We start from the raw sequence: 57,671 nt of genomic DNA, 5'->3' as shown, positions 1-57,671 counted from the left end.
AAGGTGTTCCGGAGGATCTCGAAACGATTGTGATGAAAGCGATCGAGCGGGAGCCATCGCGCCGCTACGATTCGGCCCGAGCGCTCGCGGAGGATTTGCAGCGGTATTTGGATGGCGAGCCCATTTGGGCGAGGCGTTCTTCATGGGCGTACATCCTTTGGAAAAAGGCCAAAAAGAACAAGCTCCTCACGGCCATTGCGATGACGGTTTTCGTGAGCGCCGTGGTGCTTGCAATCGTCTGGGGTCGAGCACGCAAGCAAGCGGTAGAGCAGGCGCGGCTGGCCCAGCAGCTCGGTGAGGGCATCAAAGAAATGGAGCTCTTTTTGCGGGCCGCGTATGAATTGCCCGTGCACGATGTCGAACGCGAGCGAGACGTCGTGCGAGATCGATTGAAAGACATCGAAGAGCGCATGGCCAAGGCGGGCAAAGCCGGTGAAGGGTCAGGCAATTACGCCATTGGTCGTGGTCATTTGGCGCTGGGAAACCCGGAGAAGGCACGAGTGCATTTGGAAATGGCTTCCAAATCCGGGTACGCCTCCGCGGACCTCGAATACGCGCTCGGCTTGTCGTATGGCGAGCTTTTTCGCAGGGCGGTCGATGAGACGAAACGGATTACGAACGAAGAAGAGCGGAAAAAGAAATCGGCCGAATTGGAAACGTCGCTTCGGGATCCGGCGCTCTTGCATTTGCGCGCCGCACTTTCGGCCAGAATTGAAGTGCCCGTGTATGCCGAGGGGTTGATTGCGCTGTACGAGGGCAAAAATGACGAAGCGCTCACGAAAGCGAAAGCCGCCTTCGAGAAAGCGCCGTGGATGTACGAAGCCAAGAAGCTCGAAGGGGACGCGCTTTATGCCGAAGGCAGCAAATACCGACACGATGCAGCCTTCGATTACGACAAGATGAAGTCGTATTTCGATCCGGCGGCCGAAGCATATCGCGTTGCGGCGGACATGGCACGGAGCGATCCGGAGACGCATCGAGCTGAGTGTGAATTGTGGGAGAAAATGGGCGCCGCGGCGGGAATGAAAGGAGCGCCGTCGAGAGATGCCTTCGATAGGGCGAATGTCGCGTGCTTGCGCGCCGTGCAGTCCAGCTCGAGGGACGGAAAGTTGCGAGTGCAGCGGGCGATTGTGCTTCAATCGGCTTTGATGCGTCAAGTGGACGAGGCTGGTTCGCCAGATGAGAAAATTCGGTTGGCGGATGAAGCCGTTCGAGTTGCGCGTGAAGCCGTGGAAGCATTACCCAATGACGCCATGGCCCATTATGCCATGGCCGGAGCGCAACAGATGCGCTCGTACGCCCTGCAGAGCGTGGGAAAGGACGCGTCCATGCAGGAAGCAATAGCCGCTTTCGAGCGCGCTCTTTCGATGGATCCGCGATTTACGTGGGCCATCAGCGAGCTCGGCGATGCTTATGGCTTCGATGCCGAGAAAGAACGATTGCGAGGACGCGACCCCACGCCACTCTTGCGCAAGGCAATTCGCCAATACGAACATGCATTGGAAACGGATCCAAAATTCGCACTTGCGGCAGGCAGGCGCCTCGTTGCATACAGAAACTTCTTGGAATACGACATGCAGCGAGGCCGTGACTCGCAGGAAACGTTACGGGCGCTGCTCGATGCCGTGGCACAATATGAAAAATTGAGCCCCGGACCATGGCTCGTGGCTTATTGGAACGTGCGTGTCAATGTACTTCATGCCCAATACGAAAACACGTTTGGACGATCGCCTATGGCTGCACTCGAAGCAGCAACCAATGTCATCACCAAGTTTGCCGGCCCGTTGCCAGACGATTACTGGTTTCTCCTTGCGCTCGTCGATTGTCGCCTCGTTGAAGCCACGTACGGCCTGCGCGCCGGCAATGACATTTCCGCAATGATCGAAGATGCTCGACGCGCGGTCAAAAAAGGCGCGGAAATCAAGTCCACCATGCCGCTCGATCTGCGACACCGCGCCGCCGCAATCGAAGTTTTGGCGATGACGTATGCAAAACAGCGCGGACAGCTCGATAAGGAACATTTCGACCGAGCTCTCGGATACGTGCAAAATGTGAGTAAAATCGCTGGCGCAGATGCATTGTTGTATGCGCTCCACGCCGAAGTCCTCGCGCTGCGCGCAGCGTGGACCCACGAACGTCGCGACGATCCGACGGACGACATCCAAGCGGGACTCGCGTCCGTTGACGCTGCCGTCGCCATGTATCCGCGCATGACGCGAGCCGTCATTGCGAAGGGCAATCTCTTGCTCGTGCGTAGCCATCGCGCTCACACGGAAACCGAGCGTCGTGAGGCAGCTTCCCGGGCCAAGAGTGCCTTCGAGGAGGCGTTTCGAGAAAATCCCCTACTTGCACGTGAGCATGCCACTTCCTACAAAGATGCCCAAAATCTGATTCAGTAACGTAACGTGAGCGTGTTGTTCTGTGATATGGTTGTCAGATGTTCCGACAATCCGTAGGAGGAGACATGAGGTTCTCTGGCCACTTTCTTGCGTCGTTTTTCGCAGCCATCGTGGTTGCCAGCGGGTGTGCGCCCGCAGATGACGAGCTTGCTCTTGCCGAAGCCATCGAAGCTCCGCTCGAACCGGCGGCGGGTGGTATGTTTTACGAGCCCCCCTCAGGGAAAAACGGACTGCGTCCAGACGAGTTTTGGAGCGCCGTCGCGCAGGAATCGATGCGTGAAGTGCAACACCATCCGCTCGGCGGTGGTGGTTCGTTCGTCAACGCGGACGGCACCACCGTGCATCAACTACCGTCGCTGCCCCACACGGACGATCTTCTTGCGACGTACCCGGACGTCGTCAAATACCTCGTTCAATGCGCGCTGCCAGATACCGTTTACGTGTACGACCACGTGAACGACGCGACTTATCAAGGTTGGTGGGGTTTGGCGCCGGGCTGGCTTTCGGCGAACATTTCAACCGCCACGGATGCGCAAGAATGGGTATCGGGTTGCATGATCGCTCGGCTCAATGCGACCGGCAAACACGTCGACATTCTTCTCGAGGGCGCACATCCGGCCATCGGGGTGAATACGGTCTACAATCTGCTTTATCCATTCCAAGAATCGACCGTGTTCGCGAACATGTTCGCTTCGACCCTCCCCATTACCAACAATTCACCGGCATTTCACGCCTACCTCTGCCGTGAAAACAATCTGCTGAATGTTTGTCTCGGCGATGGAGGTCTCGGGTGGCTCGATCGTCGCGTCTGCGACAACTCGCCATCGACCTGCGGCCTCGTCGATCTCGGCAGGTGCGCTGCCAAAAGTGGCGCGTGCATTGCGAACGGCCAGCACTGGGAGTGCCGTACGTCCGTCGATAGCCCGTACCGTGTTCCGACGGTCGGCGTTCAGCTCACCAATTTGCTGACGATCCTGGACTGCAACAACTAGCGCAGCTTCACTTCCAATCCACGTCGAAAAAGCCCCCATCGAGCACTTCGCGTCGATCCAAAAGGTGCCCTCCGCGCTGCGCCGTCATTCGAGCGTCGTACACCAGAAAGTCCGGCGAAAACCGCGGCAAGTGACGGCTCGCGAGCGTGCCTGTAATACCTACGCCCGCATGCACGACCACGTATTCGTTCGCATTCCGAGGATGCGGATGAATGAACGATATCCCCACGTCATCCCCTTCGTGACGTTTTCCACGCAGCGTTATCGCGTGGGGCTCGAAACGTGCCGGCAGCGACGCTTCGAATAATGCCGTCACTCGATTCGATTTAGGATTTCCGATGAGCACCAAACTCCGCGACTCGATCTCCGCGTCCGAGATCTCCGTGTCGCTCTTGATTGGAAATCGCGCTGCAAACGTGTCGAACGACGCGAAGTGCTCGGCCACCATCCGGTTTTCCTCGATTTGCGCCGGATCCTGCGTGCCGTATACGATGAGTCGCCCATGCCGATCGATGTCGTCGATCGGTCCCGAAACGCCCGCTCGCTTTCGCCCCGCCCGCGATGGCTCGGATGCTACTTGGACAAACTCGCTGCCCTGCATTACGAAATACGCCGCATCCGAATTGAATGGCCCCGCCATGCTCTTACCATTCACCGTCACGCGCGGCTCCTGCTTCAATGCAAGCTGTTTCAAATCGAGCGCAAACGATTCCACGTGTCGCGCTTTTATCGTGATCGTTGCGTCTTTTTTTGAATACCGCGCATCGATGTCGGCAAACTTGTCCTCGGCGCCAAGACCCAGCACGCGTACCCAATATGCCTTGTCGTATCGCCATTCCCCCGTGACCAGCCGCACGTGCTCGGGTACCTCGGGCCTTTGCCGCCCGATGAGCCGCCGAATCATGTCCCCGTCTTCGTAGCCGTAATCCCAAACGTTGTGGTCGAGGTCCTCCTGCACATCGAGCTCGTGGGCATATCCCAGCGCTCGATAACGCTTTGCCATGACCTCGGAGCGACGAGGTTCGTCTTTGCCGCCATGCACCATGAACATGGGCACGTGCCGCCCATTTTCCGCCCAGTTCACGATGTACCGTTTGGAAATGAGAACATCCTCCCAAGGCTTGTGCGGCGGCGTGCGAATGCTGCTCCAATCGAGCAAATTGGGATAACCACACAGCGGCGCCGACGATGAAAATACGTCTGGATAATGTAATGGAAGGACAAACGATACCGTGCCTCCGAGCGAATACCCCGTCATCGAAATGCGCCGATCGTTGATGGGATAATGCGCTCGCACTTCGTCGATCACGTGGAGCAGATCCGCTTCACCCAAGTGCCTTTGGCCCGAATTGCCAAACTGCCAAGGCGCTACGATGAACGCACCCAAGTCTGGCAAACCCGGCAAATGCCTCGCCTCGTGCGTCCCCTGAAACCCGCCTTCGGGCGCTTCGCCAAGGACCACGCGAAGCGCTACCTCCGGACGATTGCCCAAGCCATGCGACGCCACCACGAGCGGCAGCGCTTTGCCTTTGCGAGCGGCTCGCGGCACGAAGAGCACATAAGGCTGCAAATTCCCATCGAGCGGCGATCGATAGGCGCGACGAACGACCCCCGTACGACCCGCATAAGGCGATTTGCCTTGCTCCAGCGATTCGACGAGCTTCTCCGCTTCCTCCGTCCGCCGCTTGATCCACGACACGTCTGGATCACCCCCAGCGATGTCGTTCATCAAATCTTCAATGTGATAAATCAAGCTGTCTTTGTCGCCACGCGAAGCTTTCGACCCTTCGATCATCGACCGTTTCGCAGCCAACGCAACGATTCGCCGATGCAGGTTTTGACGAACCACGATGGGCACCGTGATTTCATACCCCGGCGGATCGCCCAGCCGAATGCGCGCTTCATGAGCTCCCGCGCTCTCGAGCGGCGCCGTAAAGGAAAACGTTCCTTCGGACGAACCTACCTTTTCCTTGGGCAATGCTCCTTCGGCGAGCAGCCGATTTTCGCCCTTCTTGACGTCCATTTCCACGCGATAGGGCAGGTCGGTCGGTTGCCGAGGCCCGAGTCCCAGCCACGCCGGGCGCACTTCGATGGAAAAACCATTGGCATCGGGCTTCTTCGAAACGTTTGCACTCAAAAGGTCCGTAACGCCACACTGCGCTTTGGGATCAGGCGCAAAAAGCAAATCCGGTGCGGGTCCTCCTGCGGGAGATCGCGCCCTTAGCCAAAACGACGTTGGAGCATTCGTAGATTGTTCGACGTGCACCACGATCCGATGCACCCCGCGCTCCACGTCCACCGCTATGCGCATTTCGTCTTTGAATGGCGGCGGATCGGCATCCCGGGCTCCTTCCAGAATCGTTTTCCCGTCGAGCGATATCCGTACCGTGCCCGCAAACCCAGCAGTGAATGCGACCTTCGCCGTACGCCCCGCGAGGACGAATCCCGAAAGCTCGTAATGCGTCGTTCCTCGTGAGCCCTTTTTGCCATCCGTCTTGTCGTGAACGTCAACGCGACCGTCTCTGGCGCACAGCGACTTTGCCGCGACCTCGGGCCCTGCGTCCGCATTCGCCGTCGTTTGTCCGTCCAGTATGGGACCAGGAATGGGACCGACCGCCGTCCATGCATTGAACCAACCTTCGCCGTGCGGAGCCAAGAGCGTTTTTGCATCGAGCGATTGGTCGTCCTTGGTGCGTAAGGACAAACAGCCTGTGCCAAGACAAACCGATCCCGCCCCGCACGTCTCTGGATTGAGCTGTCCGCCGTCCGCACAGACGAGCGCTACGTCGTCCGAAGCACATCGGTTGTCGTTCGCACTACAGCGTTGCGCCGCTTCCGCCGTCGCGTCTCCGTCGGAACCATCCGGCGCGGCCGCATCGCCCGGACCTCGGCCATACGGCTGACGATCGACCCCATGTTCCGCCGGCGGACGACACGACAGGCCCCCGCAAAGCGCAAAATGGACGAGCAAAAGTGCAGAAAGACGACGCATCGAGCTCCGAGGCGCGCAAAACGCCCAGCACGCTCGGTAGCACGACCGACCCGCCGGACCAAGCCCGTCGCAATCGAGATATTTGGTAAGAGTAGAAATTTATTCTTTCGTCAAAAGCTCGAGTGGGGTTGCGGGTCACATTGATGCGGAGAGGTACTTCATGAAGAGCGATCGACTTGACCAGCCATCGTCGTCGATGGGAGGTTTGTCCGGACGGAACGATGATCATGCAGGAATGCTTTCGTTGAAGACGCTTGCTGCGAAGGTGGAGCCGGCTGCGTCGACGCGAGAGACGACGCTCGAGGACTCGGGCGTCATTGATTTGAAAAAGCTCATGGCGAATGCCGAGCCGGTGGATTTGTTTCCGCCGGTATTGAATCCGGCGGATGCAGGCTTGTTTGCCGTACCTGAAATCACGTTGGTGCCGCAGGTGGTGGGGACGCAAAATCAAGCGAATGACGCGCAGGCGAAGGCAACTGGAGGACGTGGAAAGTGGGTTGCAGCCGCGTCGTTGATGGCCGTGGCGGCGGTGGGGACGCTGATCGGCCTGCATGCTCGGGGGCTCGAGGCGCAGTCGAAATCCGTTCCTCAGCTTCAGAATGGCGTGGCGGCGGCGGCGCGAACGGTGTCGCCGGAGCCGCGTGAGCGTGCCGAAGCGCCACGACCGCAACCGACGCCGCAATCGGTTGCGACTGCGCTTCCAAGTCCCGCACAACCGAAGGCGGTGCAAGCACGAGCTCCGGCACCGCAAAAGATTCGACGTGCCGTGACGAACCCGCCGCTGCGCGATCGAGCACGCAAGGCCGAGCCGGCCGCCGAGCCGAAGCCCGAGGTGAAGCAACCTCCGCCCGAGCCGTGCGATCTCATGTGTGAGATTCGGCGAAGAGCCACCAAGAAGAAGTAACGAGCTGGAAGCCGAGCGGAGGTTCGTCCAAGGCATTTACGACGGCCCGATAGGCCTCACGTTCCGTGCATGAAAGCTCGACTCTGGAAGCGTCGCGGTTCGCGTGGGTTCGCTCGAACGCTCGGATATTTGGCAGGCATTTTCGTCACGGCGCTCTTCGTATCGTGGCTCGATTCACGTCGGCGCCGAGTGGTTGCGCGAGCGCGAGTTCCCAAAACGGCGGACGAGCGCACGATGCGTCGCATTGCCGAAGCGCAAGCGGGCGGCATGAGCAGCGAAGAAGGCCGAGCTCGGTGGGAGCGTGGTGAACATCCTGGGGGACTTCACGGCAAAGCCGAGCGATTGCCTCCTGATGCAGAATCGTTGGAGATCCAAGAGCCGCACGATCGCAAGGAGATCCACCGCGGCGCTAGGCGCACTGCAATGCCAGCGATGCGGCGCTGACACGATACGTCCGTTCACCAGCCAAGTTCAGGGCGCATGACGGCGCGCGTCTGGATACGATGGGCCAAAAGATGCCTGCCGTGCCCGAACGTGAAGCCGTGCATCGTGCCGAACCCCCGGCAAATGCAGCCACTGCTGCGACGCTTCGTCACGGAAGTGTGCGACCGTCGGAAGCGGCTCGGAGTGCTGCTGCGACGCCTCGAGTCACCGACATCCCGCCGCCCCCGGACGAACCGCAATCGTCTCGGCTGAAGCTACCGGGAGCCCTTTTGGCGACGACCGTCGTGCTCTTGGCGTACGTCGGCGCCATCGGTTTTTTCCAGTTTGTAATTCCAAACGCTCCGTCGCTCATCGCGCAAGTCGGCGGCGGCGTTGCCGTGGCGATCGTCGTGTTCTTCTTTCACGCGTTCTTGGGCGGCTCTTTCGTCGAGCACACGCTCCGTGCGGAAGAAGCGTACCGCGCGGGCCTCCGATTCATCGCGCTCGTCGCGCCGTCGATCGTGCGGTGGATCATTTACGCCTGCCTTTTCGGCATGTTCATCGTGGCGTTCTACGACCTTGCGGGGTGGAACGCGGAGCCCGTCGCGCGTTTGCGTGTGCTCGGCGCCGTCGCGATGCCCGCGATCTTGGCCACTTGTGCGGCGCTGCTCGTCGAGCGACGTTTTGCGCGCGGCGAGTTTTCCCTGGAGATCACGTATCCCCCAACCATGCCGCTGCGCGATCGCACCGATTGGAAGTTCAAACTCGATCGCACGTGGTCCTACGAAGCGGGACTCATGCGTGAATCGGTGCAGCGCATGGGGCGTCACGCGGCCATCTTTGGTTTTCTCGGTTCGGCCATTTTGATCGCGTGTGCAGTGATCTTGCTGCGTTACGCCAAGGACGAGGACGAACTGCGGCATCTCGTCGCGCTCAGTGTCGGTGCTGCGACGACCGTGTCGTTCACCTTGAACCTCGGCCAGGTCCTCTTTCGTTCGGCCAGCAACGATTCCACCGCGCGCATGATGGCGTGGTCCGCTCGCACGCTGCTCATCGTCAGCGTGGCGACGGCGTTTTTCTCCGTCGCGTTCTTGTCGGGGTCGGGCGACAGCTCCGACGGCAAGGGCTACCTCTTTCAGGGCTACAAGGGTGCGCTCATCGTAGGCGTGGCCGTAGCGCTCTTGGGCGAACGCATTCTTCGAGCCGTCAAGGATCGCGCCGCAACGCTTCTCGGTGTTGGCAATGCCGCGGTTGCGCGAACGGGTGACATGACGCTCATCGACGGACTGAGCGACGAGGACATCGCGCGGCTTGCCGAAGAGGGGATCGATTCGACGCACGCGCTCGCGTATTGCCCTACGCCGCGTTTGTTCTTCAATACGCCGTACGGCTTGCAACGGCTCTGCGACTGGCAGGACCAAGCGCTGCTCATCGCGAGGGTTGGCCGGACAAACGCTCAGCTCCTGCGCGAGCAATACATGATCCGTGGTGCTGTTGCGGCGCGGCAACTCGCGCGTGAAATCTGCACACGCGAAGGAGGTGGGACGCAGCGTACGCCGGATCCGCCCAGCGAAAAGCTTGCCGCGATGCCTTCGGAGGAAGGTGAAGACGAAGTGGCAAAGCTGCGTGCGCTCGCGAAGGCGATGGGTTTTATCGGAGTGAACCAAGCCGTGCTCGGCTTGCGATCACTCGTAGATGACGAAGCCATCGAACGGCTCGAGCTCTTCTCGCGCGCCGTGCCCATCTGGCATCGAGGCGGCGTGATGGAAGTACCGCCCCGCGGGACGAACGTCGCAGGCGCGTGATTCCAAGCGTTACTTCTCGCGACGCCTGCGCGGCTTGTACTTGACCCGCACGGGAACTCCTTCGAAACCAAACGTTTTTCTGAGCTGGTTCTGCACGTACCGCTGATAGCTGAAGTGGAGTTTTTCCGGGTCACTCGCCATGACCACGAAGAGCGGCGGCGAAGTTTCAGCCTGCGTGATGTAGTACAGCCGCGGTGCGCGACCGCCTTGTGTGGGCGGTGGACGATTCGCAAGGACTTGCTCGAAAAACCGATTGAGCGCGCCGGTGGACACGCGTCCGCGATAAGCATCGGCAACTTTGGTCACCGTTTCCGTGAGCTTTCCAAGACCACGTCCGGTCTTCGCGCTGATGTGCACGACGGGAGCCCAAGGCGCGAACGTGATCTTGTCCCGAGCGAGCTCTTCGGCTTTCTTCGCCCCGCCCTTGTCGAGCAGGTCGCTCTTGTTGAGCGCGATGACGACACCTCGTCCGCGATCCACCGCCAAACCGAGGATTTTCGCGTCTTGTTCCGCAACGCCTTCGGCTGCATCGCATAGAAGCACCACGACTTCGGCGCGTTCCATCGCCTGGATCGCATGCAAGACGCTCGTCGCTTCGACGACGCTGTCTTCCTTCGTCACCTTGGCCTTGCGACGAATCCCAGCCGTATCGATGAACATGAACGATCGACCATTACGCTCGACCCGCGTATCGATGGCATCGCGTGTCGTGCCTGGGCGCGCATCGACGATGACGCGTTCTTCTCCGAGCAACCGATTCACGAGCGACGACTTGCCGGCATTGGGTTTCCCAATGAGCGCCACGCGAATCGGGTGATCGGATGTTTCGACTTCGGATGATTCCGGCGGCAGCGGCGGAAGCGCTTTGAAAATGGCGTCTTCGAGCTCGTCGATGCGGCGTCCGTGCAGCGCCGATATCGGGATGATGTCGGGTGCTCCAAGGCGATACAGGTCGTTGCTTTCGATTTCGGTGCGTGTCGAATCGGCCTTGTTGGCGCAATAAATCACGGGTTTTCCCGAGCGCCGCAAGAGCGCGAGCTCGGCGCGATCAGCCGCCGTTGGAGGCGCGGCCGCGTCGAGCACGCAGACCACGACGTCCGCTTCGCCGATGGCGATGTCGATTTGCTTCTTGATGCTTTGCCGCATCGGATCGTCGCTTTCGGGGTCGAAGCCCCCGGTGTCGACGAGCATGTAACGTCGCGTTCGCGAAGTAACGGTGCCGTAGTGGCGATCGCGCGTCACGCCGGGTTCGTCATGGACGATGGCGGTTCGCCTGCCGACGAACCGGTTGAAGAGCGTGCTTTTGCCGACGTTGGGCCGGCCTACGATCGCCACGATGGGCAAAGGCGCGGCCATTTTGGAAGGCTCGGACGCCTCGAATTCGTTACGATCGACTTCTTCTTCGGACATTAGGTCGCCTCTTCTTCATCCGCTTCGTCGAGGTCGTCGTCTTCGTCATCGACGTCCTCCTCGTCATCGCCCTCGTCATCGTCGAGGTCTTCATCGACGTTCTCGTCGTCTTCGGGCTCTTCGTCACTGTCCGTAGCATCGCCTTCGTCGGGCGCTGTCGCGACAATCATGGTCGTGCTCGCTCCAGCGTCGGTTTTGCCGTAACCAAGCTCGTCGAGACGAGCGACGGATTCGCGCCAATCGGGCGTAACGCGCACCCACAAGCGGAGCACGACCTTTTCTCCGACGAGCTCTTCGATGCGTTTGCGGGCCGCAATGCCGATGCTTTTCAACATGGAGCCGCCGGCACCGATGAGGATCTTCTTTTGTCCCAGCCTTTCGACGTGAATCGTCGCATCGATTTGCACGGCCAATCCCGGCGCGCGCGGCTCCACGTACCGATCGACCGACACCGTCGTCGCATGCGGAACTTCGTTGGCCGTTGCTCGCAGAATCTGTTCTCGGACGTATTCGGCAGCGAAATACCGCGAAGGTTTGTCCGTCACGTCGTCCGCTTCGTATCGCCACGGGGCTTCGGGAAGAAGGTTTGCGACTTCGTCGAGCACGCGCGCCACGCCGTCTTCGCGCAGCGCTGAAATGGGCACGATCGACGCAAATTCGTGGGCTTTGCCGTAGGCTTCGAGCAGCGGAAGCAGGCGCTGTTTGTCTCGGACGAGGTCCACTTTGTTCACGACGAGCAGCGCCGGTCGGTTCTCCGCGAGGTCCTTGAAAAGCACCAGATCGCCTGGGTGCGTGAGCAGCGGCGGAGGTTCACGGTCGCCCTCGTCTTTGGACGACCGAGCCGCCGGGCGCGGCGCGATATCCGTGACGAACACGACGACATCTGCGCGACGTGCGGCTTCGCGGGCCGATTCGTTCATGACGCGTCCGAGCTGCGTACGCGGGCGATGAAGACCGGGCGTGTCGAGCAATGCGATTTCGGCCGACCCGTGATGCACGACGCCGAGCAGTGCATCACGCGTGGTTTGCGGGGTTGGCGAGACTATCGCGAGCGGCTGTTCGAGCGCGGTGTTGAGCAGCGTCGACTTGCCGACGTTGGGACGACCGATGATGGCGACCGTTCCACTGCGCTGTGGACCCGCGGGCAGGGGAGCGCGGCGTTTGTCGCGAGCGGGACGAGGCGGCGGCGGTGCTTTGCGCGCGTCTTGGCCCTTTCCTCGCGCTTCACCTTCGCTGCGCTGCGTTTTCCGTTCATCTCGCGGACCGCTACTGCGCACGCGCTGGCGTTCGTCTTGACGCACCGGCCGCTCGTCTCGTTCGGGCCTGCGTTCGTCACGACGCACCGGGCGGTCGTCGCGTCGAGCTTTGCCTCGAGCTTGCTCGCCTTGTTGTTTTTCCGGACGATCGACGCGCCGCGGCGCTCGTTCGTCGGAGTGCTTGCCTTTCGTTCCGGAAGGAGTCGCGGTGCGAGGGCCTGTGCGACCGGACTGAGCCGTATCCGAGCGGCCTGGGCGATTGGGCTTGGATCGGCGCTCGGTAGGGCCTCCGCGCTGTTCGGACGGCTCGTCTCGATTGGTTCGAGCTGTGCTGGGACGTGCCGCCCGTGATTCGTGTCTGCGACTCTTCACGCAGCGCGCGATAGCAGACGCGCGCGTGGGCCTCAAACGCTCCGTCACCATGCACGCCCCTTTGTCTACGGTCGGACTTGCCGCGGCCGTTGGCGATCCGGGCCGTACGGCGGTACAAGCGAGCCATGGAAGCCGTGGCCGAGCGTGCCGAAGAAGAACAATCACGCCCATCTCGCGAGAAATCGGGCCCGGCGAGCACGCTCGGCGGGGCAACGGGTGGTTGGTCGTCGCGGATCGTCGCGTACGCCGTCGCAGCCGTGATGTTTTTCGGGACGCTGGCCAAGAGCGGCATCTGGGACCCGTACGAGCTCGATGCAGCCGAGTACTCGCGTCGTATTGCCATCCACGTGTTCGGCGCGAAAAACCTCGAGCTGCCCGATGCAATGAACGCAATGCCGACGCTCGGCGATCTGCGCATGGGCGAGCTTCCGTTCACGTCGATGGCGCTTGGTTTCAAGCTCTTCGGCTTGCGCGACTGGACGGGTAGGCTGCCGCTCGCGATCTGGGCCTTCCTGGGCGTCGTCGTTCTGCACGAGCTCCTTTCGCGTTTGTCGGGACGCAAGACAGCGCTTTACGGAGCGGTGGCTCTCGCGACGATGCCGCTCTACTTCATGCAAGCTCGCACGATGCTCGGCGACATCGTGACGATGTCAGCGCTCACGATGGCCTTTTCGGGCCTCGTGGGCATGCTGCTCGATCGCGCTCACCCGCGCGTGGGCGACACTCCGGCCGCAGAGACGCGAACGCTCTTGGTCAAACTCGTATGGTTTGTCGTGGCGGCAGTTGGTCTCGTCAGCGGATACATGTCGCGGGGACTTTTGATCGGCGTTGCCATTCCGACCGTCACGGCTGGTTTGACGTGGCTCGCGCTTTGCCAAGGATCTCCGCGATCGCGCCTGGAAAATGCGCTTGGAGCGCTCTCGCTCGTGGGGGGCCTCGTTGCGACATATTTTGCAGTCAAACTTTATTTGGGAGCCTCTGCAACGGCACCGATACCGCGATCGCTCGGCGTGATGCCGATTGCGAAAGCTGGCGTGGAAGTCACGTTCGACCGAACGATTCGACACTTGGGGCACGCGATTTTCCCCTGGAGTGCGTTTGTCCCGTTCGCCGTGGGCCGGCTTTTTCGTGCGCCGGAGGGCCTTGATGACGAACGAATGCGGCGTGAAACGGGCCTGCGCGTCGCGCTGCTCGTGGGCGTGGCGGTTGCCTTCGCCGCGTACGCGTTTGCCGCGCCGCTCACGGCGTTCGTTCCGTTCAGTGCCGTCGCGCTTCTTGCCGCGATTGCTGCGGTCGCCGTTGCGGATTTCGATCGCGGCGCGCCGCCCTCTCGCAGCATCGCCTTGGCGACGGTCCTGCTCGCCGTCGTGCTCTACCGCGACATGACCCTCGAGCCGAGCCGCGTGTTTAGCGTGTTCGAGGTGGACAAACCTTCGTTTCCGAAGAGCTTCGAGGAGACTGCGAAGACGCTCATGCGCCTTTCGATGGTGGGGTTTGCCGGACTCGTTGGGATCGCGTGGTTCGAGTCGAAAGAGGAGCGCGCTCCATCGTCGTTACGGCGCTGGTACGACGATCTCGTCAAAAATTCGCGCGAGGCCGTCGACACGCTGGCCACGATTTGGAACGGCAACCTCCTGTTCGCCATGACCGTCTTGGAAGCGGCGCTCGTGGGACTTGGCGCGATGCTTTTCGTAGGCACGCGCCTTGGTTGGGGCTCCACACAGAGGCTGTCCAAGAACTTCATCGAAGTTGGGCTCAACTTGTGGTGGGCCGTTCCGCTGCTCGCGGTGCTGGGGGTTTTCGCGCTGATTGTCGTGCGCGATGTGTTTCGGTGGTTCATCGAGCGGACGCGTTTGCCACGAGGCGCGGGCGTGTTGCTCGGTGCGGTCGTCGTCGGAGCGGTGCTTTCGTTTGGCTACTTCCCGGCACTTGCGGCGCAGGTTTCACCGAAGGAAGTGCTCGATGCTTACGGTCGCTTGCAGCGGACGGGTGAACCGCTCGGACTGCTCGGCGTACGTGCTCGCTCCATCGCGTACTACCAGCGCGGAGGCGAAGTGCTTTCGTTCGCGGACGCGAAGCAGGCCTTCGAATGGATGATGGCGAGCGATGCTCGGCGCTGGCTCATCGTGAAGGCGGACGATCTTCCGAAGCTCAACTCGATGCACCGCGCCGCGAAGGGAAAGAACCTTCCGGTGCTCGATGCGCGGTCGAGTCAAATTCTTCTCGTATCGAACGATCTCGGCGGCATGCCGAACGAAAATCCTCTGCGCGGGACGGTCCTCGATGATGCGCCGACGCCTGCGAACAAGACCGACGTGATGTTCGAGGATCAGCTCGAGATGTTGGGGTGGGAAGTGCGTGACTCGGCGGGTGCGGTCGTGGATTCGGTGGTGCCGCAGCGCAAGTACCACATGCGCTTTTATTACCGCGTTGCGAAACTCGTTCCGGGCAACTGGAAGGCGTTCCTGCACATCGATGGCTTTCAGCGTCGGTACAACGGCGATCACACCGCGTTCGAAGGCAAGTACGCATCGAATCTTTGGCAGCCAAACGATGTGCTCGTGGACGACTACGTCTTCGAGCTCGAGCCGAACTTCACACCAGGCGACTACACGGTCTTCACCGGCTTTTTCTCGGGAGATACGCGGTTTCGCGTAGCGCGTGGGAATCACCACGACAACCGGGTCGTTGCTGGTGCACTGCGTGTGCGCTGATCAAGCTGGCGCGGACGGTTTCCGGATTTGCCCTACTCCGTCCAGATCGGTGATTTCAGTCGAGTATCCGAGCCCTTGGCGCGCGCGTGGAAAGCGGCTACGCGAAGAAAGTCATGGGAAATCGAGACGGCGATGATCGGAAGCGTGACGCAGCAAAAAATGCGTTCGATCTCGACTCGTCCGATCTGAACAGTCGACTCGAACGACGGTCGTCCACGAGGTTCGATGTGACCTGGTCGGTGGATTGCGAAACCGAAGAAACGTTTCTTTACGCGGCTATCACGAACATTTCCGAACTTGGGATCTTCGTGCGTACGACGGAACCACTCGGCACGGGCACGCAACTCACGTTGCGGTTTGTCCCACCCGATGCATCGGAACCGTTTGTCCTCATAGGAACCGTGCAGTGGGTGAACATGGTGCGTCCGATGCACGACAACCCGAATCCGGGCATGGGGATCAAGTTCGTCAACTTGACGCTCGACGATCGCGAGAGGTTGGTCGCGACAATCCGCACCATCGCGTACTTGCGCGAAAGCGTCGCGTGCCCTTCGGGGGTGAACTAATCCTCAAAGGCCCGCGGGCAGCGGGAATCGGCGCACGAAGACGCCGGGATGATTCATGCTCTTGTCCGTCCAGCCAAACGCGACGAACCCTCCGCCGCCGATGGCGACTGCGGGACCAAAGCGTTCGCCGAACGTGCCTTCGGGGTCGGGCGTGGACACGACGAACGCGTCGTTTTGTCCCGTGACGCTGTTGTAGCCGAACCCCGACGTTCCTCCGATGAATCGAGCCGAGATCTTGCCAGGCACGTCTTCCCAGGCGACGGCGAAAAACCCGAGGCCCGCGGCGACGACGGGCCGTTGCTGGAGGTTTTCCGTGACGGTGTTCGCGAGGCCTTGTTCGTCGCTCCCTGCGACACGTGCGCGATTCGCGTCGTAGCGTTGGAAGTGGATGTCGTCGCCGTTGGCCGAGTGCCAAGCGATGAGTGATCGGCCGTCTTCGAGCATCGCGATGTCGGGTTGGTCCTGGACACCCATGGTGTCGTCGTTGACGAGCGTCGCTGCACCAACGGTTCCAGTTGGTGAAACCGTGACCATGAAAACGCCGTCACCATCGCCCGGCCCGGAGCCCTCGTAGACGACGACCCAGCCGTCTTTGTTGCCGGCGACGCGCGGAAACTTCGCGCTCGTGGCGATCGAAAGCTCGTCGGCATCCAGGCCCCCGCTCTTGCGCCAAATGCGGCCAAACGTCGACGTACCGCGATGCCAAACGATGAGCGCTGCGTCGTTCGGACCGCCTGCGACATGCGGACGGAGCTCGCCATCGCCAACTTGCGTCGTGACCTTGACGGGAGGCGCATCGGCACATCCCCACTCGTTTTGAACGTTCACGTAGACGTCGTAGTTGTTCGCCCCGTTCTGATCGGTTGCGTACGCGATGAGCACGCGATCGGGGCCCACTGGCGCCACCGAAGGAGCCCGTTGCGTGAGCGCGGGGGCAGGGCCACCGACGTTGCCGCAAAGCGCGGGCAACTTGATTTGCTGCGACAGCGGGAAGGGTTCGTCGATCTTGTACAGATCGCCCCGCAAAAAGCGCATGTGAATGTCGCCGCCGCCCACTTCGGCCGTGTTCGTGTACGCCGTACGCAGTGCGTTTTTCGTCGAGTCGGCGCCCGGGCAAAATGCCATCGCAAGCTCGATCTTCGTGCCTGGGGCACCGTTTGTCAGGGCCGGAGGTACCGAATTGTCGACCGATAGGAGGATCTCCTCGGCCGTGCAATCGCACCGACAAACCGGGTCCGCGACGATGCCGGCGCATTTGCCTCCTTCGTCGTTCAAACAGTTGCCGGCAGGCCCGAAATCACACTGCTCGCCCGTTTGCAGCATGCCGTCGTTGCAACATGCAGGCGGGTTGTATCGCTGCACCTTGATGGCAACTTCGAGCGGGTCTTGATCGATCTTCGCGACCGTGCAGCCTTCCGCAAGAATTCCTGCGGCGCCCTTCGCGACCACCGAAAAAATTTTCTCGGAACCGTCCTGATCGAGCTCGATTTCTTTGCACCAAGCAGCACCGCCGCTGCATCCGCTCTTCTGTAGCTCGAACGTCTGAACGCCTTCGCCAGTAGGTGCGTTGTTCACGTGTCCCGCGCTCGTGCATTCGGCACCGCTCGAGTTGAACACGCTGAGCGTCACGCTCGTGGCTTGGTCGAGCAAACCGAGCGGAGCTTTCATGACGAGTCCAACTTGCACGGGAGCATTGGTGCAAGCACCGATGGCGATGGCAGCGGGAAGCGCGGGGACGAGAGCAAGCAAGAGGCGACGTCGACGCATGAAGCGAGTCTAATACAGCTCGACTGCGCGTAGTGGATGCGCGAACAGACAGCGAAGCTGCTCGGTCAGGAGTCAGTAGCCGTATGCGGAATTGAGGTCGGCGTTGCGTTTCGGAGAAGCCGGAACGCTGCGCGTGGGGCCTCCGCCGGGGGCCGATGCTTTGCTTTTCGCGGTCGCACCAACGGGTGGATCGGCAGGTTTTGCTGCGGGAGCGGGGGCTGCGGCGGCACGGCTCGCGACGGCACCTCCCGCAACGCCGCCTCCCGGAGCTGCTGCAGCAGCACCAGTGCTCGTGCCCGTCTCCGTCTCTCGTAAGGCGTCTTCAGCGCGCTGTCTGTAACCTTCGGACGACTTGAGCGACGACAAGAGCTCGCGCGCTTTCTCGTTGTTACCAAGGCTCTTTTGGCATTGCGCGGCTTCCCACGCTGCATCGGCCGCGGCGGACGTTCCGGAAAAACGCGTGCCGATGTCTTCGTACAAAGGCACGGCTGCTCCGCAGCCCGATTGATCACGCGTGGAACGCGCTTGCGACAGCGCCTTTGCAGCTTCGCCATCGCTCGACTGAGCCTGTTTTTCCTGACCATCTTTGCCGCGTTTGTCGGAATCGACCTCGGCCGCTTCTGCTGCTGCCGCAGGAGGTGCCGGAGCCGCGGCGATCGCTTGCGGCGTCGGTGCTTCGGGTTCGTCCGGCGTGGGTACGCCGCGTTCGGTCACGCTGACGGGCGATGTGCCGACGGTCCCGGGTTTGGCGCGCAAAAGCAAAAGACTCGAACCGATGACCAGGAAAAACAGCGCGGCCATGGCGAGCTGCGGACGCATCGCGTGGCTACCCGCCCACGCGAGCACGCGGAGGACTTGGCGGTGCCATGGGGTTTTACGTTGCGCAGCGAGCGCCGCGGCCATGATCCGAGATTCCAAGTCCGGGCTCGGTTCATCGAGGGGTAAACTCGCACCTTCGCGCGTGCTGCGTAGTCCGTTCCAGGCCTCGGAGCATCGAACGCAGGAGTCTACATGTCGGCGGAGCGCGGCCGCGGTGAGCTCATCGAGCTCCCCATACAGCGCGTCCATCACGACCTGGTCGAACTTCTCGCAATCCATGAGCCACCTTGCCCAGCGTTACCGCAGGGCTCGAGCATAATCCTCGTATTCGGCGAGCGCTTGTTGCAAGCGCTCGAGGGCGTACCGCATTCTGCTCTTGGTCGTATTTTCCGGGACTCCGACAATCTCGGCGATCTCCTTGAACGGCACGTTCGCCACTTCCCGCAGCAAGAAAACTTCACGTTGCTCGGGCGGCAATTCCTCGACGGCGCGTGTGATTCGTTGCCCGAGCTCGGCGCCGATCGCGACGCGATCGACCGCGGATGCAAAATGCGCATCGGCAATGCGCTCGCCAAGGGTCGGGCCGTCTTCGCCGCTGTTCGTGTTCGCCGCTTGATCGAGCGACGGGTGCCTACGCAGAGCAGCTTTTCGCAGATGGTCGATGCAGACGTTTCGAGCGATGGTGTAAGCCCACGTGGAGAAACGAGCCTCGTGTTTGAAGTCGGCCGCATTTTGTACGACCTTGACGAACACGTCCTGCACGAGATCCTCGGCCACTTCACGCGAACGCACCGTGCGCAAGATGAAGTTGTAAACGGAGGTCTTGTGCCGGCGCACGAGTCCAGCGAAGGCGGATTGATCTCCACCCTGAAACCGCATCATCAAGACTTCGTCACTCACCTCCTCGCGCGAAATGGTCGGCATCGATCACCTCCCGAATCCTCGATCGACCATCGAGAGGCCGAGCGGGGTGGGAAGGTGAAGGTGCTTGTGGCGACACATATGACGCGCGAGGGAGCTCGAAGTTCTGACGCTGGCTAGTCGTCCCTGCACGACGCAACCTTAGCGGATCGCGGCGCCGAGCACGCCTCCAAATCTTGGCCCGGCTTCGATCGGACACGGAAATCCGCGGTTGCACGCATCCAGATCCGAAACGTAGACTAGGACAATCCAGAAGGGCATCCATTGGGTGCCCGCCATCGGGCGAATTGCTTTCACCACGGGACCGTCCTTACATGCGACTTGCACGGAACACATTTGCTGCGATCGTCGCGGCATCGTGGTTTGTCGTTGCCCACGCCGAAGCGCAAGCTCCGCCGGCGCCAGGGCCTGCGACTTCGCCCCCTCCAGCACCCGCGGCGACCGCGCCAGCACCCGCGCCGGGACAGCCCGCACCTGCTGCCGGACAACCCGCGACAGTGCCAGGACAAACTCCTCAGGTTCCCGGACAACCGGGCGTAGCGCCGGGACAAACTGCGCCGGGTCAAGCGCCCGCCATGGATGGCCCGACCTACTCCATTCGATTGCGCGACCTCGAACAACGCATCGATGACCTCAAAGAGCAGATTCGCCGCAGCCATACGCGTTTGTCGCTCCTCAGCGACACAATCCTCGCCGGCGGCGGTGGTGGCGGTTCGCGCGCCATCATCAAGTTCAACAACGACATCTCCACGGCCTGGCGCGTCTCGAAACTGCTCATCGTGCTCGATGGAACCGTGCAGTACAGCAAGACCGATCAGCAGGGCGTCATCGCGGATGCAGGCGAAATACCCGTGTTCACTGGGACGATTCCCCCGGGCGCTCACACGGTTCAAGTGCTCGTCAACCTGACCGGCACGGGCTTCGGAGTCTTTTCGTATTTGAAGGGATACAAGTACGAAATCCGGTCGGATTACTCGTTCACGTCACTCGAAGGGAAAACGACGAACATACAAGTCGTTTCGTTTGAAAAGGGTGGAGCAACGGCGCGCTTCGAAGAGCGGCCGGCTGTTCGGTATTCCGAAAAAGTCACGCAAGGACTCGGGGACCTGCCCGCGGCGGCCGCGCCGGGGGCAGCTCGGTGATGGGCGCGTGAGGGGACGCATGATTCGTCGCCGATCTTCTCCACTTCGTTCGGCGATGTGCAGCCTGATGCTCTTCGTCGGCGTGGCGATCACTGCCGAACCGACGTTTGCCGCCGACAAGGATCAAGCTCTCACGAGCGCTACGCAGCAGATCCGAACGGCCGTGAACGACATGAACGGCATCGACGAAACCATCAAGCGATCACGCATCGGGCAGCGCACCGCGTCGCAGATGGTCGGTGACGCCGTGCTGCTCATGGCATCGCGCGATTGGGATCGCGCGGCCGTGGTGCTGAACAAGGTCGTCGAGAAATATCCAGATCATCCAACGGCTTTCCCCGAAGCGATGTCGCTGCTCGGCGAAGCGTACTTCTCGTCGCAACAGCACCTCGCAGCGCGGCGCGTATACCGCAAAATTCTCGATCGCTCGCAAGAACCGCGCTTTGGCCAGTACCAAGTTCCCGCGATCGAAAGGCTCGTCGACATCGCCATGCGCACGCGTGACGACCGAGGGCTCGATGAAGTGTTTGTCGCGATGAACCGCTTGCCGCCTGCTGCCGTCACGAGCGGCATCATGTACGCGCGTGGCAAGGCGTTCATGCTCAAGAAGGATTGGGCTTCTGCGAGACAAGCGCTGATGATGGTCGATCCGCAGAGCAAGTACCTGCATCAGGCCGGCTATCTGTTGGGTCTCGTGGCGATGAAGGAAGCGACGCCGAAGCCCGCGCCTATAGCTGCCGGCGCATCACCCGCGCGAGTGCCCAGGCAAAGGTACGTCCCGGCCATCGATCAGTTTTACCGCGTCACGAAGTTGCCGATCGATTCAGCCGAGCATGCGCACGTGATCGATTTGGCCTGGCTCGCGATTGGCCGGCTATTTCACGAAACCGAAGATCTTTTGCAGGCCGTCGACGCGTACAATCACATCGACCGTTCGTCGCCGGAGTTTGGCACGGCGCTTTACGAGCTTGGTTGGGTGTACGTTCGTCTGGGCGACATGGAACGAGCTCAGCGGGCGCTCGAAATCCTCGCAGTGGCCGATCCGAAGAGCAAAGACATTGCCGACGGATTGCTCTTGCGCGCGGATCTCATGCTACGTGCAGGGCAATTCGAAAAAGCGCTTCGCGTGTACGAAGGCGTGCGCGCCGAATATGATCCCGTCACCACCAATATCGATAACTTCCTCCGATCGACGAGTGATCCGTCGGTCTATTTCGACAAATTGAGTCGTGGGGAAACGGGGGCTTTCGACAGTTCTGCTTCGGCGCTTCCCACATCGGTTGTGCAATGGGCGCGTGAAGAAGATGATGGGGATTCTGCGGCGGCCGTTGTCGAAGCGTTGGGCGAATGTCGTAAGCTCATCAAACAATCGAATGAAATGATCCGCAAGCTCAGCGTGGTCATGTCGTCTTCCAATCGCGTACGGGCATTTCCGGATTTGAAGGCAGGCGAAGAACGCGCGCTGGGACTCGTGAATCGGATTGCAGTGGCGCGTTTGTCGATTGGTCAGGGGCTCGATGTGGTCGAAGAGTCGGCGCTATCGGGTGAAATCGGGCAGGTGCGCGCCAGGCGGCGATCGCTCGAGAAACGATTGCGAATGCTCCCCGTCAACGACGCCGATTTTTTGGATCGCGAAGCGCAGGCGATGAAGCAATGGAACATGCCGTCGCAAGCCGTTCAGCGAATGTCGCTCGAGCTCGACGTCATGGAGACGCAAATCAAGGCGCTTCGGCGAGTGCTCCGCGATTCGTCGAAAGGAACCGTGCGAGATCCCGCGGTCGTGCAGCGTTTCGAGCTCGAATTGCAGCAACACGAAAAAGACATCGAATATTATCGCAATCAAATCCAGGTCGTCGACCGCGTCGTCGGAGCAGGGCGAATGCAGGTGGGCTTCGGCGACCAACGGTTTGTCGAAGATGCCCAAGTGCGGATTGCTTATCGCGATGCGATCATTCGCGAAGTGCAGCTCGCCATGGGCGGGGCAGGAGGCGCGGCGCTTGCCGATTATGCCCGGCGAGCGGCGCCGATTTTGCGCGAGGCCGAGGATGGCGATACGCGGGTTCTTTCGGCGCTCACGGCACTCGAGCAGGAGGTTGCTCGGCGCACGGACGAAGTTCGCGTGATTATGGAGCGCGAAACGGTGGCGATGGTGGGCTACGAAGTCGAGCTCGAAAAACTCGATAGGGAATCGCGGGCGGTCGTGGGAGAAGTCGCGCGTAGAAATTTTGGAATCGTGCGTGATCGATTGCGAAATATCGTTTTGCGTGCCGACGTTGGAATCACGGAGCAAGCTTGGGAGGTGCGCGAAGAGCAATTGACGCGTGTTCGGAGCTTGCGCGTGGAGCGTTCGCGGGAAGAAAAATTGCTCAAAGAAGAGCTCGACGAAGTGCTCGAGGACAGTGCCACGCCGGAGGAAAAACCGAAGTGAGCAAGGAGCGCCTTCGAAGGAGTCAATCGCATCGAGTGGCTGCGTCGGTGTTGGGGCTGCTCGTGGTGACGTGTGTCGCTTCGGGCGCCGCGTCGCAAACGCAGCCTGCACCGCCGCCTTCGTCGTCGGCGACGCCTGTCAATCCGTATCTTGCGCCGCCGCCTTCTGCGTCCGCTGCGCCTCCAGCGGTTACTGCTGTTCCGCCGCCCATTGCATCTGCGGCTGTTCCGCCTCCCGTGGCATCGTCTGCGCCGCCGATACCGCTGCCCGTTCCGTCATATACCGTTCGTCGCAAAGTGCATGCGCCTCCGCCGCCGCCTCCGACGCCGGCGCAAGTGGCAGCACTCGCCGAGCTCGAAAAAGAGGCCGAGGCATTTCGGCAATACGCGACCGATTATCGCGGCGCAATGACGCGCATCATTCAGAATCATTATGAAGAGCGCCGCCGGCGCGTCATCGATGCGCTCGATCGTGAAATCAACATCGAGCTGATGGGATTGAAAGATGCCCGTGCCGAGGCCATTCGGCGGCTCGAACAATTCGTTGCGCGATATTCAGGGGCGGCGGCGCATCCGGAGAGCACACCGACGGCGATGTTTCGTCTTGCCGCGCTGTATGAAGAACGCGCGCGTGACGACGGTGATCTTTCGGAGGATCTGGCCGTTACGCTATTGCCGGCGATTGCGCTGTACAAGCGGATCATTCGCGAGTTCCCTCAATACAAGGAACTTTCCGGCGTTTATTATTATCTCGGCCATGCCTTGAACGATTCGGGGCGTTTTCCCGAGGCGCAGCAGGTATTTCGGTCGATGGTTTGTCATAACCTATATCCGTATCCCGTCGAGCCGGATCCCCAAAATCCTGCCAAAGATACGATTGGAAAACTTCCGCAGGACCACGATCGTCAGTATTGGAATGCGTGGGAAGGCCGCCATCCCGAGCCGATTGCGCAGATGAAGGCACGGCTCGGTGCGAATTTCGATCCCGAAGAAACGGTGTTCGTCAATCCGTATCCGGATTCTTGTCAGCCACTCCAAAAGAGTCCCGTCTTGGCTCGAGGTGCCGAGCCGAGGTACCTTGCCGAGGTTTGGTGGATCATCGGCGATTATCATTTCAATGAGCTCGACCAGGGAGCCGGGCCTTATACGTTCAATCGGGCCGAATCCGCGTACAAGCGCTCGCTTCAATTCAAGAATCCGCCGGTGTATGGCGTCGCGATGTACAAGCTCGCGTGGACCTTCTTCAAGCAGCAGCGCTACGAAACCAGCGTGCGTCAATTCGTCGAATTGTTGAAGTATGCCGACGAGCAAGAGAAAAAGACAGGCGATACGGGCGCGGATTTTCGTTCCGAGGCGTATACGTACGTCGCCGGTGCGCTCACGTATCTCGATTTTACGGGCCCCGGCGCAGACGAACCGTTCATTCCGCGCAGCGACGTTCTGGACCTCGAAAAGGACGTGCGCATTGCCGAACAAAAGATGCGGATTGCGATCGATCGGGTGCAGAATCCGTCGCTGATTCCGCAGGATCGCAAGTGGACGGTAGAAATTTACAAAGCGCTCGTCGCCGAATTCAAGGAGCTCAATCAGTATCGCAACTTGATCGAAGTGAGCGAGATGATTTTGAAGCGCTGGCCGATGGACCGGGACGCACCGGTTTTGCAATCGCAGATCGCCGATATTTACGATATGCTGGCGAGTCGTGCGCGCGAGGGTACGGCCGAAAAAGCGGAGAATGCAAAAAGGGCGCTCGATGCGCGAACGAAGCTCGCGGCCTACGTGGGAAATACGCCGTGGGTCGCGGCGAACCGTGACGACCCTGAAGCCATTCAGGCGGCCGAAAAGCTCGTGCGTGGAGGGCTTCGTCGCGCAGCGGCCGATCACACGAATGGCGGCAGCGCGCTCGTGAACTTGGCGCGGGAAACAGGCGACGAAAAGGAGCGGGCGAAGCATTACGAGCGGGCGCTTTCGGAATATCGAATGGCTGCGACGGGATGGCTCGGCGTGCTCGGGGAAGACGACAATGCGCCCGATGCCTACGAAAGTCGTTATTGGCTTGCCGACGCCAATCACATGGTGGTCGTCATTCAAGTGGCTTTGGACAAGTCGCCGACGGCGGAAGAGGTCGAAGCGGCGCGGCGTACGGCCGCCGACGTGCGCGATTCGAATGAGGACGACCGGTATTTGCAGCCTGCCGCGTTCATGGTCGTGGATACGGCGCAGCAGCTCTTGATCGACCAGTACAAATTGCACAAGCGCACGGGCGGGCAGCAGGGACTCGAGCAGCGAACCGGGCTGAAGATCGTGACGGAGAATGACCAGCCGAAGGTCAACGAGGAAGAAATACCCAAAGCGGTGCTCGCGGCCATTGCGGCGCGTGATGAATACATTCAACGCGTGCCTCCGACGGCCGACTTGACGACGAAAGATGCGCAAACGGGCGCCGAACAGAAAAACAGCGAGTTTTACGCGTATCAATCGGCCGAGTTTTTCTTCCTTTATGGGCATTTCAAAGAAGCGCAGCGGCGCCTCGAGCCCATTTATGCCGAGCAATGCGGAAAGAGCCCGTTCGGATACCTCGCGTGGGAAAAACTCACGACGATGGCGAACCTGATGAACGACATTCCGCGTTCACGAGCATTGGCCGAAGCTGCGCAAATCAAGAGTTGTGCCATAGGCGAGGAACAGAAGCTCAAAGAAAAGGGCATTTCGCAGCCGACGATTTCGCGCGGGTATTACATCGATGCTGCGGCCAAATTCGAGAAGGCCGAAAAAATGCCCGATGGTCCCGAACGGGTGCAGGCATGGCGCGAAGCTGCGGCGCTTTATCGCGTAGCGCTCGAAAAAGCCCCCGCGCGCGACGAAGCGCCCGAAGCGGCCATCAATGGCGCTTATTGCTACAAGCAGGTCGGGGACTACGATCAAGCCATCGAGATGTACACGTTGTTCATCAAGGAATATGGCAACGAAGTGGGCATGGCAAAGCTCGACAAGGGAGATCCGACGGCCAAACCTCCGGTAGCGCCCCAGCCGAAAAAACTTGCCGAACGTGTCGGGTACTTGAAGCGAGCCTACGATGCATTGAGCGCGTCGTACGTGCTGTTTTTCAATTATCGAGCGGCTGCTGAAACGTACGATACGATATCGCGGAATACTCGGTTCGAGCAAGCTGCCAGGCGCACTGCGGCCAAGAATGCGGTTCTGCTTTATGCGAACGTAGGAGAACGGGACCGCATGGTGGCGTCGCGAGGCAAATTCATGGAGCTCAGCCCGCCTCCCGAGCAAAAAGCGGAAATCGATTGGCTCGTTGCGTCCTCGGATCTCAAGGTGTGGGACGAGCGCGGTATCGACGACGGGGCGAACAAGGCGGCACGGCTCAAGGCGATTACCGCGATGGAGGATTATTTCACGGCAAACAAGAACAATCCCGCCGCATCGCCGTACCTCGTGCAAGCCGCGTATCACGCAGCCAAGCTTTACAAGGCGGGGAGTGATTCCAAAGCCGCGGATTGGTGTCGATCGACGATCAGTGCCTTCGACAAATTCCGCACGTCGTCGTCGCTTTCGGGGCAAAAGCCGCTCGGAAGCGAACAAGCCGACATGGCAGCGGAATGTGCTTATTTGGCCATCGACGATAAGCTCAAGCAAACCTGGGATTACGGCACGAACCATCACCGTTATGCGGGTGTCATCGACAAGGTGATCAAAGAATACACCGACGACCTCAAGAAAGCCGGCGATACGTTCTTCAACGATTTGCAATCGGTCGTGACGTCGTATGAATCGCGCAGGTTGTCGGTCACGGCTTTTGCGCGTCAGGGTACCCTTTACGATTCGTGCCGCACGGGACTCTACAATACGCGACCTCCGGGCTTGAAGCTGTATACCGACCGCGAGGAAAAACTCTTGAAGCTCGCTGAAACGAGCGATCGCGAAGATTTGCAGGAAACGGCGGACGCGATTCGACAACGCCGGCGCGAGCAATGGCGTGCGGCTCGTGAACGGCTCCTCAATGATGCCGATCGGGCGATGATCAAGTTTTACGTACAAGCGGTGGTGTATTCGAGGGCGTGGAACATTCGGACGCCGGAAATCGATCATGCGATTCAGCGGTTGGCATTCTTCACGGACATTCTGGGTGATGTGAAAATGCGTGATTTGAGTCAAGGGGTCGTCGATCCGGTGTCCAAGCAACCGTTCGTATACGAGGACGGATTCTTTTTGCGTACGCGCCCGGGGATGTCGCCGCAGCTCGTACCGGATACGTTGCCCGTGCCGCTACCCGTGGGGAGCCAATGAACGGTCGATATCGATTCGCTCTTGGTGTTTTTGCGATTGCGCTGTTTCAGGGCGTCATCGCAGCGTGTACGGAATCGACCACGCAGCCGAATCCAGCGGTACCTCCGCAGCCCACCGCGCCCTTCGGGGGAACTGGCGTCAATCCATTCATGCAGCAAATGGGTGCGCAGCCGGTGCAAGATCCCAATGCGCCGCCGGGTGCTGCGACAGCGCCGCCTGCACCTCCTCCGCCCGAAGCGCCAATGATGTCGCCGGCGGGAATGATGGCGATGCAGCAGGGCACCGGTGCGTACGTCACGGGGGACCTCGAAGGGGCGAAAAACTTCTATCGGCAGGCAACGCAATCGGATCCGACGTCGGCGCATGCATTTCACGCGCTCGCCGTCGTGGAAGAACGGTTGCGAGACCTCAATGCCGAAGCGAGTTATCAGCGGGCCATTGCGCTTGCTCCGAAGTTCGAGCCTGCGATCATTGCGTATTCGCTGCTGCTCATTCGCCGAAGCAAGTTTGCCGAAGCCGAACGATTGCTCACGGAGAAACGTTCGGCGCTTGGACGGAGTGCGGCGATCACGGCGACGCTCGCGGAAGTCAAGAGCTTGCAAAAGGATACGGGGTCGGCGCAGCGTCTTGCGCAGGAGGCGCTCAAAATCAACCCCGATTATCGTCCCGCCATGGTGATCATTGCGCGGGATCATTATCGCAATAGAAGGCTCGATTTGGCGCTTTATGCGCTGCAGGCCATCCTCGATGGGTTTGGCGATGAGAACCCTGCACGTGACAAGGACAATGCGGAAGCGTTCTTGCTACGCGGGCTCATTTTGCGCGAACAAGGGCAACGGGCTGCGGCGATGGACCAGTTCCGCAAAGTCGTGCAGCGAAGGCCGGACTTCGTCGAAGCTCGCTCGCAGCTCGCCATCATGCTGCTCGAAGCGGGGAATGCGCAAGAAGCCTTGATGCTGCTCGAAGGCGCTGTGAAGTACGACCAGTACAATATCCCGATTCGACTCGGGCTTGGAGATACGTATCGGCTCCTTGGTCGATATGCTGACGCCAAGCGCGAATTCGAATGGGTATTGGCGCGCGAACCCTCATTGCCGCAAGTTCATTACAATTTGGGCCTGCTCTATCTTTTCGCCCCGAGCATACCGGGGATGACGCCCAAGCAGCAGGTGGCCGAAGCCATTCGCGAATTGAAACGTTTCCAGGAAATCCGCCGAAAGAGCGATCGGGACGATAGCGAAGAACTATTGCAGCGCGCCAAGTTGAAAGAGGGCGAGCTTGCGGCTGCTGCAGCGGCGGAAGTCCCCGCGCCATTGCCTGCCGTGCCTGATGGTGGCATGGGCGAAGGCGGAATTCCCATGGGGCCGGGAATGCCCATGGCAGATGGAGGCATTCCGGAGGGTGGCGCGCCTGTGATTATGGTTCCGCCTGGAGCGCCGACGGCATTTCCGCCAGGACAGCCAATGCCTCCACCTGGTGCTCCGCCAGGGTTTCAGCCGGGAATGCCGCCGGGGATGCCGCCGGGGACGCCGCCCAATCCGGCGCCGACCGTGCAGCCGGGGCCGGTGCCGACTGCCCGCCAGGGGCCGCCGGGGCCCGCGCCATCGGCTCAGCCGCCGGCACCGCCGCCAACGGGTGCGCCGCCGCCAGGCCCAGTACCTGCACCGGCACCAACGTCGACCAGTCAAGCGCCGTTTTGATTGGCATGAATTCATGGACGAAAAGCATAAAATCAGATATTGTGATCGAGGGAGGCAAACCATGCGACGAGCAATGATGATGGTGGCCGGCATTTTGGCGCTTTCGATTGCCGAGCGGCCTGCCGCGGCGCAGGAGGAAAAGGACAAGGCACGCGGCGCCATTACGCTGACCGAAGTCACGATTACCGGCCGTATCGAAAAACCAATCGCCGCCGTCGACGTTGCCCGTATCGCACCTCGCCTCACGCTTGCCGAACTGCGGCAGCCATTTCTCGATCGCATCGAACAGGCCATTTTCAAGAGCCCGTTCTGATCTTCGCGTGCCACACCTGCCGATTCACGCCATCTCGATTGTTTTCCTCGTTCTGAGCGTCGTTTTTTCAGCGATTGCGGTGCTCTTGGCACGCGCGCAACTCGTTCGCGTCACAGCGCTTTCGTCAGGACAAACCCATTCGCTCGCCAAAAAAATCGCTCGTTTGCCCGAGGCAGAGCGACTGTCGGAATTGCGTCGAAAGGCGCCTTCTGGCAGCATTGAATGGCGCATTGCGGACGAAGCATTGGGCGTGGATGCTTCCAATCGAGCTGCGGTGGTGGATTCCGTGTTGGCGGAGGTGGCGCTCGAATTGGAAGCGCGAGCGATGTGGCCGCGGGCAGCCGCGCGAATTGCAGGCGCAAGCGGCGTGCTCTTGATGGCGCTCGAGCTTGCACTGCGTCTCGACGTGGTCGTGGCGGTGATTTTGCTGCTTGTGGGGCTTTTTTCGGCGATCGTTTGCTTGACCATCGACAGGCGGGCTTCGGCGATATCGCTCGAGCTGCGGCGAAGCATCGATGCCCTCGTCGACGCGCTCGAGCTTCGAGGTTCTGCCGACGTGGGGCGGCGGCAAACGTCGTCCGTGTCGATACCGCGGCGATCGCGCCGTCGATAACTCGAGCCGTAAAATGATGCCGTGTGCTTTACCCGAAGCGGCGCGTCGTGTACGCTCGTGAAACTTCTTCCATGTCCGAGCGTCCATACGCGCCGGGTTCAAGTGCACGGATGCGATCGCGCATCTCGTCCGTGCACCTCGAAGCGTATTCGATGCATCGGGTTGGAGCGGAATCGCAGGGCTTTCCGGAGGCCTCGGGATGACGGAGCAAACGCAATCGCAGGCTGGTTCGACGAGACCTGGAACGATGACCGCAGTCATGCGGGCCGTGGACCAGAATGCGGGACCGAAGGCCTTGCGAGTGGGCTTGGTGCTGGGCGGCAAGGTGATCGAAGAGCGCGTCATCAAGCAGCGCACGCACGTCACGATTGGCCCGAGCGAAAAGAGCACGTTCGTTACGCCGGGCAAGAATGTTCCTTCGAACTTTCGCCTGTTCGAGCTCGTTGGCAACGACTACGTCCTGAACGTCCTCGACAGCATGACGGGCCGGCTGGCGCTGAAGAGCGGCGTAAGTGACCTGGCGGATCTGAAGTCGCAGGCGAAGGCGACGACCGTTGGCAACGTGGCCGTTTATCAAGTGCCGCTCAGCGATGAAGCGCGAGGCAAGGTCGTCGTGGGTGACACGACGTTCTTGTTTCAGTTTGTCGCGGCACCTGCGGCACCGGCGAAGGTGCAGATGCCGGTGTCGCTCCAGGGCGGGTTTGGCCATTCAATCGACTGGTCGACGACGATCATCGCGGCATTTTCGTTTCTTTTGCACTTCGGGTTGGTCGGGACGATTTATTCCGACTGGATGGACCCGCCGGTGAGTGACGAGTTCGACGTGGCGCAGCTTCTCGATACCATCAAGAACTTGCCCGCTCCGCCGCCCGTCGAGGAGCCGAAGGATACGGCTGAAACTGCGACGCCATCGCCTGCGGCCGAAGCGCCGAAGCCGACGGCTGCGCCTGCGGCGAAAGCCGACACGGGTGGCGGCAAAGTCAGCGATGCGCGAGCGGCACAAATCAGCAACGAGCTTGCGCAGCTCGATCTTCAGATGCTCGGCGCATTGAACAGCATGGGCGATGCGACGGCTGGAGTTCTCGAGCGTGGCGATGTTCCGATGGGCCTTTTTGACAGCGCGGCAGCTTCGGGTGCGGGAGCGTCGGCGCTTGGGGGCATGGCGGGCTTGATTGGCCCTGATGGAGCAGGCGGTACGGTTCGTCCTGGTGCAGCTGGCAATAGCTTGGCCAACATTGGCGACACGCAAGCACAGGCAGCAACGGCTGCGAGCGCCGCGGGTGCGGCGAAGACCGTCAAGGGGCCGACGGGCAGCGCGCAGGTTGGCGGCGCGGCGGTCACGGGCAGTGTTGCGAACGCGCAAAGCGTCGTGGCTGGCATGGGTGCAGGTTTCAGGCGCTGTTACAACCGCGGTCTTCAGACCGACCCGACGATGAAGGGATCCGTTCGCATCACGGCGAGGATCGGTCCGAACGGCGAAGTTCTCTCCGCAAGTCCTTCGGGTGGTGGCGGTTTGTCGGGGGACGTCATCGGGTGTGTCGTCGCACGCGTGCAGAGTGCGCAATTCGCACCTCCCGATAATGGTGGCGCGACCATCGTCATTCCCGTGTCGTTCGTGAGCCAGTGACTGGCAGCTCACCCGAGTGCGCTTGCCAAGCGCTGAAAATTCTTCAAAAAAGCGTGAATGTAGGCACCTCGTGTGCAACGAAGCAGTCGGTGCAAGGTTTCGCGTGTTTGTGACGATTCGTTGACGACCAGGCGCGTTGACACCTTTGCAGCTAGTCTTCTACAGTCACTTGGCGGTCTCGTTTAGGAGGACTTCGATGCGACGGGAACGGATGCTTGGCTTCAGCGCGGTGTTCGCATTATCGCTGCTCGTTTTGCACGGTGTTGCGTCTGCGCAGGCCGATCTCGCTCAACCTGCTCCTTCGCCCGTCGATCTTGGCTTGCAGCAGAAGGTGAGTTTGTCCCCTGCAGAGCAAGCCTCGGAAGCGCAAGAGGCTCTCGCGCGCATGGACAGCCAACGTGGCACCGTGCGCAGAATGCTCGAAGAAGCCCGAGCGCAACGCGATGTCGTCAAGACGCTGTGCTTGGATGACAAACTCAATCAGATCGACGTAGCGCTGCGAAATGCACGCGATCGCAAGAGCGCGATCGACGGAGCGGTGCAGAGAAACGATGCCGATCTTGCGAGTCACGAGTTCACTGTTCTCGGAGTTCTTCGCCAGCGCGCCGAACAACTCGTTGCAGAAGCAAACTTGTGCATCGGCAAGGAAGCCGAAATCCTCGGGGAAGCTGCCGTGATCGCTTCGGTCGACCCTGCGATCGCCGACGAACCTGCCTACTATCCGCCCAACATCATCATCATCGAACCTCCTCCTACCGGAAGCGTGATCAAGTGAGGTTTGTCCGAGCCGCGCGGGAGTTCTGACCGAGTATCCGATGATAATACGTGGCCTCTTGATCGTGGCCGTGCTGCTCACGGTGCTCGCGCCCACGCCTGCGTTTAGCCAAGACCAACCCTGGCTTGCGGATCGCAAGTACACGATTGGACCCGGCTATCGTGTGGGCAACTTCGAGCTTCACCCTGGGTTCGCCGCCGAATTTGGATACGACTCGAACTTCTTCCTGATCGCCCCGGGAGATGCTGCTGGAGACCCGGTGGGAGCGCTGCGGCTGAGACTTACGCCGTCGTTCTCATTTTCGACACTAGGCCCGCAGCGCCGAGCAACTGGTTCGAATCAAGCTCCACCGCCGCTCGAAGTGTTCGGCGGTGTGTCTGCGACTTACAACGAATTTTTCGGCGTCTCGGGCAATGATGCCAACGACGCGGAGATGTCGAAGCAGCGGAACATCAGCGGGCAAGCGGATCTGCGGCTGAACATCAACGCCGGTCATCCATGGTCCGGATCGCTCACATCGACCTTCGCGCGTCTCATCCAACCGTCTCAAGAAGGCTACATCAATCGGAGTTTCAATCGTCTGGTTCCAACGGCTGGTGGCGAGATTGTTTGGACCCCCAACAATGGGATGCTCGATTGGCGCCTCGGCTACAACTTCACGGGCATCATCTTCGAGGCCGACGACTTCGACGTTCTGACGAACCTCAACCACACCTTGCAGATGCGCGGTCGGTGGCGATTCCTCCCGCGATCGGCGCTCTTGTACGACGCGCGTTTCAGCATCATCCACTACCTCAACGAGAGCGGCGACAAGACCAACTCGATGCCCGTGCGCGCGCAGCTCGGCTACAACGGCCTCATCACGCCGAACTTCGGTGCGCTCTTGATGGTTGGTTGGGGGTCCAGCTTTTACGACCCGAACACCTCCATCAATGAATCCGAGGCCGACGTTCAGGACTTCGACAGCGTCATTGCACAGGCGGAAATCCGATACTTCCTGACGCCGACACGGTCTTCCGATCCGAACGCGGCAAGCGCGTCGACGTCGTCGTTTGCGCTCGGATTCCTGCGTGACTTCCACGACAACTACTTCGGCACCTACTTCGAGCGCGATCGCGGCTATTTGAAGCTCACCTACTACCTTGGCGGCAAGTTCGTCGTCATTCTCGATGCTGGAGCTGGCGCGCTCGTCACTCCAACCGTCAAATTACGCGACGTGGGGTCGACGCCCATCGTCAAGCCTGGCTGGACCGACATTCGCATCGACGCAGCCGGCTTTGCAGAATACAGATTCAAGGATGCGTTCGGGATCAACGCGACCCTGCGCTACGGCACTCGCATCAGCGACGAGACGCTTCCTGTTCGCGACAACCCTGGCGATCCAAGTAGCCCGCTAAGACAAGACAAGCTCCAGTGGCAGCAGTTCGAGGCATACATCGGCGCTCGTTGGCTCATGTGACACGCGCCATTTCATTCGTGGTGGCGATGGCCATCATCGGGTGCGGCAGTCGTGTGCCTCCGGCGCAGCTTCCACCACCCTCGAGCAGCACGACCATCGGCGTGGGCGACGTCTTCGAGGTGCGCATCGTCCGTGAGGACAACCTGCCAACCATGTTCACTGTCGCGCCGGACGGAACGGTCGACTTGCCCTACATCAAGCGCGTGCACGTCGCGGGGCTCGAGCCGCAGAAAGTGGCCGAGATCGTTCGACAGCAGCTCATCGAACAGGACTACCTCACCGATCCGATCGTGAGCGTCAGCGTCAAGGAGTACAACTCCAAGCGCGTCGAGGTGCTCGGTGAAGTCGCGCGGCCCGGTTCGCTCCGCTTCGAGCCCGGCATGACGCTGCTTCGTGCCGTGTCGCTCGTCGGCGGATTCAATCCGATGGCTGCCAAGGACAACGTCACCGTGCGCCGCCAAGTCGATGGCACCACACGTGCCGTCACGGTGAGCGTTCAGGACATCATCGACAACGTGACGCCCGACATTCCCTTGCAAGCGGGCGATTCGATCAACGTCGCGCAGCGCATCTTCTAGCGCTGTTTCGTCGGACAAACCTTCAGTTTTTGCGGGACAACTTGAAGAGACGCTTGCTCGTTGCGGGGTCCGTCGTCGGGCCTTCGATCTTGAGCATCGCGAGGGACACTTCGCGAACGCGTCCGTCCTTGATTTGTCGCAGGCGTATGCGTTCGCCGTCGGAGCTGATCACTTCGCATTCGCCAAAGTGAAAGTGCGTCACGAGGTCCGACACGTCCGGGTAGACCTCGGTCGTTTCTTCATGTGGCTTGTACAGGCGAGCGGGTGGCGCGAGCGCTGGCGCCGTTGGTTGAAGCTTCAGATCGATGTCGACTTCCTTGGTTGCGACAGCGGTTGCGACAGCCGGCTTGGGCGCTGCCGCGACGGGCGTCGGCGTTGGCTCGCGAGGTGCTTCTTGCGTCGTGACTCGCGCTGATCCACCGGGGGCGCGAAGCGTTGCCTGAAGAGCGGCGGGGAAGCCTTGATCGTCGGTCAATCGATCCATCACGAGGTCATCGAAGACGGTGACGAAGAGGTCCATCGCCAATGCTCGAGCCCACCTCACGTGACCGGCGAACGTTTCGTGTCCGAGCGCGGTTTCACGCGCGAGGGTCGCGTACAGGTGCACGTTCATCGCGCCGTCCTCGAGCGCGACGTTGCCCGAGAGCGATGCGACGAGCGCTGGGGAGTCGATGCGGCGAAGCGAGCTTTGGCTTTGGGCATCGATTCCCGCGATCTCGATCGCTTCGACGATGCCCGTTCCGGTGATGGATGCGGATTTGGCTTCCACGTCGTGCAGCGCTCGGATGAGTGCCACGGGCAGTTCTTCGCCTCGTTCGACGTGAACGACGAGCTGGCGGATGCGTTTCGATTCAGCGACGTTCATCAATTTTTCTCAGATCTTGGCGCACGAGCGATTACTTCGAATCGGGCTTGGGCGCCCGTTTTTCCAAAGGCACCGTCTTGGGCTTTTGTTGCTGCACGGTGATCTCGAAATGCGCCGCATTCGGCGCACGTTTTTCAGTTTGATCGCCCGCTGCTGCAGCGATGCGGTCTTCGGGCAGACCAGCTGCCACGAGTACGGCTTTCACGGCGAGTGCACGTTTTTCAGCAAGCGCCATCGCGCCTGGAGATTCGTCACCGACACGATCTGCGTAGCCTTCGATGATGATGTTTGCGATGGGCTCGCGACCTTTCGCCAGTTGGGCCATCTGACGAATCGTTTCTTCGGCAAGCTTGCCGAGCTTTGCCGATCCTGGGCCGAACCGTGGCGCGTTTTCGGCGACGATGCGAGCTCCGGACCAGCGAACGAGTGAACGAGCATTTGGCTCGGGGCAACCGTCTTCGTCGTCCTTGCCGTCGATCGTCTCCGCTTCGATGGGGCAGCGATCTCTGCCGTCGAGAATGCCGTCTTCATCGTTGTCGGGTTCTGGACAGCCGTCGCTGTCTTTGAATCCATCGAGATCTTCACGCGCCGCCGGACACTGATCTGCAGCATCGAGGATTTGGTCGAAGTCGTTGTCGGGATCCGGGCAGCCGTCGTCGTCTTTGAAACCGTCTCGATCTTCGGCGCCGTTCGGACAAACATCTTTCGCGTCCGGAATGCCATCGCCATCGTTGTCTAGTTCGGGGCAACCATCGTCGTCTTCGAAGCCGTCCTTGTCTTCGGCCACGTTGCGACACTGATCGAGCTCGTCGTTGATGCCGTCGCCGTCGTCGTCGGGATCCGGGCATCCGTCTTCATCTTGGAAACCATCGACGGTTTCTGCGGCGTCACGGCAGCGGTCCATGTTGTCGGGGATGCGGTCGTTGTCGTTGTCGAGTTCAGGACAGCCGTCGGCATCTTTGAAGCCGTCACGATCCTCGGCGACGTTGGGACACACGTCGTCGCGATCGAGCACTCCGTCGCTGTCGAGATCGCCTCCGGTCGGCGCATAGCGCGCGGACAAACCAAATCGAAATCGAGGTGTCGTGACTGCGGCTTCGCTCGAAAACGGAATGGGTCCGCCGCCGTAAAGCGAGAACGAGACGTCGCCACCGAGCAGGGGAGCGGACGAGGCAGACACGATCCATTCGGCGGGAATGAGCAGCGGTGCAGCCGCACCGTCGGCAGCAAGCGAGGAAGGCTCTTGTTTTGAGATGGTGTACAGGACAAACGCTTCGGCGGATGCCGTGAGTAGACCATCGCGGAGAATGTCGAAGGACGTGCCGAGCGCTCCGCCGAATTGCGTGCCGATGCGCATGTTCGCCAGTTGGCTTTCTCCGCGAACGCGCGCGCTTGCTTCGAGGCCGAGTTGAAAGCGACCTTTTTTGGCCGTCGCCACGATCGATGGAAACCACGTCGGTGTGCGCGCGTTGGCGAATGCGTCCGCATCACCGACGGGCACCGCAAACTCGAATCGCCCCGTCAGGCTGAAGCCGTCTTGATTGCCTGCGCGCGGGCGCTGGATCGCGGCGAGCGAAACGCCAAAGCGCGTGTCTCGCAACGTGCTGCGACGTAGCTCTTCATCGCTGCCGCGAATGGCGCCGAGCCCGCTGCCGTCCTGGTAAAGCGTGACTGGCGCAGCGACCGTGATTTCGAGCCGATCCGTGACGCCGAACGCGCCGACGAACGTCACGTCTACGACGTTGTCGAGGACGGCCAAGACGGTGCCGTCGGGATCCGGCGACGCGACGCGCAAGCCGATGGGACGTGACAAGTAGCTGCCGACGAGTCCGATCGATGCTTTGCCCGTCGGGGTCGTGATGGGGCTGCCGAGCGAGAGGAAAGGGCCTGGGCCCGCATGCGGCCAGAGGTTGTCCGCGTTGATGCAGCCGCTGTACGTCGCGGCGGAATCGCACTCGTCTGCGAGCGCTGTTTGCGGTGACGCGAGCACTGTACCTGCTACGAGGGCGATCGAGCACGCCAGCGCGCGACGCGCCCCGAGCAAGTTCGTTGCAAGTGACTTGGGGGCGAATGCTTCAGTCATGACCTGCGTGCATCCGGGTCGTACGACGCCGCTTCGGCTGCGAACGAACAGGCGGATGCTGCGAGACGTCTACTTCGTTTTTGGGCGGAGTCAAAACGCCAAGTGCCCCGAGTTCGCACTCCCGCGCGAGCGTGATACGAAAGGCGCCTCGCGGGGCCATCCAAGGCCGCCGCGCTGAAGGACGAGCGTCGAATGATCGACGAAACACGCCCACTCCTCTTGGGATCGGGGTCCCCTCGGCGAAGGGAGATTCTGACGACGCTGGGCTTGCCTCTCCGCATCGTGTCGCTCGATGTCGACGAACGCATGCGCGCGGGCGAATCCGCGGCGGCGTACCTCGAGCGCATCACGGCGGACAAACTCTCGAGCGCGGCGCAACACGCATCTGGCTGCGGTGCGGTGCTCGTTGCCGACACCAGCGTGATTCTCGATGGATCCGTTCTTGGAAAGCCTGCGGATTGCGATGACGCGCGCGCGATGATCGCGGCCCTCAGCGGTCGCGATCACGAGGTCTGGACACGTTTCGCGATCGCGTCGGGCGAAGACCCGAGTGGTGCTTTGCATGCTGAAACCGTTTGCACGCGTGTGACGTTTCGCGCGCTCGGTGAAGACGAGATCGCTGCGTATGCGGCAACGGGCGAAGGGCTCGACAAAGCTGGTGCCTACGCGATTCAAGGCATCGGGGCGTTTGCCGTGTCGCGCATCGAAGGCTCGTACTCGAACGTCGTGGGTTTGCCTGCGTGCGAGGTCGTTGCGGCGTTGCGTCGCGTGGGACTCTTGGGGCGCTTTCCGCGCACGTCTGTGTCGTGAACGTCGAACCACGCCGTCGTGATTCATGGATCGTGCTCGGCGTGGCGCTCGCGCTACGAGCTGCCGTCGTCGTCTGGGCAGCGTCGCGATTTCCGCCGACCGCGGACGGATCGTTCTACCACCGCATCGCGCAACGAATCGCCGATGGCCATGGCTACACGTGGCTCTGGCCGGATGGAGTGGTCACCTTTGCTGCGCATTATCCCGTGGGATATCCGGCGCTCGTTGGTGCCGCGTATGCGCTCTTTGGCTCGCATCCAGGTGTGGCGATGGCGCTCAATGCAGCGATTGGATCGCTTGCGGCAGTTGCCGTGCATCGCATGGCTCTGCGCGCAACGACACCGCGACTCGCGCTCGTCGCAGGGCTTCTCGTCGCCGTACATCCGGGACTCGTTGCGTACACGCCTGCGCTGATGAGTGAAGGCGTCACTGCATCGCTCGTCACGTGTGCAGCGTGGGCCGCTGCATGTCTGCGCGATGCGTCGCGTGATGCTCGATTGCGAGCAACGTGGAAGTGGCTCGTGCTGCTCGGTTTCGTCGTGGGAGCCGCATCGCTCGTGCGCCCGCAAAGCATCGTATTTGCTCCACTTTTTGCATTCGTCGCAGTGGCTCCGTGGTTCGGCAAATCGTCTTGGAAGCGTGTCGTCTTGGCCGTCGCTACGGCGACGATCGCGACGTTTGTCCTGGTCGCACCGTGGACCGCTCGCAATTGCGCTCGCATGGGCAGTTGCGCACTCGTCAGTTACAACGGTGGATGGAACTTGCTCATCGGTGCCGACACGGCATCGACGGGGGCGTGGTCGCCCGTGAAGGTTCCCTTCGAGTGTCGCGAAGTTTGGGACGAAGCCGCCAAGGATGAATGCTTCGGTCGAGCTGCAAGGCGTTACATCGCGCAAAACCCTACGGAGTGGCTTGCGCTCGTGCCTCGCAAGCTTGCCGCAACGTTCGACTATTGCGGCGCAGCGGGCTGGTATCTGCACGAATCGAACGGATCAGCGTGCGGTGATCGGTGCAAGGTGGTGCTAGGCGGGCTCGAGACGGTGTACGAGCGAGGCGTCCTCCTGCTTGCACTTCTTTGGGCCTCAAAAGGTTCTTGGCGACTGTCGCAGCTTCGGCGAGCTTCGGTTTTGTCGAAAGCAGGCTTGTTCGTTGGGCTCGTTGGGCTCGTGTTTCTGTTCCAAACCCATGCTTGGGTGAGTTACGTCGCCTTCGTTCTCGCCGCGCTTCTTCGCGGCCCGGAGCTTGTGCGTGGACCCATCTTGTCGAGCTCTGCCGTCATCGTGGTGGGCATGACCGCCATGATTCACGCCGTTTTCTTCGGTGCCGGGCGGTACGGAATGGTCACGTTCCCGCTGCTCGTGGGTGTCGCGGTTCTGGCGCTGTCGCCGCAGCGATCCGAAGCGGGCGACGTCACACAAGAACGGGTCGCGACGCCTACTGTCTCGTGACTTTTGACATGCCGCGCGAACCCGCGCATTCTAGCCGCGGCCACCCGGAGGAATACCCCGATGCCCCTGATCGAGACCGAGGAAGCGGCTCGCCGATTGGCGCGTGCCATCGCGAGCGACCTCTCGCTCTACAACGAAGAAAAAATCGTCGGAGGGATCCAAAACGACGATCTCTTCACGGTGCTCGCGGAAGAAATCGAAGAAGGACGAGCGCTGTTCAAGAGCCGCGTTTCGCCTGATCTTTACGCGAAGAACTTCTACGACCGCGCCATCGTCGACATCCTCGTGAAGTCGAAGGGGCACATCAAGTCGAAGATTTGGTAACGAGAGCGCGCAGGCTCGCGAGCGCCTGCGCCATGTCTTTCGGCAACGGACTATCGAACGACAGACGTTTGCCCGTCGTTGGGTGGACAAACCCTAGCCGCCGTGCGTGAAGTGCTTGCCGTCCGAGTTCGTCGGCGATGGCTCGCAACTTCGGATCCTTCGGCGGTTTTCCGTACAGCGCGTCGCCAAGAATCGGTGCTTTGCCTCGTTCGGCAAGATGCACGCGGATCTGATGCGTGCGTCCCGTATCCAGCCGGCACGCGACGAACGTTGCGAGGGTAAACCGTTCGAGCACGCGCACGTGTGTGATCGCGCGTTTGCCGGTTTCCACGCGCGTCGTGAAGCGCAAGCGATCGGTCGGATGCCTCCCGTGAAGCGTGTCGAACGTCGCGTCGTTGATCGAGCCCACGACGATCGCGACGTACTCGCGTTCGATGTCGTGTTCTGCGAAGAGCGTTTTCAGCGCTTCACGCGTTTGCGCATCTTTCGCCACCACGAGCAGTCCGCTCGTGTCCTTGTCGATTCGATGCACGATGCCCGGTCGCAGGTGACCTTCGCGATCGAGCGGATCGGCACTCGCGCGTTCGAAGCCGCCGCGTCCCAAGAGCGCGTTCACCAGCGTTCCGTCCGCGTGTCCTCGCGCTGGATGAACGACGAGTCCCGCAGGTTTGTCCACGACCAAGAGATGCTCGTCTTCGTAAATCACATCGAGCTTGATGGACGCATCCGGTTCGGCGCGCGTCGGCTCAGGCTGCTCGGGCGTGATGGAAACATGGGCGCCGATGGGGACTGCGGATGCGGCTCGACCAGACTGTCCATCGACGAGGACGTGGCCGTGTTCGATCCACCGCTGCACCGTGGACCTCGACGTCGGGCAACCAGCACGTTCGCAGAGACGAACGACGAGTTTGTCCAAGCGATCGCGAGGATCACCTGGCTCTACGACGAGCGTGAATGTCGACGCTGCGTCGGAGATCGGTTTCGAATGTCGAGCGTGTGTTTCGGAAACGGAGATGGGCGGGCGCCGCACGGGATTCTTTAGTAGTCCGCTCCGTCGTCGTCGTCGTCTTCGCCGGCGCCGAGCTCGGGATTGTGCGCGATGTGGGACTCGAGATCGTCGAGGAGCTGGCTTTCCGTGAAGCGTGCGAGCCCGAGTTGATGAGCGAGGTACAAGTCGAAGCCCGTGTAACGAGGAAAGACGCGGACGTTCGTTTCTTCGGCCTCGAGGCCGAGGATGACGAGCTCTCCGTCGCGCCTTGCTTCTCCGAGGTAGAGCGCGTTCCAGGGGTGTCCGGGTTTGTTTGGCAATCGGACGACCTTTTTGCGGATGCGCGAGTCGGTCCACCCGAGCTCGACCATGGCTTCGGCGAGCTTGCGGACGGACGTGATCTTTGGGTTTGGCGCACGCGGATCGGTGCCGAATCGGTGTCGACCTTTGAAGCGTTTACCAAGGCTCGCGAACGTGAAGTCGTACGAGAGGAAGGTGCGGAGCGTGGGCGGTAGTTCCACCATGAGCTTCGACTCGAGCGCGTCGAGCGCGGCCGGGCTTGCTCCGACGACGGCTTCTCCGGACGGCCGGGCCTTGTGGGCTGCGATGACCCGCTGCACAAGTGCGATGCCTCGTTCGATGGTTGCCATGGTGTCGTCTCAGCGTGCCCGCGAAGGGGGGCGGTCCTTGGGCGCCTTAGGGGCAATTGCCCATGAAGGCTGTGTATCAGCCGATCGCCAACAGACGCAATCTGTCAAGAGATTCCGCCTGGCGAAGTGTCGGCTATCGAGCGTCCGAAGCGCCATCGAGTGGTGATGTAGTAGGCGAAGTTGCGAGGGGTTGGGAAACGTCGAGCTCGCGCGGCGGCGTGGGTTCGCCCCCGAGAACGGCTCGGCCATGGCGCGCTCGAAGCAGGCCGAGCGCTGCGAAGCCGACGGCCACGGCAAACCAGAGCGTCGCGAAGCGAATGAGAATCATCGAGGCCGTTGCGGTTGCCGCCGGCACACCACCCAGGCGTGCCATCTGTTCTTCGAGCAGTTTTTCCGTGACACCCAGGCCTCCGGGAACAGGCACGAGCGCTCCTGCAAGCGTCGCGGTCGAATAGAAAAACATCGTGCGTGCGAGCGACGAGGCCGTCTCGCCAAACCCTTGCAGGATCACCCATAGGCCGATCCCTTCGAGCGACCACGCCACGATGGACAAGAGCGTTGGCCACACGAGTTGCGCGGGAGCGACGATCGCGCGCAAGCCTCGCAGCGCTTCGTCGATCTTGGGCGCCAGCCGAACGCCTACGCGCCCGAGCGGTCCGGGCAAACGAGGTAGCAGGTTGACGAATGGCGTGCTCACGCGCGGGAAAGCGATGAAGACGAGCAGTGCGATGACCGTGGCCGTGCCAAACCCTGCCCAAACGAGGCCGCCGGCAAAGCTCGAGCTGCCGATGGTGATGATCGCGATGATGCCGATGAGATCCGTGACGCGTTCCGCAATGACGATCGGTGCCGTTCGCTCGATGGGAACTTTTTTGAGCTGAAACAAAATCACCGACTTGAAGACTTCCCCGACCTTACCGGGCGTTACGGTCAAGACAAACCCGGAGAGGAACACGAGCAGACTGTCGAGCTTGGGGATGCCGCGGATGTCGAGCCGCGCGAGGTAGTACTCCCACTTGAGAAAACGCAGGAGGTAGTTGCCGAAGGCGAGGGCGCAGGCGAGGGCGAAGGTGGACCAGGCGTAGCGTGAAAGCAGCGCACCGATCTCGTTCGTGTCGCGATACAGCACGAGCACGCCGTAGATGAGTACGCCGAGCAGCATCACCGACAGGACACGACGCGCGAGTCTGTTCACTTGGACGCTCCGTTCACGATTTGCGACTCCGGTAGCGTTTGACTCGCCAAACGAGGTAACCGAGTGCGCCGATGATGACGGCGATTCCGAGCGCAGCGACGGCCCATCGCGGCGCTGACCAAAGGCCGCGCTCGAGCCCTACAGGTGGTCGTTCGGTTTTTAGTTGAAGCGCCGTCACGCGCTGGGTCGTTACACGTGCGAGGGGAGATGGGCAAGCAACGGGCGCACCGGCCGCGAGGTTTTGGTCGCTGCGGATGGTGAAAACAAGAGAGCAAGGTGCGCTTCGTGTGCCATTCTGCGCGGCACGAGATGCTCACGATCGGCTCTGCCGATGAGGAGGAAACGCATGGGTCTGCTCGACGGCAAAGTTGCCATCATCACGGGTGCAGGGGGCGGAATCGGCCGGTCGGAGGCGCTGCTTTTCGCGCGCGAAGGCGCCAGCGTCGTCGTCAACGACGTGGGCGGTGCACGCGATGGCACCGGTTCGAGCGATGCGATGGCGCGAGTCGTTGCCGACGAGATCAAACAGGCCGGGGGCAGCGCCGTAGCCAGCGTCGATACGGTCGCGACGGCAGAGGGAGCTGCGGGGATTCTGCGTACGGCACTCGATGCGTTCGGCCGCGTCGATATCCTCGTGAACAACGCGGGCATCCTGCGGGACAAGACGCTGCTCAAGATGGAGGAAGAGCAGTGGGACCGCGTGATCGAAGTGCACTTGAAGGGCACGTTCTTGTGTACGCAACTCGTTGCACGTCAAATGATTGCCCAGGGCGGCGGTGGACGCATCGTCAACACCACGAGCGTCTCGGGCATGCTCGGCAACTTTGGGCAAAGCAACTACGCCGCGGCCAAAGCAGGCATCTACGGCTTCACTCGTACGGCTGCGATCGAGCTGCAAAAGCATCGCATCACCGTCAACGCGCTCGCGCCGGTCGCAAAGACGCGCATGACGGAAGACCTGCCGATGTTTCGTGCGGGCATGGATTCGCTCACGCCCGATCACATCGCCCCGGCCGCATTGTTTCTTGCGTCCGACTTGTGTGGAGACAAGACCGGACACGTGCTCGCCGTCACGGGTTCACAGATGTTCGCGTACAAAGTCGTGCAAAGCGCCGGGAAGTTCAAAGATGAGGGCTCAGCGTGGACGGCCCAGGAGATCGCGGATCACTGGGAAGCCATCACCAAGGCTTGATGAGCATTACCGTGGTTGAAAATTTCGTCGCCTTTTGACGCTGTTTGTCGGGCGCTCTTCGTTGCTGTCGGCGGGGGTGAATGCTACTTTCGGCTTTCCGGTGATTGACGACCTCGACACTGGTTCGAGGCGTCCGCGCTGGGATTTTCCTCGTCGGATAGAGGGATTTCGTTCCCACTACGTCCAAGTGCCCGGACTGGTTTTTCGGGCGCTTCACTTGCCGTCCGGAAGCCAAACAACCGGCATGTCGCGCGAAGCTCAAATTCCCCTGCTCCTCTGGATCCCGACGGCGCTGCTCGTTCACGTGATGAGCGGTCGAGGCGCCGAAGAGGTCGCAAAGGTCGTCGAGGATCGCGCAGAAATTCGGTCGCTCGTGGAAGCTGTGCGCGAAGGACTACGCCCGCACAACAATCCACTGGAAATCGACATCGAGCTTCCGTCCACGCCGATGCCCGAGGCCAAAGAAGAGCCCAAGGCGGAAGACGACACGGATCAGGACGACGAGACGAAGAAGGACGAGGACAAACCCGACGAGGAAGCGATCAAGTCGCCGAAGCGTAACGAGATCAAGCCTCCGAAGAAGCTCCCGGCGGTCAAACCTCCGCCTCCTCCACCGCCGCCCCCACCGCCCCCGCCGGCGCCGCCTCCACCACCACCTCCTCCTCCGCCGCCGCCCGCGGTTGCGAAGGAGGAACCGCCTCCGCCTCCGCCGCCGGTCGTTCCGGACAAACGCATTGCCGTGCGGCAACACGTCAAACCTGATCAGCCCGACAATCCAACGGCGAGTCGCATTGGCGATCAGGCGAATCACGTGAAGGAAGAGACGGTCGCGCGGATCCGGTCACACGATCAGGACCACGAAAAGCCCACGATGGGCGCAGCGCGCAAGCCTGCGACGACGGGCGAGGGCAACGACGATCACGAGGACGTGGCGCAGAGCGAGGACAAACCCGGCACGCGTAACGCTCCAGGTGAAAGAGCCGAACGAAGCGAGAGCGCCGAACATCATCAACCCGTAAAGCCGCCTGCCGAGCCCAGTCCGCGAGCAGCTCCACCTGCAACCGCGCAAGGCACGGGTGCGGCGGGACGAGCAAGTTCCCCGACAAACTCGTCGCCCGGCCAAGTGCGTGGCAGCGCAGGAGGCGGAGGTCCCGCATCGCCCGAGGTTGTCGCGGCGGAAGGTGGTCGCGGTGGTTTTACGCTCGATCCGGCAAACCCCGGCGGCGATGGACCTGGCCCGAAGCCGAAGAAGAAAAAGGCCGGAGGCCGTTACGAGAGCCCGGTGAAAGTGGGATCGGTTGGTCTAGGTGCACCTGGCGAGCCAGGAGCACCCAATTTGAACCTCACGATGCCGGGCTTCGAAGCGACGGTTGGTAAAGAAAAACTCGCTCGAGAGCGAGCCGCGGATGGGGCAGCTCGACGCAGCGCGCATCGCGGCAAGTGGGAGAAGGGCAATTTCGGAAGGTACAAAGCGGCGATCGAGAACTACGAACCGACGGTGAAGGTTGGAAATCAAACGGCCCTCAATGCGGCTCAGTCGGCGTTCGCGACGTTCCTCAACACCATCCACAACCGCCTGCATCCCATCTTCGCGGAAGAGTTCTTGGCGTCACTCGACAGACTTCCCGAGGGGCACTCGTTCAATAAAAACCTCGTGACGCATCTCGAGATCGTCCTGAGCAAAGACGAGGGGAAGATCGTGCGTCTGGGCGTGACGAGGCCGAGCGGCATGACGGCATTCGACATCGTGGCGCTCAACTCGATGAACCGAGCGTCGCCGTTCGGCAAAGCGCCCGAAGCCATCGTTTCGCACGATGGTCGGGTGTACCTGCACTGGGAATTCCATCGCGATCCGTACGATGCGTGCAGTACGCGCAACGCGTATCCATATATCTTGCCGGCACCGAAGGCAGGGCCCGCACCGATCGCACCCGTTCCGCCGCCTGCGGGACCCGTTCCATCGGACGAACATCGCCCGCCGCCGCTCCTGCCGATCGCTCCACGCTGACGATGAAAAAGAAACCAGACGCTGCCCCGGCACGTGCCCCAGAAGAGCCGTCGGATGCATCAACTGATGCTTCGTCCGACGATGCTTCGGTGCTCACGTTTGTCCGTCCGATTGCGATTTTAGCCGTCGTCGTGGTCCTGATTGGTCGAGCGTTCGGTTCTTCGCTCCGTGGTTTGGCGGTTGGTCTGGGCAAACACGTCGAACGGCTCGAGTTTCTTGGCGCGACGCTGTCGCAGTCCTTCTTGATCTTGGCCACGGTCGTCTCGCTCGGGCTCGTGCTCGCAGTCATGCGCGCCCCCATATCCGGGTTTGTCCGGTTCGCATGCGTCTCGCTGGGTGGACTCGTCACGCTGTCGACGCTCCTGTCGATGGCAACACGCATGCCTGCAATGTCGCTTGCTGTGAGCGGCGGCATCGCGTGCGCCCTCGCTCTCGTCGCTGCTCGGGACGCGTTTCGTACGCCGTTTGCTCGTGCCGCATCGATCGTGCTCGGCGGCGTTGCGCTCGGTGGTGTCGCGCGCGTGATCGCGATCGCGCTGCTGACGCGTGAACCTCTGACGCAGGGCCATCACTTGATGGCGCAGCGTGCTTCCACCGTAGGCCTCGTGCTGGACGGCATCGCGATGGCCGTCGCGGTTGGGTTTGTCGCGTCCCGCAGTCGCAAACCTTCGAGCCCCGCGACGATCGTGGCGCTCGGAGCGGCGCTCGTTGCAACGCGTCTCGCGCTTGGTGGCGCTGCCGAGGATGCCAGCAAGATCAGCGTTGTGTTCGATCGCGCCGCGCGGGAGCTCGTGCTTCGGCCCGAGCCTTCTGCATCGCACGCCATCGTGACGTTTTTCTCGTTTGCCGCACCGGCGCTCGCAATTGCAGTGCTCGCCACGCCAACGCTCACGCCGGCGCTTTCAGGGTCGATCGCGCTCCTCTTGCTTGCTCACGGAGCTCCCGACGTCCCGCTCTGCGCACTCATGATCGCCATCGCGTCCGTCGCGACGATCCTCGCAGCGCGTGATCACCGCGGCATTTGGGCCGCCATCAAGCGCGGAGATGGCAGTAGTGAGCCCGACGCCGCCGGTAGCGAGCGACGATCACCCTCCAGCAACTGAAGACGTTGGTTGTTCGCTTTCCCCCCGTTCAAACTCGAATGACGAATTCACCCTTGTCCGGGGCGTTCTTCACCCCCAAGGTCCCACTGCGGACGCCCATTGCTGAGCGTTTCGCGTCCAGCTCCTACCGTCTGTGATGTGGCCTTCAGCGTGAAGTTCTTTCCGTTCCTAGCGATGCTGCCACGACGCACGTGCCGGAACGGGCGGGTTTTGGTATGGAGAGGCCCGCATGACTGTACCGGTGGAACCGATCATCGAGGTGCCTTTGAACACGGATGACTTTCGTCATCGTTCGCAGGGGGGTTCCTTCGGATCAATCGTCTCGGATCTCGTCGCTTTGACCAAGCCGCGGATCACGATGATCGTCGTCGCGACGATGCTTGGCGGCGTGACGGTTGCAAATCGTTACGCGCGATCAATTGGCCTGCCCGAAGTCGGTGCAGGCACGATCATCTTGTCGCTCCTCGGTACGGTGCTCGTCGTGTCCGGCGCCAACGCGCTCAACATGTACCTCGAGCGCGACACGGACGGACTGATGGAGCGAACGAAGAAACGTCCGCTCCCTGCCAAGCGTTTGTCCCCGAACCTCGCGTTGTGGTTCGGTATCGCGATCTCCTTGATTTCCCTGTTGATTCTGGGGTTTGCGGTCAATTGGACGACCACGCTGCTCGGCGCATTCGCTTTGTTCTCATACGTTCTGGTCTACACGCCGCTCAAGCGCAAAACGACGGCGGCGCTGCTCATCGGAGCTGTTCCGGGCGCAATTCCGCCGCTGCTCGGATGGACCACGGTGACCGATCGCATCGATGCTCCGGGCGCTGTCCTCTTTCTGATTCTGTTCCTGTGGCAAGTGCCCCATTTCCTTGCGATCGCGCTGTTTCGCAGTGGCGACTATCAACGCGCGGGCCTCAAGGTTCTTCCGGCCGAACGAGGTGAAGCTCTGACGCGTCGGCACATCGTTGGTTACCTCGTTGCGCTTCTTGCCGTGTCGTTGCTCGTCGTTCCGCTTGGTGTTGCAGGGCCTGTCTACTTCGTGGCGGCACTCGTTTTCGGTGTCGGTTTCCTCGCGTATGGCGTGATGGGTTTGCGCTCGTCGGGTGACGTGCGCTGGGCACGTGGCCTCTTCGCTGTTTCCATCCTCTATCTGATGCTCATTCAAGTGGCGCTCGTCGTTGGCGCGTGAGCATCAGCCGATTGCGAGTGCTACAAGCGGAGCCGAATGAATGCCTCTGACGTGGGCAACGTGCTCGCTCCGGTCAACGCGCTGCTCAACGCCACGAGCGCCACGCTGCTCTTTGCCGGTTGGTTTGCGATTCGCTCCAAACGGATCGAAAAGCACCGCTTTCGCATGCAAGGCGCCTTCATCGCGTCGGCGGTTTTTCTCGTCAGTTACGTTCTTCGCTTCACCCTGACGGGAACCCATCGCTTCCCCGAGCTCGGGTTTGTCCGCGTCATCTATCTCGTCGTTCTCGCATCGCACACGCTTCTGGCGACCGCCGCGTTGCCGTTGTCGATCGCGACGCTTCATTACGCGCGCAAAGGACGATTCGAAACGCATCGCACGCTCGCTCGCATCACGTTTCCCATTTGGGCGTACGTGTCGGTGACCGGCATCGTCGTCTACTTGATGCTTTATCAACTTGCGCCAAGGCTCGTTTCTTCGGCCTCGTTGCCTTGACGGTCCCTATAGCGACGAATACACCTCGCGCATCGTGTCCAGCGCAGCCGAGTCATCATTGTCAGAACGAGGAGTGGCGCCGCCTCCGACAGAACGTCGGTCCAAGAGGTGGTTTTGGATCGCGGCGGCGCTCGTGTTTCTCGCATTGTTCTCGGCGCGCGTGCTGCTCGCTCGACGCCTGTCTGCATTGCCCACGCTCGTCGAGCTCCCCGCATACTCGCTCACGAATCAACAAGGTCAGCAGTTTGGCGCGGCAAACCTGCGCGGGAAAACGTACATCGCGGACTTCGTTTTCACCTCGTGTCCGAGCGTGTGTCCGCGCCTGACCAAACGCATGGTCGAGGTTCAGGAGCGCACGCGAGATCTCGGCGACACGCTGCGGCTAGTGACGTTCACCGTTGATCCGGAAACCGACACGCCGGACGTGCTTCGGGCGTACGCGCAAAAGTATGGAGCGGACACGTCGCGATGGGATTTTTTGACGGGGCAGCTCGGTGACGTCGAACCGGTGATCGTGAAGGGCTTCAAGATGATGATGGGGAAGAAGACCGAGACCACGCCCGGCATGATCGAGATCGTTCACGGCGAACGGTTTGTCCTCGTCGATGATAAAGGTTTCATTCGTGGCTTTTACGAGGCGACGGACGAAGGCATCGAGAAGATCGTGCGCGACGCTCGGAGCTTGGTTTCCGACTAGGAACGTCACGCCACGACGTTCAATCGCTTCATCATTTTTTGCAGCCCGAAGCGCGACAATCCGAGCAGCTTCGCGGCTTGTGTCTGATTGCCGCGCGTGCGTTCCAGCGCTTCGCGTACGAGCTGCACTTCGAGCGCATCGACTCGAGGGCGAACGTTCAGACCCAGATCGACGGGCACTGCAGGTGTGACATTTGCGATCTCTGGCGACAGGTGCTCGCGATCGATCATGTCGTCGCAAAGCACGAGGGCGCGGCGGATCTCGTTTTCGATCTGCCTCACGTTGCCTGGCCACGCGTAGGACATCAGTCGATCCATGGCCGCTCGTGTTACGCGCACATTCGGACGATCGTATTTCGCAAGCAGGTGTTTCACGATGAGCGGCACGTCGCTCGCGCGATCTCGAAGTGGGGGAACTCGAACGACGATGATGTTTAGGCGATAAAAAAGGTCTTCACGAAACGTTCGAGCTCGAACCATCGCTTCGATGTCGCGGTGCGTGGCCGCGATGATGCGCACGTCGACCTTGCGCGTTCGTTCCGTACCGAGCGGACGAACGAGACCGTCTTCCAAGACGCGCAGCAGCTTGGCTTGCATCGGCAGGCTCATCTCGCCGACTTCATCGAGGAAGAGCGTGCCGCGATCGGCCGCGTCGAAGAGCCCGAGGCGAGGTTTGTCCGCGCCCGTGAACGCACCTCGTACATGTCCAAATAGCGCCGACTCCAAAAGTGTTTCGGGAATGGCGCTGCAGTTCTCGCTGACGAAGGGTTTGTTGGAGCGAGGGCCGTTGAAGTGGATCGCACGGGCAATGAGCTCTTTGCCGCTGCCGGATTCGCCTTGGACGAGCACCGGCACGTTTGCCATCGTCACGCGATCGACGAGCCGCAACATCTCACGCATGCATTCGCTTTCGCCCACGATCGCTTCGTACTTGAAACGAGTTTCGCGAGACGAACGGGTTCGTCCGAGCTCACGTTCGGCCACATCGAGCGCGGCTTCGCGTCGAGCGAGCGTTTCTTCGAGCTTTGCCGTGGCGCGTTTCGCTTGTCGTGCGGCTCGTGTCAAAAGCACCTGAGCTCGTGCGTCCGCAATGGCCAGCGCCGCGATGGAGGCTACCGCGCGCGTCCATGCAAGCTCGCGCGGACCGAATGCACCTTTGCGGACGCGATCATCGAGGTACACGACGCCGAGCGCTTCGCCACGCGCGACGAGTGGTACGGCCAGCACGCTTCGAAGCTTGAGCGCGTGCACGCTCTGATGCACCGAAGGCAGCTCGCCTGCGGCATCGACTGCGACGACTGGCTCGAGGGCGGCGAGCGCGCGTTGAGCCAAGGTGTGAGACAAAGCGATTTGCTCACCCCGCAGATCCGCACGCGCGAGGTTTCGTGCAGCTCGCGGAACGAGACGTCCTTGCGGTGCACAAAGCAAGAGCAGCCCGCGTTCGACGCCAGTCCACAGCACGAGGGCATCCACGACGCGATCGAGCAGCGGGCGCAGGCGTTCACGTTCGCTGAGCGCCACGATGAGCCGTTCGAGCTCACGCGCTTGTTCATGATGCAGGCCTTCTTGCGGCACGAGCGCTGCTTGGGAAACCCATGCAAGCGATCGGATCGTGGGCGCAAGTTCGGCAGGGGCTCGCGCAAGCAGATCACGAGCTGCATCGCCGAGTGATGCAAGCAGTCGCAACGCGATGTCACCACGACCAAGGCGCGCGGCAAGTGAGTAGCCGGCAGCGAGTGCTGGGCCGCGCGCAGCGATCGGTGCACGTGCATCGGACAAACCTACGAGAGCTGCGAGCAGCCGTTCGGCCACGCGAGCGTTCGGAGCTTCATCGCCTGACAAAAGACTTTCAGCGCGCGCACGGATCCAATCGAGGCGTGCGCCTGGTTGGACGGCGGCGGATTCGGCCATGGCGTCGCGTACTTCGTAGGTTTCTCGCGCCAAACTTCGGGGTGCGTGCTCGACCAAACGCGCATCTGCCCGAAGCGTGTCGTCGCTGCCAGCATCGCGAAGCAGCTCGCGTGCACGTTCGGCTGCGCGACGGCCTTCGTCGGATCCTGCGAGTGATGCATCAGCGATCGCCCAAAGCGCATACGCTTCGGCCCGTGTGTCTCGGCCTTCGCGCGCGCGAACGATGGCTTCGCGGGCGACTCGCACGGCGTCGTGTCGAGCGCCAGCCGTCTCGTAGGCCGCTGCCATCGCAAGCAGCGCGCGTGCTGCATGGGCCGGACGGCCGAGGTGCTCCCAGAGCAGTGCAGCACGTCGCGATGTTGAAAGTGCTGCGCCGAGATCCCCAACGTCGACGGCTGCGGCAGCTTCCCCCGTGCGGTACGTGGCCTCCTCGATGACCGCGCCTGCACGCGCGGCATGATCGACCGCCGTTGCAAATGCGCGCTGAGCGGCCGCCGGATCGACGCCGTGTTCGACGTATCCTCGTATTGCAGACAAGCGTGCGCGTTGTTCGTCGGAGCGTGCGATCGCTTCGCCTCTCCGGATCGCAGTCATCGCTCGTTCCTTCTGCCCGCGCTCGGATGCAATGAGGGCAGCGACTTCTTCCGCAGGACTGCATGAAGCACATGTAACGAGCGATTCGGCTTCTTCCAACCGGCGCTGGTCGTATGCGATGCGTGCGAGCACTGCGCGCGAGGCGTGATCCGCGTCGTCCTTCTGAATCGCTGCACGCGCAATCTCTCGCGCCCCATCGATGTCGCCCGCGCGGCGAAGGATCTCGGCAGCAAGCGCATCGGCACCGCTCGCGCCCAGGTCACGCGCGCGTAGGACGAGATGTCGTGCTCGTCCAAATTGTCCCAAGCGTCGCAACGCATCTGCGGCGGCGATGACCAACGCGGGCGGAGCATCTCGCTGCTGCTCGACGCGCTGAATCGCGAGCTGATTGGGCGGGACAAACGAAATGGCGAGCGCGAGTCGAGCGACGTCTTCTTTGTCGAGTTGCGAATCGCGAGATCGAGTCGCCAGACGAGGCGCCTCGGGCTTACCGAGCACGGCAGCCTCGACATCGGCAAACGTCCACGCTTCCGGTGGAACGTGCCGCGCGAGTCGTTCGAGCGCCGAACCAAGCATCGCTTCATCTACGGATGAGAGCGACGCGACAGGCCATGCGATCGCAGCGCTGCCGACGAGTGCCGTGAGCCATCTCGTGATGCCGTCGGGATCGAGCGGACCGAGCTCGATTGGCGAAGGTGCACGCTCACTGCTTGCAACGTCGTTCGCTCGAAGTGCACGTGCGCGTCGCAAGCACCCAATCGCTTCATCGAGCCAGTGCACTGTCGTCTTTCCTGCGATGGCGTGGGACGCGAGCTCGTTCGATCGAATCGACAGATATGTCGCGCGAACTCGTCTCGCATCACGATCGGCGCGTTCGGAGCTCGTATCGATCGTTTGAGCACCAATCGATGAACGAGCAGTTTCGGCAACCCACAGCGCGGTGGGTCGTGCGCCGGGGTTTTTCGTCAGGAGTGCCGTACAAATCGAGTCGAACGGTGGCGGTAATCGAGCGTTTCGAGCTGCATCGATCGGGACGTTTGCACAGGAGACGCCGTCGTCGACGAGCTCGGCGATCACGATGCCGAGTGCAACGAGATCACGCGCGCGGCCGTCTCCCAGGTCGGCATCACCGGATGCGAGGTAGCGCGGCGTGGCACCTTCGACGGTCGTTTCGTAAGCACGTGCTGAAAGACCGAGGTCGATGACGTGCGCTCGATCGTGCTCATCGACGACGATGTTCTCGGGTTTCAGATCTCCGTGAGCGAGCCCTATCGCGTGCAAGTCAGCGATGGCCTCTGCGACGTCGTGCGTGATCTGCAGAGCGGCTGACGCGCGATCTCGAACGCGTTCGCGCATCCAATCGCGGAGGCTTCGTCCTTCCACCCAGCGGAGCGCAACGAATGGAATCGGAACTCCTGGTGATGCTTGATCGTCGTCGCTTGCGTCGATGAATCCGACATCGACGAGTGCAGGGAGGCGAGGGGAGAGTGCGAGGAGCGCGTGCGAGGCTTCGCGCGCGAGAGCCTCACGCGCGTCGTCGTCGCGAGCGATTTTCAGTGCGACGAGCACGCCTTCGGGCGTTCTGGCTTTCCAAACCTCGGCAGCACCGCCGACGCCAGCGCGGACGAGGCGTTCGAAAGCGGAAGCTGCCAACTGGGGTGGCGAAGAGCCGCTATTCATCGATGAAGGAGATGAGCACGACAGGAGTGACTGTCAACGGAGGTGACGTGTTGCCCTCGAGTTCAGTCACACTTGGGTCCCCCCGTCGTCTCGATGTCTTCACCGGGGTAACACAACTTCTCGGGCCCTTTGTCGTAGTTCGCGGAAATGAACGTGCCGAGTGACTCCGTGTCGATGCACGTCGCCGTGTACGTCGCACCCCAAGCTGACGCTGCGATGGGTGTGTCGAGATCAGGATCGGGCGTGAGCACGAGGCGGGTTTTGGGTCCGTTACCTTGCATCACGCAAAGTGGGTCTCCCTGCGCTTCGTCGAAGACCGTTTCGAGCGCAGCGACGACGTCCGGACAGCCATCGTCGCATCGGTACGACAACACCACGGCCCCGTGCTCCATCGCGTGAACGTACATCTCGCGAGGCACTCGCTGCGTGTACTTCTTGAACGCAGCCCACGTTGGCCAATGGTTCCCACCGCTCGGAGGATTCGTCGCGTACGTGACGGGTGTGCATGTGGTCACGTGCGCGGCAACTTCGAGCGCAATGTTCGTCGTCTTGACGACGCGACACTCGGTTTGTCCGGGCAAGGGTGGCGCGCCTGGCGTGAGGACCTCGACGTTCTCCGGACCCGACGGCACCGTTGCGACATCTTCACCGCATCCCGTGATGCAGACGGATGCGACGACCACCAAATGTTGGGCGAAGGAAGCAGAAAGGCTGCGAAACAAGTGCATCGCACAAGCGTATCACGCGCGACGACGACAGCTTCTTCAGGGGCAGGCGGGCGTGTGCGCGCCCGTGGAGATCCACGTGCTGAGCGCGTCTACGCCGGATTCGGGGATGGCGTAGAAGTCGTACGGCGGCATGGGCAAACCGACGACGACGGACGCGCGAAGCCGGTCGATTTCTCCAGGCGCGAGATCGGCGGCAGCCGACGAACGCGCATAGATGGGGCCGACGAGCATCTTGTAGAGAAGGTAGCTGTTGCCGGGGTTGCCCGGATCGACGTGGGGCATGGCGCGTCCGAACCGACGTGGTTTCGTGTCCGGTTCGTCAGCATGAGCGCCCATCTGCGTCTGGTTTGCGACGCGGCCGATGATCGCGCCGATGCGATTGCCAGCGCTGAGATCGAGGCCCATGGCGGCTGTGCCGTTCTCGATCGGGCTATGACAACCACCACAACCGGCCGGCAAGCTATCGCTGACCGCGCACTTGCCCTTGCAGAGATCGTCCATGCCGCATGCAGTCACACATGCGCTGGCGACGCAGAACAATTCCTCCGACACCGTACGTTTTGCAGCATCGTCGAGTGATGGATCGACGGGTCCGCCTGGAGGGTTTGTCACTGCCGTCGTGAATTGCAGGACGACGTTCGCTTCGAGTCGCGCCCCATCGAAGGCGCGAAACCCGAAGGGCGACGTATCGGTCGGCGAAAGGACCGTGAGCCAGTACTTCGCATCGGCCACGAGCGCAGCCATCGCAGGCAATCGGTACGTCACGATGCGGCGTACCGGATCGTAGGATGGCTCGAGGAAAACCCCTTGCGCGCAGTCCTGAAGCGTCGAGACCGGATCAGGACTTGGCCTGAGGCAGATCGACTGACGTATCGCGTCTTCGGGCAGCAAGAAGCGGTCGAAACGAAGACGCAGGCTCGACGTCGTTTGGATGCGATCGCTCGTGCTCGCAACGGGGTTTGCTTCCGTGAGCGTGACGGTCGTCGTATTACCAGCAGCGTCGACGCCATGAAGAGACACGTCGACGAGGTGGAGGGGAGGGGTATCGAGCGGTTGATACTCGGGAGAGCCGACGTCGCAGCCGGTCAGAAATAGAGCGGTGAAGAGGGCGAAAAGTGCGGTCTGTCCGAACACCGACAAACCCGCTCGGCTAGGCACCGATTGCGCCCACGCGGCGCTCAGCTTTCGGAGTACATGTCGAGCTGCTCGCCGACGACTTGCTCCGAGATGCCCGATTGGATGTGATCCCGGAGGCAGTCGGCAAGGGTGACGAGCATGTCGTTCAGTCCCTTCTCGTCGTTCAATTTGGCCAGAAGCTTGCGAGCATCTCGGCCGTCGTCCTCCAATAGGCACTTGCGTACAGCCTCGAGCGTGACGTCGCCGTTGAAGTCGAGGATGAGGTTGTCGAGCAGGTACTGGGTCAGTTCCTTCACGCCCGTTCTCCTTGACGCATAGGGCCTCCAGAAGCGAGGGGGCACCCGGTCGACTTTGGCTATACCCGTCGCAAGAAGGACTGTGCAAGGAATATGTGGGATTCCTCCGCGGGGCGGACGGAAGACGCAGGCGGCTGGCTTTCATTGGCACGCCCCGACAGACGCGTCGTTCGACTGGTGGCAGACCAGGCAAGGACGCGGGTTTCTCGCGAACGCCGTGCGGCACCTGTCGCGGAATCCAAGGGGATGCGGGTTGACTCCATGGCCACCCGAAAGTCCCTTCGTTGCGTGACACGTCGCACAGTCGCGCTCGGTGTGACACGAGACGCACGCGTTCAAATTGCGCATCGCCTCCCACGCGTGATGGTTCGGTCCGCGCGGACCCGTGGTGAATTCGTTCGGCGGCGGATGAAACCGCCGGCCAGCCAAGCGATTGCCCGCGGCGGTGTCACGAGCGACGCCGACACGTCGATGGCAATCACCACAAAACGTCTGGAGCTGATGACAACTGACGCATCGGGGATTGTCCTGACGAGCTCCCTGCGCGTGCATCGAAAGCCAGTCGTTGGGGTGCACCTTGCGCGGACGCACGCGTCCATCGTGACAATCCGTGCACTCGTTCTCCGTGTGGCAACTGCCGCAAAACGCACTGTCGTTCGCCGCGACAGCCTTGTGCCGTTCGATGAAGTCCGCCGTGTGCGCGGCGTTGTGCATCCACTGCGGCGGCACGAGTTTGCCGGTGGCGAACGTCGTGAGCATGCGGCCATCGCTACGCGCCGTGTGACACGTGACGCACTCGCCCTTCGCTTGACCCTGCGCCGCGCCGCTCATGTTGTGGCACGTGAAGCATCCAGCCATGCGCGGAAGCTGCGCTCGCGTCGCAAGCTCGAGCTCGGCAACCTGGCCGTGACACTGACCGCACTGAATGTTGCGCGCGAGATGCTTCTTGTGCGTGAAGACGAGGTTCGCGTTCGGAAGAACCATCTGCGCCACGGTGCCATCAGCACCGGCCTTGTCGCCCAAGTGGCAATACACGCACTGACCGTCCTCCTCCGTGCCCGGCTTCATGGCCTTCAGGTCGGAGTGGTCGATGTCGTGACACGTGTCGCACGTCTTGGTTGGCTGCGGCATGAGCCGATCAGAGACCTTGTCGCTCGAAGCTGCGTCATGACACTTCGTGCAGTCCTGTTTCAGATCCTTGACGTGCTTCTTGTGATTGAACCGGATGGTAATCGTTTGAGGTGGAAAGATTTCCTCGCTCGGCATGGGCGTCGCTGCCGATCCCGGCGGCATGAATGCGAGCGGGACTTCGGCATCGTTCGGCATCGGATAACGCCCGCTTTGATAACCACCAGGGGGAGGCGCAGGAGGCTTGGGCGTTTCGGCCGGCGCTTCGCTCGTCTCGGCCGCCTCCGGAGTCGCTTCTTCGGCTGACGCATCGGGCCCAACGAGACCAAGCAGCAGCGCGGATACGCACGCGAGGACGACCCACCATCCAGGCAGCGATCGAGCATCGGTGCGCGGCGTTCGAGGCCGTCCTGATCGAGCAGTACTCATCATCCACCAAGCCTCAGATTGAGAATCGCCAGGAAGCGGAACCGCTGTCCCACGAGCCGATTCATGTCGTGCTCCCATTCGATGCGAACATCGGCCTGTTTGACAGGACGAACACCTGCACCGAGCACGTAACCGAACGAGGTCGCACCGCGATCGGGCCGCAGTGGATCGTTCCAGTTGTAGAGACTCATCCGTGCGAGCGTGAGGTATCGACCGCCGTCGAAACGCTTCTCACCGCTCACGTCCACACCACCGCGATGACCACGCGAGCCAGCTTGAAGCATGCCGCGAAGACCAACGTCGCCGGTGCCGAAACGATAGCGACCGGCAACGTTCGCCATCGCATCGACGACCGTGGAAGTTTCACGATTGGCTTCGTCGCGGATGAACGTCTGCGCGGTGCCGGGATCGATTTCCTGATCGCCGCTGCACAAACCCGAGGCAAGGCACTCCTC

General features: G+C 61.4%; 42 protein-coding genes and 1 pseudogene (2 of these 43 running past the window's edge). 26 read left to right on the top strand and 17 right to left on the bottom strand.

Going from position 1 to position 57,671, the window contains the following annotated elements; translation table 11 throughout:
• Together IPM54_38245 and IPM54_38240 are read left to right on the top strand one after the other, a co-directional pair.
• A protein-coding gene (locus IPM54_38245) for a protein kinase (protein ID MBK9265618.1) crosses the window boundary here: on the top strand, positions 1 to 2,399 show its 3' portion. 784 nt of this gene lie to the left of the window's left edge; only the last 2,399 of its 3,183 coding nucleotides appear in the window; its start codon lies off the left edge, out of view; it ends in the stop codon at positions 2,397 to 2,399.
• Positions 2,400 to 2,464: 65 nt separating this feature from the next.
• A complete protein-coding gene (locus IPM54_38240) occupies positions 2,465 to 3,391 on the top strand; it encodes a hypothetical protein (GenBank protein ID MBK9265617.1) in 927 nt (308 codons plus the stop codon).
• A 7-nt stretch (positions 3,392 to 3,398) separates the two neighbouring features.
• On the opposite strand, the gene IPM54_38235 is transcribed toward IPM54_38240, so the two are convergent.
• On the bottom strand, positions 3,399 to 6,383 hold the full coding sequence (locus tag IPM54_38235; GenBank protein MBK9265616.1) for a hypothetical protein: 2,985 nt from the start codon (positions 6,381 to 6,383) through the stop codon (positions 3,399 to 3,401).
• Between the two features lie 160 nt (positions 6,384 to 6,543).
• Here IPM54_38235 and IPM54_38230 point away from each other — a divergent pair, with 160 nt between their 5' ends.
• The 3 genes from IPM54_38230 (at position 6,544) to IPM54_38220 (ending at position 9,515) form a co-directional block, all read left to right on the top strand.
• Positions 6,544 to 7,287, top strand: a complete 744-nt coding sequence (locus tag IPM54_38230; GenBank protein ID MBK9265615.1) for a hypothetical protein — start codon at positions 6,544 to 6,546, stop codon at positions 7,285 to 7,287.
• A gap of 69 nt (positions 7,288 to 7,356) precedes the next feature.
• On the top strand, positions 7,357 to 7,731 hold the full coding sequence (locus tag IPM54_38225; protein ID MBK9265614.1) for a hypothetical protein: 375 nt from the start codon (positions 7,357 to 7,359) through the stop codon (positions 7,729 to 7,731).
• Between the two features lie 59 nt (positions 7,732 to 7,790).
• Complete coding sequence (locus tag IPM54_38220) at positions 7,791 to 9,515, top strand: hypothetical protein (protein MBK9265613.1); 1,725 nt, start codon at positions 7,791 to 7,793, stop codon at positions 9,513 to 9,515.
• A 9-nt stretch (positions 9,516 to 9,524) separates the two neighbouring features.
• Here IPM54_38220 and der read toward each other — a convergent pair whose 3' ends face one another.
• A complete protein-coding gene (gene der, locus IPM54_38215) occupies positions 9,525 to 10,925 on the bottom strand; it encodes a ribosome biogenesis GTPase Der (GenBank protein MBK9265612.1) in 1,401 nt (466 codons plus the stop codon).
• On the bottom strand, positions 10,925 to 12,553 hold the full coding sequence (gene era, locus IPM54_38210; protein ID MBK9265611.1) for a GTPase Era: 1,629 nt from the start codon (positions 12,551 to 12,553) through the stop codon (positions 10,925 to 10,927). The genes der and era overlap by 1 nt, the downstream gene beginning before the upstream one ends.
• 260 nt (positions 12,554 to 12,813) lie before the next feature.
• Here era and IPM54_38205 point away from each other — a divergent pair, with 260 nt between their 5' ends.
• Together IPM54_38205 and IPM54_38200 are read left to right on the top strand one after the other, a co-directional pair.
• A complete protein-coding gene (locus tag IPM54_38205; protein ID MBK9265610.1) occupies positions 12,814 to 15,267 on the top strand; it encodes a glycosyltransferase family 39 protein in 2,454 nt (817 codons plus the stop codon).
• 113 nt (positions 15,268 to 15,380) lie between these two features.
• Positions 15,381 to 15,833 carry a PilZ domain-containing protein gene (locus IPM54_38200; GenBank protein MBK9265609.1) on the top strand — a complete coding sequence of 151 codons (453 nt, stop codon included), beginning with the start codon at positions 15,381 to 15,383 and terminating at the stop codon, positions 15,831 to 15,833.
• Between the two features lie 3 nt (positions 15,834 to 15,836).
• Here IPM54_38200 and IPM54_38195 read toward each other — a convergent pair whose 3' ends face one another.
• The 3 genes from IPM54_38195 to IPM54_38185 all read right to left on the bottom strand — a co-directional run bounded on the left by IPM54_38195 (position 15,837) and on the right by IPM54_38185 (position 19,343).
• Positions 15,837 to 17,600: a hypothetical protein gene (locus tag IPM54_38195; GenBank protein MBK9265608.1), complete on the bottom strand. Its 1,764-nt coding sequence runs from the start codon at positions 17,598 to 17,600 to the stop codon at positions 15,837 to 15,839.
• A gap of 72 nt (positions 17,601 to 17,672) precedes the next feature.
• Entirely contained in the window at positions 17,673 to 18,698 is a 1,026-nt protein-coding gene (locus IPM54_38190; GenBank protein MBK9265607.1) for a zf-HC2 domain-containing protein, read from the bottom strand.
• An 18-nt stretch (positions 18,699 to 18,716) separates the two neighbouring features.
• Positions 18,717 to 19,343: an RNA polymerase sigma factor gene (locus IPM54_38185; GenBank protein ID MBK9265606.1), complete on the bottom strand. Its 627-nt coding sequence runs from the start codon at positions 19,341 to 19,343 to the stop codon at positions 18,717 to 18,719.
• 311 nt (positions 19,344 to 19,654) lie between these two features.
• Here IPM54_38185 and IPM54_38180 point away from each other — a divergent pair, with 311 nt between their 5' ends.
• The 10 genes and pseudogenes from IPM54_38180 (at position 19,655) to IPM54_38135 (ending at position 34,273) form a co-directional block, all read left to right on the top strand.
• Positions 19,655 to 20,482 (top strand): hypothetical protein, encoded by an 828-nt coding sequence (locus tag IPM54_38180; protein ID MBK9265605.1) that lies wholly within the window; start codon positions 19,655 to 19,657, stop codon positions 20,480 to 20,482.
• Positions 20,483 to 20,537: 55 nt separating this feature from the next.
• Positions 20,538 to 22,910, top strand: coding sequence for a tetratricopeptide repeat protein (locus IPM54_38175; GenBank protein ID MBK9265604.1), 2,373 nt, complete (start codon positions 20,538 to 20,540; stop codon positions 22,908 to 22,910).
• Positions 22,907 to 27,208 carry a hypothetical protein gene (locus tag IPM54_38170; protein ID MBK9265603.1) on the top strand — a complete coding sequence of 1,434 codons (4,302 nt, stop codon included), beginning with the start codon at positions 22,907 to 22,909 and terminating at the stop codon, positions 27,206 to 27,208. The genes IPM54_38175 and IPM54_38170 overlap by 4 nt, the downstream gene beginning before the upstream one ends.
• Positions 27,205 to 28,554 (top strand): annotated as a pseudogene (locus IPM54_38165) (tetratricopeptide repeat protein). Before IPM54_38170 ends, IPM54_38165 begins: the two are co-directional and overlap by 4 nt.
• Before the next feature lie 415 nt (positions 28,555 to 28,969).
• Complete coding sequence (locus IPM54_38160; GenBank protein MBK9265602.1) at positions 28,970 to 29,221, top strand: hypothetical protein; 252 nt, start codon at positions 28,970 to 28,972, stop codon at positions 29,219 to 29,221.
• A 7-nt stretch (positions 29,222 to 29,228) separates the two neighbouring features.
• Complete coding sequence (locus tag IPM54_38155) at positions 29,229 to 29,834, top strand: hypothetical protein (GenBank protein ID MBK9265601.1); 606 nt, start codon at positions 29,229 to 29,231, stop codon at positions 29,832 to 29,834.
• Positions 29,835 to 30,033: 199 nt separating this feature from the next.
• The gene (locus IPM54_38150) at positions 30,034 to 31,461 is read left to right on the top strand and encodes an AgmX/PglI C-terminal domain-containing protein (protein MBK9265600.1); all 1,428 of its coding nucleotides are present in this window, start codon (positions 30,034 to 30,036) and stop codon (positions 31,459 to 31,461) included.
• 196 nt (positions 31,462 to 31,657) lie between these two features.
• Positions 31,658 to 32,236 (top strand): hypothetical protein, encoded by a 579-nt coding sequence (locus tag IPM54_38145; GenBank protein MBK9265599.1) that lies wholly within the window; start codon positions 31,658 to 31,660, stop codon positions 32,234 to 32,236.
• Between the two features lie 40 nt (positions 32,237 to 32,276).
• Entirely contained in the window at positions 32,277 to 33,695 is a 1,419-nt protein-coding gene (locus IPM54_38140; protein MBK9265598.1) for a hypothetical protein, read from the top strand.
• Between the two features lie 26 nt (positions 33,696 to 33,721).
• Positions 33,722 to 34,273 carry a polysaccharide biosynthesis/export family protein gene (locus IPM54_38135; protein ID MBK9265597.1) on the top strand — a complete coding sequence of 184 codons (552 nt, stop codon included), beginning with the start codon at positions 33,722 to 33,724 and terminating at the stop codon, positions 34,271 to 34,273.
• Positions 34,274 to 34,295: 22 nt separating this feature from the next.
• Here IPM54_38135 and IPM54_38130 read toward each other — a convergent pair whose 3' ends face one another.
• The gene (locus IPM54_38130; protein ID MBK9265596.1) at positions 34,296 to 35,138 is read right to left on the bottom strand and encodes a DNA-binding protein; all 843 of its coding nucleotides are present in this window, start codon (positions 35,136 to 35,138) and stop codon (positions 34,296 to 34,298) included.
• Positions 35,139 to 35,169: 31 nt separating this feature from the next.
• The gene (locus IPM54_38125; protein ID MBK9265595.1) at positions 35,170 to 37,221 is read right to left on the bottom strand and encodes an OmpA family protein; all 2,052 of its coding nucleotides are present in this window, start codon (positions 37,219 to 37,221) and stop codon (positions 35,170 to 35,172) included.
• A 192-nt stretch (positions 37,222 to 37,413) separates the two neighbouring features.
• Here IPM54_38125 and maf point away from each other — a divergent pair, with 192 nt between their 5' ends.
• The 3 genes from maf to IPM54_38110 are packed head-to-tail and all read left to right on the top strand — an operon-like array spanning position 37,414 to position 39,803.
• Entirely contained in the window at positions 37,414 to 38,031 is a 618-nt protein-coding gene (gene maf / locus IPM54_38120; protein MBK9265594.1) for a septum formation inhibitor Maf, read from the top strand.
• Positions 38,028 to 39,479 (top strand): glycosyltransferase family 39 protein, encoded by a 1,452-nt coding sequence (locus tag IPM54_38115; protein ID MBK9265593.1) that lies wholly within the window; start codon positions 38,028 to 38,030, stop codon positions 39,477 to 39,479. Before maf ends, IPM54_38115 begins: the two co-directional genes overlap by 4 nt.
• 60 nt (positions 39,480 to 39,539) lie before the next feature.
• Complete coding sequence (locus IPM54_38110) at positions 39,540 to 39,803, top strand: hypothetical protein (GenBank protein MBK9265592.1); 264 nt, start codon at positions 39,540 to 39,542, stop codon at positions 39,801 to 39,803.
• Here the strand turns inward: IPM54_38110 and IPM54_38105 are convergent.
• From IPM54_38105 to IPM54_38095, 3 genes are all read right to left on the bottom strand, one after another.
• Positions 39,784 to 40,779 carry an RluA family pseudouridine synthase gene (locus tag IPM54_38105; GenBank protein MBK9265591.1) on the bottom strand — a complete coding sequence of 332 codons (996 nt, stop codon included), beginning with the start codon at positions 40,777 to 40,779 and terminating at the stop codon, positions 39,784 to 39,786. The genes IPM54_38110 and IPM54_38105 overlap by 20 nt on opposite strands.
• Before the next feature lie 62 nt (positions 40,780 to 40,841).
• Positions 40,842 to 41,441 (bottom strand): SMI1/KNR4 family protein, encoded by a 600-nt coding sequence (locus tag IPM54_38100; protein ID MBK9265590.1) that lies wholly within the window; start codon positions 41,439 to 41,441, stop codon positions 40,842 to 40,844.
• 133 nt (positions 41,442 to 41,574) lie between these two features.
• Positions 41,575 to 42,636 carry a flippase-like domain-containing protein gene (locus tag IPM54_38095; GenBank protein ID MBK9265589.1) on the bottom strand — a complete coding sequence of 354 codons (1,062 nt, stop codon included), beginning with the start codon at positions 42,634 to 42,636 and terminating at the stop codon, positions 41,575 to 41,577.
• Positions 42,637 to 42,982: 346 nt separating this feature from the next.
• On the opposite strand from IPM54_38095, the gene IPM54_38090 reads away from it, so the two are divergent.
• The 6 genes from IPM54_38090 to IPM54_38065 all read left to right on the top strand — a co-directional run bounded on the left by IPM54_38090 (position 42,983) and on the right by IPM54_38065 (position 49,314).
• Positions 42,983 to 43,828: an SDR family NAD(P)-dependent oxidoreductase gene (locus tag IPM54_38090; protein MBK9265588.1), complete on the top strand. Its 846-nt coding sequence runs from the start codon at positions 42,983 to 42,985 to the stop codon at positions 43,826 to 43,828.
• A gap of 244 nt (positions 43,829 to 44,072) precedes the next feature.
• The gene (locus IPM54_38085; protein MBK9265587.1) at positions 44,073 to 45,836 is read left to right on the top strand and encodes a hypothetical protein; all 1,764 of its coding nucleotides are present in this window, start codon (positions 44,073 to 44,075) and stop codon (positions 45,834 to 45,836) included.
• A gap of 2 nt (positions 45,837 to 45,838) precedes the next feature.
• Positions 45,839 to 46,939 carry a hypothetical protein gene (locus IPM54_38080; GenBank protein MBK9265586.1) on the top strand — a complete coding sequence of 367 codons (1,101 nt, stop codon included), beginning with the start codon at positions 45,839 to 45,841 and terminating at the stop codon, positions 46,937 to 46,939.
• 229 nt (positions 46,940 to 47,168) lie between these two features.
• A complete protein-coding gene (gene cyoE / locus IPM54_38075; protein ID MBK9265585.1) occupies positions 47,169 to 48,122 on the top strand; it encodes a protoheme IX farnesyltransferase in 954 nt (317 codons plus the stop codon).
• 36 nt (positions 48,123 to 48,158) lie between these two features.
• Positions 48,159 to 48,617, top strand: coding sequence for a DUF420 domain-containing protein (locus IPM54_38070; protein MBK9265584.1), 459 nt, complete (start codon positions 48,159 to 48,161; stop codon positions 48,615 to 48,617).
• 31 nt (positions 48,618 to 48,648) lie between these two features.
• Positions 48,649 to 49,314 (top strand): SCO family protein, encoded by a 666-nt coding sequence (locus tag IPM54_38065; GenBank protein MBK9265583.1) that lies wholly within the window; start codon positions 48,649 to 48,651, stop codon positions 49,312 to 49,314.
• Between the two features lie 5 nt (positions 49,315 to 49,319).
• Here IPM54_38065 and IPM54_38060 read toward each other — a convergent pair whose 3' ends face one another.
• The 6 genes from IPM54_38060 to IPM54_38035 all read right to left on the bottom strand — a co-directional run.
• A complete protein-coding gene (locus IPM54_38060) occupies positions 49,320 to 53,498 on the bottom strand; it encodes a sigma 54-interacting transcriptional regulator (GenBank protein MBK9265582.1) in 4,179 nt (1,392 codons plus the stop codon).
• A gap of 62 nt (positions 53,499 to 53,560) precedes the next feature.
• Positions 53,561 to 54,226 carry a DUF3105 domain-containing protein gene (locus IPM54_38055; GenBank protein MBK9265581.1) on the bottom strand — a complete coding sequence of 222 codons (666 nt, stop codon included), beginning with the start codon at positions 54,224 to 54,226 and terminating at the stop codon, positions 53,561 to 53,563.
• A gap of 36 nt (positions 54,227 to 54,262) precedes the next feature.
• Entirely contained in the window at positions 54,263 to 55,384 is a 1,122-nt protein-coding gene (locus tag IPM54_38050) for a hypothetical protein (GenBank protein ID MBK9265580.1), read from the bottom strand.
• Positions 55,385 to 55,404: 20 nt separating this feature from the next.
• A complete protein-coding gene (locus IPM54_38045) occupies positions 55,405 to 55,659 on the bottom strand; it encodes a hypothetical protein (protein ID MBK9265579.1) in 255 nt (84 codons plus the stop codon).
• A gap of 141 nt (positions 55,660 to 55,800) precedes the next feature.
• Positions 55,801 to 57,216, bottom strand: coding sequence for a cytochrome c3 family protein (locus IPM54_38040; GenBank protein ID MBK9265578.1), 1,416 nt, complete (start codon positions 57,214 to 57,216; stop codon positions 55,801 to 55,803).
• A protein-coding gene (locus IPM54_38035; GenBank protein MBK9265577.1) for a hypothetical protein crosses the window boundary here: on the bottom strand, positions 57,216 to 57,671 show its final stretch. 1,125 nt of this gene lie beyond the right edge of the window; the window shows 456 of its 1,581 coding nt (coding positions 1,126-1,581); its start codon lies beyond the right edge, outside the window; the stop codon is at positions 57,216 to 57,218. Before IPM54_38035 ends, IPM54_38040 begins: the two co-directional genes overlap by 1 nt.

The organism is Polyangiaceae bacterium (assembly GCA_016715885.1).
In the GTDB taxonomy this organism is placed as follows: Bacteria; Myxococcota_A; Polyangia; order Polyangiales; family Polyangiaceae; genus Polyangium.
This window is presented reverse-complemented; position numbering and strand designations above follow the sequence as displayed.

Bases quoted from the DNA above. Each gene is read 5' to 3' on its own strand.
- IPM54_38240 (MBK9265617.1), top strand. From the start codon at position 2,465: ATGAGGTTCTCTGGCCACTTTCTTGCGTCGTTTTTCGCAGCCATCGTG.
- IPM54_38235 (MBK9265616.1), bottom strand. From the start codon at position 6,383: ATGCGTCGTCTTTCTGCACTTTTGCTCGTCCATTTTGCGCTTTGCGGG.
- IPM54_38230 (MBK9265615.1), top strand. From the start codon at position 6,544: ATGAAGAGCGATCGACTTGACCAGCCATCGTCGTCGATGGGAGGTTTG.
- IPM54_38225 (MBK9265614.1), top strand. From the start codon at position 7,357: ATGAAAGCTCGACTCTGGAAGCGTCGCGGTTCGCGTGGGTTCGCTCGA.
- IPM54_38220 (MBK9265613.1), top strand. From the start codon at position 7,791: ATGGGCCAAAAGATGCCTGCCGTGCCCGAACGTGAAGCCGTGCATCGT.
- der (MBK9265612.1), bottom strand. From the start codon at position 10,925: ATGTCCGAAGAAGAAGTCGATCGTAACGAATTCGAGGCGTCCGAGCCT.
- IPM54_38205 (MBK9265610.1), top strand. From the start codon at position 12,814: ATGTTTTTCGGGACGCTGGCCAAGAGCGGCATCTGGGACCCGTACGAG.
- IPM54_38200 (MBK9265609.1), top strand. From the start codon at position 15,381: ATGGGAAATCGAGACGGCGATGATCGGAAGCGTGACGCAGCAAAAAAT.
- IPM54_38195 (MBK9265608.1), bottom strand. From the start codon at position 17,600: ATGCGTCGACGTCGCCTCTTGCTTGCTCTCGTCCCCGCGCTTCCCGCT.
- IPM54_38190 (MBK9265607.1), bottom strand. From the start codon at position 18,698: ATGGATTGCGAGAAGTTCGACCAGGTCGTGATGGACGCGCTGTATGGG.
- IPM54_38185 (MBK9265606.1), bottom strand. From the start codon at position 19,343: ATGCCGACCATTTCGCGCGAGGAGGTGAGTGACGAAGTCTTGATGATG.
- IPM54_38180 (MBK9265605.1), top strand. From the start codon at position 19,655: ATGCGACTTGCACGGAACACATTTGCTGCGATCGTCGCGGCATCGTGG.
- IPM54_38175 (MBK9265604.1), top strand. From the start codon at position 20,538: ATGTGCAGCCTGATGCTCTTCGTCGGCGTGGCGATCACTGCCGAACCG.
- IPM54_38160 (MBK9265602.1), top strand. From the start codon at position 28,970: ATGCGACGAGCAATGATGATGGTGGCCGGCATTTTGGCGCTTTCGATT.
- IPM54_38150 (MBK9265600.1), top strand. From the start codon at position 30,034: ATGACGGAGCAAACGCAATCGCAGGCTGGTTCGACGAGACCTGGAACG.
- IPM54_38145 (MBK9265599.1), top strand. From the start codon at position 31,658: ATGCGACGGGAACGGATGCTTGGCTTCAGCGCGGTGTTCGCATTATCG.
- IPM54_38140 (MBK9265598.1), top strand. From the start codon at position 32,277: ATGATAATACGTGGCCTCTTGATCGTGGCCGTGCTGCTCACGGTGCTC.
- IPM54_38135 (MBK9265597.1), top strand. From the start codon at position 33,722: ATGGCCATCATCGGGTGCGGCAGTCGTGTGCCTCCGGCGCAGCTTCCA.
- IPM54_38130 (MBK9265596.1), bottom strand. From the start codon at position 35,138: ATGAACGTCGCTGAATCGAAACGCATCCGCCAGCTCGTCGTTCACGTC.
- IPM54_38125 (MBK9265595.1), bottom strand. From the start codon at position 37,221: ATGACTGAAGCATTCGCCCCCAAGTCACTTGCAACGAACTTGCTCGGG.
- maf (MBK9265594.1), top strand. From the start codon at position 37,414: ATGATCGACGAAACACGCCCACTCCTCTTGGGATCGGGGTCCCCTCGG.
- IPM54_38110 (MBK9265592.1), top strand. From the start codon at position 39,540: ATGCCCCTGATCGAGACCGAGGAAGCGGCTCGCCGATTGGCGCGTGCC.
- IPM54_38100 (MBK9265590.1), bottom strand. From the start codon at position 41,441: ATGGCAACCATCGAACGAGGCATCGCACTTGTGCAGCGGGTCATCGCA.
- IPM54_38090 (MBK9265588.1), top strand. From the start codon at position 42,983: ATGGGTCTGCTCGACGGCAAAGTTGCCATCATCACGGGTGCAGGGGGC.
- IPM54_38085 (MBK9265587.1), top strand. From the start codon at position 44,073: ATGTCGCGCGAAGCTCAAATTCCCCTGCTCCTCTGGATCCCGACGGCG.
- IPM54_38080 (MBK9265586.1), top strand. From the start codon at position 45,839: ATGAAAAAGAAACCAGACGCTGCCCCGGCACGTGCCCCAGAAGAGCCG.
- cyoE (MBK9265585.1), top strand. From the start codon at position 47,169: ATGACTGTACCGGTGGAACCGATCATCGAGGTGCCTTTGAACACGGAT.
- IPM54_38070 (MBK9265584.1), top strand. From the start codon at position 48,159: ATGAATGCCTCTGACGTGGGCAACGTGCTCGCTCCGGTCAACGCGCTG.
- IPM54_38060 (MBK9265582.1), bottom strand. From the start codon at position 53,498: ATGAATAGCGGCTCTTCGCCACCCCAGTTGGCAGCTTCCGCTTTCGAA.
- IPM54_38055 (MBK9265581.1), bottom strand. From the start codon at position 54,226: ATGCACTTGTTTCGCAGCCTTTCTGCTTCCTTCGCCCAACATTTGGTG.
- IPM54_38040 (MBK9265578.1), bottom strand. From the start codon at position 57,216: ATGAGTACTGCTCGATCAGGACGGCCTCGAACGCCGCGCACCGATGCT.